Consider the following 57671-nt stretch of genomic DNA (forward strand, 5'->3'; position numbering starts at 1 on the left):
GAACGCGTCCAGGTCACCGGGGTTGCGGGAGGTGATGAGCGTCCAGCCGTTGGCGGGGCACACCTTCACCTGCTCGTCCACCCAGTTGCCGCCGGCGTTGACGACGTCCGTCCGCACCGACTGGTAGGAGGTCAGGGTCTTGCCGTCCACCAGGCCGGTCTCCACGAGCAGCCACGGGCCGTGGCAGATGGAGGCCACCGGGCGCCCGGAGGAGGCGAAGGCCTTGGCGATCTTCTGGGCGTCCTCGTCCAGGCGCAGGGAGTCGGCGTTCAGGGTGCCGCCGGGCAGCAGCAGGAGGTCGTAGTCGGAATCGTCCACCGAGGAGATGGTGGCGTCCACGGGGAACGTCTCGCCCAGGTCCCAGTCGCCCACGAGGGACTTCACCTCGCCGGACTCGGGGGCGGCCACGGTGACCTCGGCACCGGCCGCACGCAGCTTCTGCGCGGGCACCTTCAACTCGTCCTGCTCCACGCCCTGGTTGTTCACCAGAACGAGAATCTTCTTGCCGGACAGTTCAGCCATTGTCGAGAATCCTTTCTATCGGGTGATGCTTCCACTCTGGCACCGCGGCACTTTCCTCGGCAAGGGTGTCCCCGCCGGTTCCGCTGTCAGCGACACGATCACGACGCCGCCGCGCGATGTCCGCTGCGTGCCGCCGGCGTCCCCTCACGCGAAGGGCTGCGACGCCCGGTCCAGTGCGGCGACGTCGTCCGCGCTCAGGTGCAGTGCGGGCGCCGCCACCAGCGAGGTCAGCTGCGAGGCGGAGGACGCGGAGGCGATGGGGGTGGTGACGCCCTTGGCGAGCAGCCACGCCAGGGCCACGGTGGCCGGCTCGGCACGGTGCCGGTCCGCCACGGAGACCAGTTCCTCCACCACCGCGAGACCCTCGGGGGAGACGTACTCCCGGGCCATCTGCTCGCGGGCCGCTCCCTCGAGGTCCTCGGCGGTGCGGTACTTGCCCGTGAGGAAGCCGGAGGCCAGGGCGAAGTAGGGGAACACGGCGGCGTCGTGCTCCCGGGCGATCGCGGCGTAGTCCCGCTCGAACTCGCGGCGGTGCACCAGGTTGTACTGCGGCTGGATGGCCGCGGGCACCGCCATGCCGCGCTCGCGGGCCACCGTGAAGAACTCGCGCATGCGCTGCGGCGAGTAGTTGGACAGCCCCACCGCGTGCACGCGGCCGGAGTCCACGAGCTCGTGGAAGGTCTCCACCTGCTGCTCGACGGGCGTGTCCTCGTCGTCATAGTGCGCGTAGTAGAGGTCCACGTAGCCGGTCTGCAGCCGGTCCAGGGAGGCGTCCAGTGCGGCGTTGACGGTCTCCCGAGAGAGGCCCTTGAACTCGGGGTGCGCGCCCACCTTGGTGGCGATCACCAGCGAGTCGCGGGTGCCGCGCGCGGCCAGCCAGTTGCCCAGCACGGTCTCCGACTCCCCGCCCGTGTGGCCCGGGACCCACGCGGAGTACACGTCCGCGGTGTCCACGAAGTTGCCGCCGGCGGCGGTGAAGGCGTCCAGGACGTCGAAGGACTCCTGCTCGTCACTGGTCCAGCCGAACGTGTTGCCGCCCAGGTTCAGCGGGAAGATCTCCTGATCTATGCCCCGGATGCGGGCCGAGGGCGTGTGCGCGGCCATGGTGAACCTCCTGTGGTGGTGGTGTGGCCGCGCGGTCGATCGCGCGACCCTGTCCCCGTTTTCGACCGTAGCACTTTCTCCGGCAAGCAAAGAGGCCGGCCGGTGCCGCGGCCCGACCGCCGGGCCGCGGGGCCCGTCGTTCGGTCCGCTCAGGAGGCCTCGGAGAACTCCTCGACCAGCCGGGCCACGTGACCCTGGGCGGCCACCCGGTACTCGGAGCGCGTGAGGGTGCCGTCCGTGCCGATCACGAACGTGGAGCGCAGCGGACCCTCGGAGGTCTCGCCGTTGACCGTGCGCTCACCCCAGGCGCCCCAGGCCCGGGCGGCCGCGTGGTCCGGGTCCGAGAGCAGGGTGTAGGGCAGCTGGTACTCGGTGACGAAGCGCGCGAGCTCGGCCGGATCGTCCCCTGATACCCCGTAGACGTCGTAGCCCCGGGCCTGCAGCGCACCCAGGTTGTCCCGGAAGTCGCAGGCCTGCGTGGTGCATCCCGGGGTGAACGCCCTGGGGTAGAAGTAGACCACCGCGCCGCGCTCGCGCTGCTGCGCGAGGTCCACGGTGCGGCCGTCGTGGGCGGTCAGCTGCAGGGCGGGCGCGGGATCTCCGGCGGACAGTTCGTGCGACGTGGCATCTCCTTCGAGGCTGGGTGTTCCTCCTGGACCATAGCGCGCACCGCGGGCGGTCGGAACAGCTCCCGGGGCGGTTCAGCGCACCTGCTCCTGGATGATCGCGATCTTCTGCCACACCTTGCGCGCCATGTCCGATGTGAGGGTCTCGATGCCCTCCACGGCGTCCAGCACGTCCCCGTCCGTGGTGTCCTCCGCGAACAGCGCCGCCGTTTCGCCCACGAGCGAGAGCATCTCCGTGCAGTAGTCCAGGTACTGGGTCATCTCGGAGCGGGTCATCTGCAGCTCCCCGCCGCGCTCGTCCCCTGTGGCCGGAGACTCCGTGCCGGCCAGGTCCGCACTCACCGACGGCGCGGCTCTTCTGCCTCCACTCGTATCCGGTGATGCCGTGCCGGGATCCTCCGCCCCCGACGACGCCGCCGCTCCGCCGCCCCGCGCGGGACCGGCACCTGCCTGGCGGGGATGCGCGGGCGACGTCGTGCCCCCGGTTCCCGGCGCGGAACCCGGCAGCCGCTCCGGGACCTTGACGAGCTGGTGCATGTCGATCACGTGGGCGAGCGAGCGCAGCCGGTGCAGCACGCGCAGCACGCGCGCCCGCTCCATCCGCTGCGGCACCGCGATGAGGAAGAAGATGGCGATGCCCGCGAAGACGAGATCGTTGACCACCGTCTCCAGCAGCGGCAGCCAGTCCACCGGGCCGAGCGACTCCGGATTGGACCAGATGCTCGCGGCGGCCAGTGCAATGGCGGTGCCGAAGACCAGCAGCACCGCCAGGACACCGAGGCGCGAGAGCAGGCGGGCAGAGCGGATCCGGCGCCTGCTGATGCCGCCGCCCTCCACGACCTCGTCCACGAGGGCGATCAGCTCACCGCCCACCTCCCACAGGCTGCGCCGGGGGAAGCGGGCGTAGACCCGCCGCTGCAGGGTGGCCGCGGAACCGCGGACCGCCGCACTGTCGAGGCGCTGGTACCGGCTGCCCGCCGGGGGTCCGTCGTCGTGGTCGTCAGGCCGTGCGGGAAGTGGGCGAGGAGAGCGCATCACAGCAGGGTACGCGAGCGGTGCCGGGCCCGTTCCTGCGGCCGGCGCGCAGCAGATCCAACTGCGCATGCAGTTGCCGTTCCAGGTGGGCGGGGGAGCCGTTGTGCATACCCAGCGCGGCGGCCGCCTGCGTACCCAGCAGGTACGTCAAGAGAGCGTCACCCCGGGCGGCGAGGTCGAATCCGTCGGCCACTTGTCCTGCCTCACGGGCTTGAGCGAGCCAGCGGCTGATCGAGTCACGCCACTGCTTCATGAACCGCTGGTTGTGCTCCGCTCTCGTGGGATCATGGGCGGCTTCCTGCCAGAACGTCAGGACTACGCGGGCTTCGTCCAGACGCTCGGTATCCAGGGGCATGACCTCACGGCAGAACACCTCCAGGGCCGCCAGGCCGGTGAGGCCGCCCGTGGCCTGGACGACACGTTCGTTGGTCTGCTGGAACACGAAGGTGTAGGTGGCGTCAATGAGGTCGGCCTTGGTGGGGAAGTACGGTTTCAGGGCCCCGTTTGCGTATCCGGCTTCTGCGGACACCTGCCGCATGGTCATTCCGGACGCGCCGTCTCGGGCCAGAACACGCCACACGGCGCGCACCAGTTCCTGCTTGCGGGACGCATGGTTCACCAGTTTGGGCAAGAGGTTGCCTTCCTCGATTGGGACCAGGAAGTCGGTCGCTAAGGGTTTCTCGGGGTCCCCGAGGGTTGTTGCACGGTGCATTCAAATCTAATCTCTACAAATGTAGAACTAAAACGTGACCCGAAACACAAACCCATGGTCATGCTCGGCCGGCCATCCGGCGCCACGAAAGGATCCACCATGTCCCTCGACGATGCCACCACCCACAGCACCCCTGCTTACGCACTGCAGACCCCCGAGGAGATTCGCGTGGTGCGCGAGGTTCTGGGGGAGGCGGGGCACTTCCCGGACAGTGCCCGCATGGCGTACCTGGGCCTGGTGGAGCCGGCTCGGGGCACACCCGTGGATGCCCCCGCCAATCGTAGGTTCCGCGTGTTCCTGCTCGATACTGCGGGGGGATCTCCCAAGGACGCCGTCGTCTCCGCGACGAATCGCACCATTGAGAGCCTGGTGGAACTGGACACCTCCGTAACCGGTGAACCGCCGGTGCTCGAGGAAGAGTTCGAGGTGGTCGAGCAGATCCTCGCTACGGACGAACGCTGGCTTGAAGCACTGGAGAAGCGCAATCTCGACGTGGCGAAGGTGCGCGTGGCACCGCTGTCCGCGGGGGTGTTCGAGTACCCGGAGGAGAAGGGGCGACGCATGCTGCGCGGCCTGGCGTTCTACCAGGAAAAAGCAGATGCCCCCGCGTGGGGGCAGCCCATCGACGGCCTGGTGGCCTACGTGGACGTCACCAACAAGACCGTCGATCAGGTGCTGGACCTGGAACTGGTGCCGATCCCGGAGGAGAGTGGGGACTACACGGACCCGGAACTGACCGGTCCCGTGCGCACCACCCAGAAGCCCATCGAAATCACGCAACCGGAGGGCCCGTCCTTCACCGTGACCGGCGGCAACCATGTGGAGTGGGAGAAGTGGAGCCTGGACGTGGGCTTCGACATGCGTGAAGGCCTGGTGCTGCACAACATTGCGTTCGAGGACAAGGGTGAGAAACGCAGGATCTTGGACCGCGCGGCCATTGCCGAGATGATGGTGCCCTACGGGGATCCCTCCCCGGTGCGCTCGTGGCAGAACTATTTCGACACCGGCGAGTACCTGGTTGGTCAGTGGGCCAACTCCCTGGAACTCGGTTGCGACTGCCTGGGCGACATCACCTACCTGTCCCCCACCGTGGTCACCGGGCGCGGCGAACCGCGCGAGATCACCAACGGCATCTGCATGCACGAGGAGGACTGGTCCATCCTCTCCAAGCACACGGACCTGTGGAGCGGGGTGGCCTACACGCGCCGCAACCGCCGCCTGGTGATCTCCTTCTTCACCACCGTGGGCAACTACGACTACGGCTTCTACTGGTACCTCTACCTGGACGGCACCATCGAGTTCGAGGCCAAGGCGACCGGCGTGGTCTTCACCTCCGCCCTGCCGAACGGCTCCACGGACTTCGCGTCCGAGATCGCGCCGGGGCTGGGCGCGCCGTTCCACCAGCACCTGTTCTCGGCGCGCCTGGACTTCGCGCTCGACGGCGGTCCCTGCCGCGTGGAGGAGGAGGACGCCGTGCGCGTGCCCCTGTCCTCGGACGTGAACCCGCGCGGCAACGCGTTCACGCGCAAGCGCACCGTGCTGGCGACCGAGAAGGAGGCCATGCGGGACGCCGACGCCGCCGTGGGCCGCACCTGGGTGGTCTCCAGCGCCGAGCACACCAACCGCCTGGGCCACCCGGTCGCGTACAAGCTGCACCCGGAGGGCGGCCCCACCATGCTGGCTTCGGAGGAGTCCTCCGTGCACCGCCGCGCCACGTTCGCTACAAAGGCTCTGTGGGTGACCCCGTACGCGGAGTCCGAGCAGTACCCCACCGGTGACTTCCCCAATCAGCATGCGGGCAACGGCGGTCTGCCGGAGTGGACCACGCAGGACCGGGACGTGGACGGCAAGGATATCGTCGTGTGGCACACCTTCGGGCTCACCCACTTCCCACGGATTGAGGACTGGCCGATCATGCCGGTGGACACTGTGGGCTTCAAGCTTCGCCCCGAGGGCTTCTTCGACCGATCCCCGGTCCTGGACGTCCCCGCCCCGAAGAAGGGCCACTGCTGCGAGGGCGAGCAGGAGCAGTCCTCCTCCTGCTGCGAGTCGTAGGACCACTCACGTCGGCGCGTGCCGGTAGCGCGTGAGCAAGGCGCCCACCCTTGGCGGGGTGGGCGCCTCGTCCGTCTCCCGACGACGTCGTGCCCGGCCTGTGTGGGGCAGGTGCGGCGCGGCGTCGTCGAGACTGGGCAGGGCCTTCCCGCTGCTGGGTCAGAGCGAGGACGGCCGGGCGATGATCTCCCCGTGGGGCATGCAGAACCAGGCGTCGGGGGAGTGGCCCCAGTCTTGCCAGGCGACGGCGATCTGCTCGACCTCCGCGGGGGAGAGGCCCTGTTCCCGCGCTCGGTCGGTGAAGCCCGAGGTGCGGACGCGCTCGGCCTGGGAACCGCCCCACCAGCGGGTCGACTCGGGGGTCGCGTAGGTCCACGTGGAGGACTGGGCGGTCTCGACGTCGAGCCCCGCCTCGTGCGCCCAGGCCCGCAGCCGCCGTCCGGCATCCGGTTCGCCGCCCAGAGCCCGGGCGCTCGCGCAGTACGTCTCCCGCCACCGGTCGAGACCCGCGCTCTCGGGGTACCAGACCATGGCGCCGTAGTCGGCGTCGCGGCACGCGATGATCCCGTCCTCGGTGCAGTAGCCCGCCATCGCGCGCAGCGCCGCCACGGGGTCGGGAACGTGCTGGAGCACCTGGTGGGCGTGGACCACGTCGAAGGAACCGGGCTTGACGTCCACGGTGAAGAAGTCGGAGGCGAGGAACGTGGTGGTCGTGTCCGCCCGCGTCCGCGCGTTCTCACGCGCCGCGGCGACGGCCTCCTCGGAGAAGTCCACGCCCACCACCTGACCGGTGGGGCCCACTAGCTCCGCCAGGTCCAGGACTCGCATCCCGGGATGCAGCCGGTCGAGGAAGTAGGCGCAGCTGGTCGCGGCCGTCCGTGTTCCGTGGGAGGCGAGGACCGCCGGCTGGTGGCCGTGGCTGTAGCGGAGAGGCGGCGCGGAATCGGACGGGGTGGTCATGAGGGAACGGTAGAGCGAGGGCGGGAGCGGGAAAAGGCGAGGTCGCATGGTGAGACGAGCTGGTGCAACCACTGGCGCCTCAGACACGCTGGCGTGTTATCTGGCGCTTGGGGCGAGCTTCACTAGATGTCCTGACCGGAGACGTTGATCGAGCTGCCAGCGGCATGGCCGGACGGTTAGTCCCGTCAGCGTTCCAGGTCGATCCGTGTCTCGGTGCATCGATATCCGGCACGCAGGAAGGCGGCAGTCATGGGTTTGTTCACGGCGTCGGTGGTTGCAGTGATCCGCTGCGTTCCAGCGGCGGCATGGAAGGCGGTGATGTACGCGAGCAGATCGTCGACGTATCCGTTCCCGCGGTGCTCGGGCATCACGGCGAGGTAGCCGACGTTGCGGTTCGTTGGCGTGGCGGATGGGATGGCAACCCCTACAACGTCGCCCTTCTGGTCGAACGCGACGCGCCACCAGGAGCGGTCGCCGGGGCAGGAGCGGTAATAGTCGACCTCGTCCCGTGCCAGTCCCAGCGCGTCCATGGCGGCTAGCTCGCGTCGAGTCATGACGTCCAGCGACCCGCGTGCGGCGCGCGCGAACAAGGTGATGAATGTTTCGTCGACCGCCTCTTCGAAACGTAGTCGCAGACTTGGCTGTGGCACGGAAGTGCCTTGATCCCACTGGAACTGGTGCCGCTCGTTGCTTTGGCCAAGGCCCGCAGATGTTGCTACCGCGATCTTCGTATGGACATCACGGACCACGTCTATAGATTCGCGCCAGGTGACCGGGACACGCATGGTGTGCGGCAAGGGGGCAGCGATGTCTTGACCTGCCAGGGCGGCATGGCCGCGTTCGAGAAGCGCGCCGAGGACGGTGCCCGGCTCGGGGTGGCCGGGGACGACATCCCAGACGTCGAGGGCGATGGGGGCGCGTTCGTCTCGCCCCCACCACAGAGCTCGACCGACGAGTCTGTCGTCGTCGTCGATGGCGACCTGCGACCACCGAGGTTGTAGTCGTCCGGCAGAGATCTCGTCCTCGATGTGGGCGGAAGTCATCCCGACTCCGGGTGTCGACTTCATGCGCGCGGCCTGCTGGAATAGCTCCGTCGTCGGTTCTTCGATCCTCATGCACCAGATCCTCCCATTTACTTGTGGCGGATCGTCAGCGGATTTTCTACTGCGGGGGTCGCAATCGGTAGGCCCTGCAGCGACCTGTCATCGACATGACCGCGCTGTGCCGACCGCTCAATCAGCCTCCCTGGCCAGCACAACTAGAACGATGCAGACCACCGCGATGACGATGGTGGTGAGCGGAAAGAACAGGCCGGATGTGGTTCCCGCCGAGAGCTTCAAGTCCGTGCCCACGATGCTGACCAGAATTGCGAACGCGCCAGCGATGTAGACGAACGTCTTGACCCCGTACTGCACCGTGCCGGTCTTTTTCTCGGCCATGACCGTTTCCTTCCCCATGGCGCCCCGGTGGGGCGGTTCCCCTTCGCTCATCGTGGCGGAGGGGAATTACTGCCGCAAGAGGCAGTTCAGGTGTCAACTAGTTGACGAGGTGCGCTGCCCACCCCTTGCTGTGCCGTGGCTCGACTGCGGACCGTGATGTGGACATGCGGGACCTCGCGCAGAAACTGAACGCACACTATGTCGTCGCGGGCGAGGAATAGCCCGGCGAACGCGTGAGACGGGGCGGGCCTGGAACCGACCCGCCCCCGGCTCCCGGAAACGGCGGCCCCAGGGGGCGTGCCCCGCCGCGAAGGCGGGGCACGGCGTCGTCGTCAGGCCTGGCCGCGGCCGAGCAGGCGGCCCGTGGGGGTCTCGTAGTCCACCTCGCGCCCGCCCACGAATGTCGTGCGGACCTTCCCGGAGAGCACCTTGCCCTGGTAGGGGGTGATGGGGTTCTTGTGGTTCAGGCGCTGGGCGTCCACCACATAGCTCTCGTCCTGGGCGAAGACGGCCATGTCCGCGTCGTAGCCCAGGGACAGCCTGCCCTTGCCGCGCAGGCCCACACGTTCGGCCGGGCGCGTGGCCATCCACCGCACCACGCGCTCGAGCCCGACCCCGCGGCGTCGTGCCTCCGTCCAGATCAAGGACAGGCCCAGCTGCAGCGACGAGACGCCGCCCCACGCCACGCCGAAGTCCCCGTTGCCCAGGTCCTTGAGGTCGAGGGTGGAGGGGGAGTGGTCCGAGACGATGTAGTCGATGGTGCCGTCGATCAGCCCCTCCCACAGCTTCTCCCGGTTGGAGACCTCGCGCACCGGCGGGCAGCACTTGAACGCGGTGGCGCCGTCCGGGATCTCCTCGGAGAGCAGCGTGAGGTAGTGCGGGCAGGTCTCCACGGTGATGTCCAGACCGTCGTTCTTCGCGGAGCGGATCATGGGGATCGCGTCCGAGGAGGACAGGTGTAGGATGTGCGAGCGTCCGCCGGTCCAGCGCGTGCGCTCGATGACCTCCGCGATCGCGATGTTCTCCGCACCGCGCGGGCGGGACTTCAGGAAGTTCTCGTACACGGCACCGTTGGGCTGCGGAGCGCGGTCGATGGTGCGGGAGTCCTCCGCGTGCACGATCAGCAGCGAGTCGAACGTCTTGACCTCCGCGAGCGCCTCCTCCATCTCGTCCGCCTCCAGGTGGGGGAACTCGTCCACGCCCGAGTGCAGCAGGAAGCACTTGAAGCCGAACACGCCGTCGTCGTGCAGGGGCCGCAGGTCCGCCTTGTTGCCGGGGATCGCGCCGCCCCAGAAGCCGATGTCCACGAACGCGTTCTGCTGCGCGAACAGCCGTTTGTACTCGAGGGCGGCCACGTTCACCGTGGCGGGCACGGAGTTCAGGGGCATGTCCACGATGGTGGTCACGCCGCCCGCCGCCGCCGCACGGGTGGCCGTGGCGAAGCCCTCCCACTCGGTGCGCCCGGGCTCGTTGACGTGCACGTGGGTGTCCACGAGGCCGGGGATCAGGGTCTCGTCGTCGGCGAGCTCCACGACCCGTGCGCCCTGCAACCCGGCGCCGAGTGGTTCGATCGCGGCGATCCTCCCGTCCCGCACGCCCACCTCGCGCGGCGCGAACCGGTCCCCGCACATCACGTTCTGCCCGCGCACCACGAGGTCGAACTCGCCGTCCTGGCGCCCGGTGATCCGCGCCTCCGTGGGCTCGTCGGCGTCCGCGAGCCGGTGCTCGGCCTTGTACTCGCGGATCAGCTCACGCACCCGTTCCGCACCGTTGACCTGCTGGGCCAGCTCGATCTGTGCGGCCCGTGCCGCCGCGACCTCGTCCCGCCGGTCGTCGGTCACGGCCCGCTGGGAGTTCTGCTGCGCGACTTTCCGCGGTGACCCGTCCAGCTCCGGGTTCGACGCCGCCTGGGCCACCTTCGCGCGCACCCGCTCGGTCGCGCGCTCCTCGTTGCGCTCCGGGTCCGTGGTGTCCGCCTCGGTCCCCGTCCCGGCTCCCGCGCCCTGTGGGCTCGCTTGTTTCTGGCCGGGGTGCGGCGCGTCGGCCACGGAGCCGGAGACCGCGGCGGGCTCGGCGGACGCGTCGCGGGCGGCGTCGTCGGCCGTGGACTGGGCGGAGGCCTTCTGGCGGGAATCGCGCTGCGGGGAGGCGTTCATGGGGTGGGTCCTTTCGGTGGCCGCGTGCGCGGGGCGCGCGGACTGCTCGTGGCCGGTGCGCGGCACGGGCCGGGGGTGGATCTGCTCAGTCCCAAACTAGGCGGTGACCCACCTCACGGAGGAGCCGAGGGGCCTCCCGCATGGACGTGTCGGCGTCCGGGGCGAGTGCGCGCAGCTCGTGGACCGCACTGAACCCGGTGGTGCGCAGGGTCTCGGGGTCCAGGGTGGTGCGCCCGCACACCGCCACCACGGGGACACCGTGGCGCTGCCCTACGCGCAGCACGCCCAGGGGCGTCTTGCCCCCGAGGCTCTGCTCGTCCAGGCTGCCCTCACCCGTCACGAGCAGGTCCGCCCCGGCCACGGCGGAGTCCAAGTCCACGAGGTCCAGGACCACGTCGATTCCCGGGCGGCGGGTGGCGCCCAGAACGGCCAGTGCCGCGTACCCCACGCCACCCGCGGCACCGGCGCCCGGTGCGGTGGCGGTGCGGAGGGCGGCGTCGCCGAGGGTCTCGGCTAGGCGGTCGCGGAAGGTGGCCAGGGCGGCGTCGAGCACATCCACGTCCTCCGGAGAGGCACCCTTCTGCGGGCCGAAGACGGCGGCCGCACCGCGCGGACCGGTGAGGGGGTTGTCCACGTCCGCCGCGAGCACGAACTCGGTGCGCGCCAGGGCCGGGTGCAGGCCGGCGACGTCCACCGTGGCGAGATCCGCGAGTGCCGCCCCGCCGTCCGGGAGGTCCCGTCCGCGGGCATCGAGCAGCCGCACGCCGAGGGCTGCCAGCATCCCCGCGCCGCCGTCCGTGCTCGCGCTGCCTCCCACGCCCAGGAGCACCCGGGTGCACCCCGCGTCGAGCGCGGCGGCCACGAGCTCTCCCGTGCCGCGGCTCGTGGCAGTGCGCGCGGCCAGGACGGGGCGGCCGTCCGTGTGGGGCAGTGCGGCAAGCCCGGAGGCCAGTGCCATCTCCACCACGGCCTCCTCCCCGCGCCGCGCCCAGGCCGCGGTGACGGGTGCGCCCACGGGGCCGGTGACGCGCAGCTCGTGCCGCTCGAAACCGGCACCGAGTGCGGCGTCCAGCGTGCCCTCGCCGCCGTCCGCCACGGGGAGGACGTCCACGTGTGCGTCCGGGCGGGCGTCCCGGATGCCCGCGGCGAGCTGGGACGCGGCCTCGTGGGCCGTCACGGAGCCCTTGAACTTGTCGGGTGCCACCACGATGCGCATGAGGGGTCTCCTCGGGTCTGGGGGGTTGATGAAGTGAGGGATGAGTGGTGTGCGGTCCGGTGCCTGGGCCTGCTGCCCGGCTCGCGGTGCGGGCGGTGGGTAGGTCTGCACCGGGACGCCCACGGCGACGCCGCTCAGCCGCGACCGCCGCGGGCCAGCCACGCGAACGGGTCCTCGCCCAGCGGCGCGTACTCCAGGGCCACGTCCCCGGCGTACCCGAGATCGCGTGCCCGGGAGACCCAGTGGAGCAGCGGGAGCTCGCCGGTGCCTGGTTCGTGGCGTCCCCGGGCGTCCGCGATCTGGATGTGCCCGAAGTCCGCGGCGTGGGCCTCGACGACCGCTGCGACGTCCTCGCCGTTCACGGCCAGGTGGTAGAAGTCCGCGAGCAGCTTCATGTTGTCCCGGTCCACCGCCTCGATCACGGCCAGGGCGTCCGCCGCGGTCTGCAACGGGTGGTCGGGCGCACCGGAAAGGGGCTCCAGCAGCACGACGCCGCCCAGCGGCGCCACGGCGTCCGCGGCCCACCGCAGGTTCTCGACCGCCAGGGCGTCCTGCTCCTCGTGGGGGACGCCCGGCAGGCGGTTGCCGTGGAGCGCGTTGAACGCCCGGCACCCCGTGGCACGGGCGATCTCCGCCACCGCAGCCACGTTGGCGCGGAACTCCTCGGAACGCCCGGGGTGGGAGAGCACCCCGCGTTCACCGGCGGCCATGTCCCCCGCGAAGAAGTTCAGACCGGTGAGCTGCACTCCGGCGTCCGCCAGGGCCGCCACGAAGGTGTCCACCTCGGTCCGCTCTGGGACGGGACCGGCAAAGGGCCACCAGAACTCGGCTCGGGAGAAACCAGCGGCCGCGACGGCGGTCACCTGCTCGCGGAGGGAGAGGTCCGGCCACATGATCGAGGCGTTGACGGTCCAGGTCATGGTGCTCCTTCCGCGTGGTTCCGGGCCCGTGTGCGGGCCCGGTCCGGGTGTGTCACAACCCCGTGCGGAGGGGCTCGGCGGGGCGGCGCACGCGAGTGCCACGGTGTGTCACTGTGATGCACGTCAACCGTACCTGTGAGATTCTGGCGCAGCACCCTGCGACGGTGTCTCACCCGGGGGCGGCGGAAGCCGTGCCGCGTGCATCGGCACCACGCGGGCGGGCGGGTGGCAGCGGTGCCGCCCGCCGCGACCGAGCAGACCGTGACCGAGCAAGGAGTGGACATGAATCCCAGGAACCTTCCCCGCACCTCGGAGGAGGCGGCCGGGCGCCCCGTGCTCGGGCGTGTGCCCGAGCCGCGTGTTCCCATGGAGCCGGCCCCGGACACGAGCGACAAGCTCTACAACGTGGACCTCGCACCCACCAGCCGCCACGGCCGAACGTGGAGCGCGTACAGCATCTTCACGCTGTGGGCCAACGACGTTCACTCGCTCGGCAACTACGGCTTCGCCATCGGGCTCTTCGCCCTGGGTCTCGGCGCCTGGCAGGTGCTCACCGCCCTGGGCGTGGGGGCGTTGCTGCTCTTCGTGCTGCTGTGCCTCTCCGGGTTCATGGGCTTCAAGACCGGCGTGCCGTACCCCGTGATGAGCCGGATCTCCTTCGGCGTGCACGGGGCGCAGCTGCCCGCCGCGATCCGCGGCATCGTGGCGATTGCGTGGTTCGGGATCCAGACGTACCTGGCGTCCGTGGTGCTGCGGGTCATGCTCATCGCCCTCGTCCCGTCCCTCGCGCCGCTGGACGAGAACAGCGTGCTGGGGCTGTCCACCCTGGGCTGGATCAGCTTCGTGGCCCTGTGGATCGTCCAGGTGGTCATTGTCTGCTACGGCATGGAGATGATCCGCAGGTACGAGGCCTTCGCCGGGCCCGTCATCCTCGTGACCATGGTGGCGCTCGCCGCGTGGATGCTCGCCCGGGTGGACTTCTCCATCGCGTGGAGCACCGACGATCCGCTGACCGGCAGTCAGATGTGGCTGCACATCCTGGGCGGCGGGGCGCTGTGGGTCTCCATCTACGGGACCTTCGTGCTGAACTTCTGCGACTTCACCCGCTCGGCCATGAGCCGCGGGGCGATCGTGCGCGGCAACTTCTGGGGCATCCCCGTCAACATGCTGCTGTTCGGGCTGATCGTGGTGTCCCTGGCGGGTGCCCAGTTCAAGCTGGACGGCACCGTGATCACCTCCCCGGCGGACATCGTGCAGACCATCCCGTCCACGCCGCTGCTGGTGCTGGCGTCCCTGGCCCTGCTGATCCTCACCGTGGCCGTGAACCTCATGGCGAACTTCGTGGCCCCCACCTACGCGCTGACCAACATGTTCCCGCGGCGGCTGAACTTCCAGAAGGCCGCCGTCCTCTCCGCGGTGATCGGGCTGGTGATCCTGCCGTGGAACCTCTACAACTCGCCCGTGGTGATCGTGTACTTCCTGGGTGGGCTCGGTGCGCTGCTCGGGCCCCTGTTCGGGATCATCATGGTGGACTACTGGCTCATCCGCCGGTCCAGGGTGAACGTCCCCCAGCTCTACGTGGACGCCCAGGACGGCGAGTACTTCTACCGTGGTGGCGTGAACCCCCGCGCGATCGCCGCGTTCGTTCCCGCCGCGCTCGCGTCCCTCGCGGTGGCGCTGCTGCCCGCCTTCCACGGGGCCAGCGAGTTCTCGTGGTTCATCGGCGCCGGCCTGGGCGCCCTGTGCTACCTGGTCACGGCCAGGAAGAAACCCGAGTACACGGACCAGCACGGCGAGGCCATCGCCGTGGCCACCACGCACTGACCTGTCCCGTTCCCCCTCCGCTCAGCGCCGCACGACGACGCCGCACGGTCGCCTCCCGGCCCGCCCACCCGGCTGCCGTCGCCCCGGAGGCGGCCCAGCGGCGTCGTACCCCAGAAACCGAACCCCAGGAGAAGATGACATGCGCATCCTGACCGTCAACGTGAACACCACGTCGTCCATGACCGAGTCGATCGCGGAGGCCGCCCGCGCCGTGGCCGAGCCCGGGGTGGAGGTCGTGGGGCTGACGCCCACGTTCGGGGCGCCGTCGTGCGAGGGGAACATGGAGTCCTACCTGGCCGCGGTGGGCGTGATGGACGCGGTGCTGGCCTACGACGAGCCGTTCGACGCCGTGATCCAGGCGGGATTCGGGGAACACGGCAGGGAAGGTCTGCAGGAGCTGCTCGAGCAGCCCGTCGTGGACATCACCGAGGCCGCCGCGGCCATGGCCACGTTCGTGGGCCGCAGCTACTCCGTGGTGACCACCCTGGACCGCACCGTGCCGCTCATCGAGGACCGGTTGCGGCTGGCCGGGCTCATGGAGCGCTGCGCCTCGGTGCGGGCCTCCAACACCTCGGTTCTGGACCTCGAGACGGACGAGCGCGCGGCGGTGCAGTCGATCGTGGACGAGGCGCAGCGGGCGGCCCGCGAGGACCGGGCGGAGGTGATCGTGCTCGGCTGCGGCGGGATGGCCGCGCTGGAACGGGAGGTGCGGGAGCAGTGTGGCGTGCCCGTGGTGGACGGGGTGGCCGCCGCCGTGACCGTGGCGCAGTCGCTCGTGCGGCTGGGGCTCACGACGTCCAAGTCCCGCACCTACGCGAGGCCGCTGCCCAAGAACCTGAAGGGCTTCCCGTTCGGGCGGTGACGACGGGCAGAGCGATGATCTCCCTGCAGTCACACAAAGGGCCGAGCTGGGACCAGAGGTTCCCCAACTCGAAATTGAACGTGATCTGCCCCGTTCGCTCCAGGGATTTGCTATTTCTCTGAAGTGAAAACTAAAAATTCTGCACCAACACTTCGGCATGCAGCTTCAGTTTCGAGCAGCAAGGTTCCGAGCTGGTGCACTCGGTTCGTGATCGAGGCGCTAGACTGCTGTAACGTAGCTTGATATTCTTTCTTTTCAAGGCGGGGTTGAACAATTACAACTCGAAGGCGCACCTTGTCCCCCCTGCGCTTCAACTCGTCGGCAAAAGCTTTACCTCCCTTTCGGGCGGAGAGGGTGGGAGCGCCATTTATCGTTCCTGACACCCAGTGCAGAGCACCACTGGAAAGCGTTTTTAGCTTATCGATGATAGACTTCGGACTAGCGTGCTTGAGATTTTTTACCGCCTGCCCCGCTACCTCTTCATATTGTGTGACTGAGATCTTCCGGCCGGGAGAGGAGGAGCTGCTGGACTTAATGTGAATTAGTGTCAGCAGGCTGACTCCATCCGGGTCTTCATCTGCCAGATGAACGAAGTCCGCTATCTCCCCGGCACCATCGTCGCAGAGCAGATGTCCGGCGCGCTCCCAACCCCAATGAAAATGCACCCAGCTGAACAGTGAATCATCGCCAAGTTCCCCCGTTCTAGAGAGATCTGTCACCAAGTTTCCTTTTTCACCTTTTTGCGTAGGTTTTTCGCGTGTTATATCAGTCCCCGTTTGGGTGGAGCCGAGCGTTTTCCCAAAATCAACCCAATTCCACGATGTGAATGGTTTCAGATTGTAGCTAGGCATATAAGCTCGCCCGTTTGCTACTACATGCCCATCGTCATAGCGGATGATGGCCCAATCCTCGTTCTCAATCAGAATTCGGAGTGAGTCACTTATTTTCGAGTCCCCACTAACTGGTTTGAGGCTGGCGTTCACGCGGCCCGTCGCGTCCGAATATGAGAGCTCCAAGCATACCGTCGACGCCACGCAGCCATCGCGAATAGCGGATACTTGCACTTTGTCCTTTCGCGGACTTGCGGAATTAATGACCACGCCGTGAGGAGAGTCGACATTCAAGTTAACCCGGTCGAGTGCGCTGACGGCGTCCTTTATTTCATCGTTCCACTGCGACATCTCGCCTTCGAGATGAAGGGCCACTTCGGTCGGTGTCCCTATGGATGTAACTTTCGAAAGCGGTCTTGCTAGTTCTGCGATCGGCGAGTCGCGTCTCTTGGCCCCCTCTAAAGCTTTAAGACACCAGAGGGTATCCGAGCAAAAATCATCGAAGCACGACGGGTGCCCAAGCCAAATCTTATGTTTCGAAGGGCTTAACCCGAGTGTCGCATCCTCGCCATCCTTATTTAACTTGGAGCGACCGGAAGAAAACGCGTAAGTTTGATCCCCAAACGGGTCCAGTGCCGACCGTATATTCAAGCCCGTTAGCTGCTTACTGTTGGCCTTTTGTTCCACCGGTGGGTGTATGCCTTTCATCCAAACCGCAAGCATTGGCCAATTAGGGTCGGTGAATGCACCATTTAAAAGTTCTGGGGCGATCGGAGTAAGCCCTTTAAGTTCATTATTCTCAATTGCGGTAAGGATTCGGTTCCAGTCTGAGCCATGAGATGCGTAGACGGCAATATAGCTCTTGTATTTAGCCAGTAGCAGCATGTGCAAATTTTTGCTGTGTGGCTTTTTCTTGTGCTCTTTACCTTGAGGTGTCGATTTCGAGGGTCCAAGCCACCACGACGGAACTTCATTCACCGAGTACAAGTAGCCAGTACCTTCAAGTTCTGACACCTTAAAAGGTGCGATCACGCTCTTGAGTGAGGGGTGCCCTGCTCGGCGCTAGGCCTTTTGGACTGAACCACACCCTGAATTTCTTTTAAAAGCGTTTTAACGCCCTTGCGAGTGGACACGACTTCCAGTAGTCCGAGTGAGAGGTAGGGGCGGAAGTGTGATGAGTCGATCGGCATAACACTGAGGATATGCGCCCACGGTCTTCAAGTCACCACACGCCACAACGGGAGCTGTAGCCGGGCGTGCGAGTCCTTCCCGGTTCGCCAGGTTGGACACCGTGAGAACGTTGCGTAACCCTCTCGGGGGGGCTTCTATGGTTTCCGTCAAGCGGCTAAGGCGACGGTGGGTGGGGTGGGTTCGGTGTAGAAAGCCCCGTCGCGGAGCATGGCGTAGAGCACGTCGGTGTGTCGTCGTGCGAAGGTGATGATGGCTTGATTGTGGCGTTTACCTTGGGCTCGATTGCGGTCGTATTAGGCCCTGGAGGTAGCTCCGGCGTTGATCGAGGCGAACGCGGAAAGGGACATTGCCTGAACCCCAACGGGGAGAACAACCGGGTCATGGGACCTATCACCGCGGCCTTCCCCGGGCACACGATCCACCGGGATGTGAAGATACTCGGTAAGATCCCCGACGGTGGCGGCTGGTGGGCTACACCTACCTGTGACTGCGCCGTGGACGGGTTCTCCCGCCTGGCTCACACCGAAGCCCACGACGACGAGAGCGCAGGGACCACATTCGGCTTCTCCGCTCGGGCCGGGCGTTCTTCGCCGCTCACGGGATCACCCGCTTCATCCGGGTGGTCACCGACAACGGGGCCAACTATTGGGCCAAGGACTTCCACCGCACCGTGACTGCGCACGCTTCCTGGCATCAGCGCACCCGCCCGTACACCCCGCGGCACAGCGGCAACGTCGAGCGTTACCAGCGGATCCTGGCCGAAGAGTGCCTGTGCGCCAGGGTCTATGACAGGGAGCCCGCCCGCCGGACCGCGATCGGGGTGTGCGTGAACCATTACAACTATTATCGTCCCCACACCGCGTGTTCGGATCATTCCTCGGCCACCAAAGTCCGCGCCCGCGTCAACAATGTCATACCCTCTGACACCTAGGAGGGTATTCCGTGCTGGGGGAACATATCAGGTGCTGAGGGGAGTGGCCACGGTGCATATGGCAGCAACCGTGGATCGGTCGTCCACTGCTCGTGCGGCTGGGGCTCACGACGTCGAAGTCCCGCACCTACGCGAGGCCGCTGCCCAAGGACCTGAAGGGCTTCCCGTTCGGGCGGTGACCCGCAGCGCCAGCGCCCGTCGGTAGCCCGACCAGGGGCGACTGTGCGCCCCCAGCGAACCACTTTCCTCCGAAATGACTTATCGGTCGAGGGAGGTCTACAGTCACATCTCATGACTACCAACGTTGCTGCCTATCAGGCCGTCGCTTCCGGTGCTCCCCTGGAGAAGGGCACCATCGAGCGCAGGGACCTGCGCCCGGACGACATCCGCATCGAGATCGAGTTCGCCGGGATCTGCCACTCCGACATCCACACCGTCCGCGAGGAGTGGGGGCCCATCGACTTCCCCATGGTCCCGGGCCACGAGATCATCGGCCGGGTCACCGAGGTGGGCTCCGAGGTCACCAAGTTCTCGGTGGGCGAGCGCGCCGGCGTCGGCTGCCTGGTCGACTCGTGCCGTGAGTGCGAGTGGTGCCTGAAGGGCGAGGAGAACAACTGCCCCCACGCCGTGGGCACCTACAACGGCAAGGACCGCTTCGACGGCCGCCCGACCGACGGCGGCTACTCCACGCAGATCGTGGTCTCCGAGGCGTTCGCCCTGCACATCCCCGAGAGCATGGACCCGGCGGCCACCACGCCGCTGCTGTGCGCGGGCATCACCACGTACTCCCCGCTGCGCACCTGGGGCGTGACCGAGGGCTCCAAGGTGGCCGTGGTGGGCATGGGCGGACTCGGCCACGTGGCCGTGAAGCTCGCCGCCGCCATGGGTGCCGAGGTCACCGTGATCAGCCAGACCCGCTCCAAGGAGGAGGACGGCCGCCGCTTCGGCGCCACGAACTGGATCGCCCGCAAGGAGGATCCCGAGGCCCTGAAGGAGCACAAGGGCGAGTTCGACGTCATCATCAACACTGTGTCCGCGCACATCGACGTGCAGGAGTTCGTGGCCACCCTGCGCCCCCACGGTGCCATGGTGTTGCTGGGCCTGCCCACCGAGGCCCTGGAGGTCAGCGCGGGTTCGCTGATCGGCGGCCGCAAGTCCCTCACGGGCTCCAACATCGGCGGCATCCGCGAGACCCAGGAGATGCTGGACTTCTGCGCGGAGCACGGCGTCACCGCGGAGATCGAGCTGATCAAGGCCGAGGACGTCAACGACGCCTACGACCGCGTGGTGGACTCGGACGTGCGCTACCGCTTCGTGGTGGACGCCGCGACGCTCTGACCCGACGAGCACCCACCGTGGTGCGCGCCGCGTGAACGACGTGTCCCCGGGTCGACAGGGCCCGGGGACACGTTCGTGTCCGGCGGGTCGTCCCGGCCTGTAGATTGTGGAGCCGCACACCTCGGAGCACTCAAGGAGCCGGATTGACGCAGCAGGATGCAGGGGATGAGGACCGGGCAGTGGAGCACCCGGTCAGCCACGGCTCGACGTCCACGAGCCGCGGCAGGCGTCAGATGCGGTTCCTGGCAGTGGGTGGCCTCTGCTACGTCATCACCATCGGCCTCAACTTCCTGCTCAAGTGGACGGTCCTGCAGGAGAAGCCGACCACCGCGCTGCTCATCGCCACCACGATCGCCAGCATCGTCTCGTACTCGCTGAACAAGCGCTGGACCTTCAGCTCGCGGGGCAGCAATCATCCCGGGGTGGAAGCGTTCCTCTTCGCGGTGGTCACCGGGATCGGCATCGCGATCAACAGCGTGCCGCTGTACGTCTCACGCTACGTCCTGGGTTTTGAGCACCCGCCGTACTCCCTCCTGTTCCAGGAGGTCGCGGACTTCGTCTCGGGGCCGATCCTCGGGACCGCCCTGGCCATGGTCTTCCGCTGGGTGGCCATGGACCTCATCGTCTTCGTGGAGAGAAAGACGGACGGCCCCTCTCCCGAGGAGGACTGAGCATCCGATCCCGGGACGGACCGCAGAACTCCTTGCGCCGCGCTCCAGGCTTCGTACAGGGAAATACCCCCGGACCGCGACGGTCCGGGGGCACGTCGTCTGTGACGGGAAGGCCTCAGTGCTCGGCCACGCGGTGCACTGGCGCCCACGTCCGGGGGACGTCGTCACCCGTGAGGAAGTCGTGTACCAGCAGCGAGAAGAGTTCGGGCCGTTCGAGGGGAAGCATGTGGCATGCCCCCGGCACCACCCCGAGCTGTCCTTTCGGCAGCGCCCGGTAGGCGGAGACGGCGTGCTTCAGGGAGACGGAGTCGTCGTCGCCCAGCAGGAACAGGAAGGGAACGGTGATCTTCGCGAGGTGCTCGGGGGTCAGCGTGGGGCCGTTGCTCCACAGCTCCAGGCACTGTTTCACGAGGGTGTTGAACTGTCGGCCGGTCTTCCCCGGGTTGCGCTTGAACTCCTTCTTCAGCTCACGCAGCCCGGACGTGTCCTCCGAGTCGCCGGGCTCGTAGCCCTCCACGTTGAAGTTGGACCCCACGGTCGCAATTCTCGTGACGTGCTCCGGTGCGGCGAGGGCCGTGTGGAGGGCGGTCACGCCGCCGTCGCTCCAGCCCACGAGGGAGGTCGGGCCGCCGATCACGGCGTCGATCACCGCCGTGGCCTCTTCCGCCATGGCCTGGTAGGTCATCGGGCCGGGGCGGGGCTCGGAGCGGCCGTGGCCCGCGCGGTCGAAGGCCACCAGCCGGAACTGCTCCCCGAGCCGCGGGGTGAGCACGTCCAGGAGCGGTGTGGAGTCGCTCAGCGCGCCGTGCAGCAGCAGAACCGGAGGACCGTCCGGTGTGCCGGCCTCCGCCACCCAGATGGCCGTGCCGTTGATGTCGATGTGCTGGCCCATGGAACCTCCGTGACGTGCGGGCGGGTGCGGTGCTCGCCAGGCTATCGCGAGCGCCTCACCGCCCCGCGTGCCCTCCCAGCGAGAGCGGCGCGTGCCGGTTGACGTCCTTGTAGAGCAGGTACCGGAACGGCTTGGGTCCGCCGGCGTAGCAGGCTTGGGGGCAGAACGCGCGCAGCCACATGAAGTCGCCCTCCTGCACCTCCACCCAGTCCTCGTTGAGCCGGTACACGGCCTGACCCTCCAGAACGTAGAGCCCGTGCTCCATCACGTGGGTCTCCGCGAAGGGGATGATCCCGCCGGGGAGGAAGGTCACGATGGTCACGTGCATGTCGTGGCGCAGGTCCTTCTGGTCCACGAACCGGGTGGTGGCCCAGCGGCCCTCCGTGCCCGGCATGGGGGTGGGTTCGATGTCCCGCTCGTTGGTCACGAAGGACTCCGGCTTCTCGACTCCCGAGACCTTCTGGTAGCGCTTGCGGATCCACATGAACCGGGTGGTCTCGCCGCCACGGTTGTGCGCGGTCCACGTCTCGCCGGGCGCGATGAACGCGTAGCCGCCGGGTTCGAGGGTGTGCGTGTCCTCGTCCCCGGGCTCGTCGCCGAGAGTCAGCTCCAAGGAGCCCTCCATCACGAACAGCACGGCCTCGGCGTCCGGATCGTCCTCGGGCTTGTCCGAGCCCCCACCGGGGGAGACCTCCACGAGGTACTGCGAGAACGTCTCCGCGAAGCCGGTCATCGGCCGCGCGAGCACCCACAGCCGCGTGTCCTCCCAGAACGGCAGGTACGAGGTCACGATGTCCCGCTGCGTGCCCCGCGGGATCACCGCGTACGCCTCGCGGAACATCGCCCGGTCCGTCAGCAGGTCCGTCTGCGGCGGGTGCCCGCCGTGGGTGGCCCAGTACGTGCGCTCGTCGGTCATGGGGTCTCTCCTGTCTGAGGTCTCAGGCACTCGCGGACGACGCCGCTACGCCCGGGTTCGCCACGGACCGCACCGTCTGCGGGTCCAGGCCTGCGGCGTGCAGCTCATCCTCGCTCACTGCACCGCACAGCAATCCTCGCACCACGTAGCGCGCCAGCGCGCGTGCGGTGGCCGGTTCGTCCGCGACGTCCGCCGCCTCGATGCCCGGAACGGACCGCCCGGCGTACGCGACGAGCCGGCGGGCGGCGTCGTCGAACGCGCCCCGGTAGAAGGCGTAGTTGGTGAGGAAGCGCGTGGGCAGCTGGTGGGCGTGCAGGTCCCAGCCCTGGTAGATGCCGCGCTCCAGGGAGCGGCGCACCAGGCGGGAGTGCAGCCTCCAGGTGTCGCGGCGCTGGGTGGCATCGCCCACGGGGAGCCGGTTGGTGGAGCCGTCCGAGAGCCGCACGCCGGTGCCGGCCACGGCCACCTGCATCACGTTCTTGGCGTGGTCCGCGGCGGGGTGCTCCAGGGACTGGAACTGCCCCGAGATGCCCAGGGACGCCGAGTAGTCGTAGGTGCCGTAGTGCAGGGCGGAGACGCGGCCCTCGGCGGCGCGCAGCATCGCGGGGATGGGGCACGTGCCGTCAAGGCCCAGGATCATGGGCGCGGTCTCCATCTGGATCTCGAAGCGCAGCCGCCCGGCGGGCAGGCCGAGCGCCTCCTCGAACGCGGCACACGCCTCGACCATCACATGCACCTGCTCCACCGTGGAGACCTTCGGCAGCGTGAGCACGAGTCCGGCGGGCAGCCCGTCCGCGCTGACGCCCGCGTCCTTCAGCCCGCCCTCGCGCACCAGTGTGCTCAGGAACAGGTCCAGGGTGCGCAGCCCGCGCGCCCGGGTGGGCGCCTCGAGGCACTTGAAGCGGATGCCCGCGAATGCCGGGGCGGCAGCCGCACCTGAGGCGCGGTTGCGGGCGAACGCCGCCACCGTGCGGGCGGCGGCCACGGCATCCGCGTCCTCCTCGGCGTCCGGGCGCTCGCCGTAGCCGTCCTCCAGGTCCAGGCGCAGGTCCTCGACGGGCTCGGTGCGCAGCTTCTCGCGGACGCGCGCCACGAGATCGGGCGCATCCGCGGCGTCGATCCCCGCGAGCTCCGCCAGCGCCGCGAGCCCGCCCGCCTCCTCGGCCGCCGACGCCGCCGCGGCACCCCACTGCGCGGGCGTGCCCTGCGTGACGAGGTCCGCCGGGACGTAGCACGTGTGCACGGGCTGCCGGGTTCCGGCGTCCCCCGGATAGAACCGGGCGAGGTCCGCATCCGTGCCCGCGAGCAGGAGGTCCGCGCGGGCCAGGAACCCCTCCGGCAGAGAGGGGGCGGCCCCCGCCGCGCCGCGCGGGGCGGTCGTGGCGGGGGCCGTGGGGGCGTCGGGGTGCGACGGTGTCACTTGCTGCCTTCCATGAGGTCGTAGGCGGAGAGCGTGAGGAACGCGGGGTAGTCCTCCCGGAGCACCATGTCCGAGATGAGCTTGCCCGCGGGCACGAACCACTTCTCGTAGTTCCCGGCGTCGATCTCCCCGCGCAGCACCTCCAGCTGCCGGTCCAGGGCGTCCGCCACGAGCTCGCGGGTGGCGGTGTTTCCGGTGTCCGTGTAGACCACGCCGTTCTTGATCTGCTGCCAGATCTGCGAGCGGGAGATCTCCGCCGTGGCGGCGTCCTCCATGAGGTTGTGGATGGCCACCGCGCCGCTGCCGGAGAGCCACACGGCCACGTAGCGGATGGCCACGTACAGGTTGGCGTTGAGCTCCTTCTCGGTGCGCTGGTCACCGGCCGAGGGCACATCCAGCAGCATCTCGGCGGTCACGTCCACCTCGGGGCGCTGGTGGTCCACCTGGTTCGGCTTCTTCCCGAGCACCTCGTCGAAGACCTCCCGGCACACGGGCACGAGGTCCGGGTGGGCCACCCACGAGCCGTCGAAGCCGTCCCCGGCCTCACGGGTCTTGTCGTTGCGGACCTTCTCGAACGCGGCCCTGTTGATCTCCTCGTCCTTGCGGGACGGGATGAACGCGGCCATGCCACCCATGGCGAACGCGCCGCGCTTGTGGCACGTCTGCACCAGCAGGTCCGTGTAGGCGCGCATCAGGGGAGCGGTCATGGTCACCGCGGAGCGGTCCGCCAGGATGAACTTCTCACCGGCGTCCCGGAAGTACTTGATGATGGAGAACAGGTAGTCCCAGCGCCCGGCGTTCAGGCCGGAGGCGTGGTCCCGCAGCTCGTAGAGGATCTCGTCCATCTGGAACGCGGCGGGGATGGTCTCGATCAGCACGGTGGCGCGCACGGTGCCGTGCTCGATGCCCAGGTACTCCTCCGCGAACGTGAAGACGTCGTTCCACAGCCGCGCCTCCAGGTGGGACTCCATCTTGGGCAGGTAGTAGTACGGTCCCTGTCCGTTCTCGATCAGCTGCTTCGCGGTGTGGAAGAAGTGCAGCCCGAAGTCCGTGAGGGAGCCGGAGCCGGTCTTGCCGTTGACCGTGATGTTGTACTCGGGCAGGTGCCAGCCGCGCGGGCGCATGACCACCACGGCCAGCGGGGCGTCCTCCCGCAGCTTGTACGTCTTGCCCTCCGGCGAGGTGAAGCCCAGGGTGCCGCGTGCGGCGTCCCGGAGGTTGGCAATGGCATCCACCTGGTTGGCCCAGCTGGGGGAGGCGGCGTCCTCGAGGTCCGCGAGCCACACCTTGGCGCCGGAGTTCAGGGCGTTGATCGCCATCTTGGCGGGCGAGGCCGGGCCGGTCATTTCCACGCGGCGGTCCTGCAGCGCCTCGGGGGCCGGGGCCACCTTCCAGTCGCCCTCGCGGACCGCGCGGGTCTCCGGGAGGAAGTCCATGGTCCCGGACTCGGCGGCCTTCTCGCGGGCGGTCTCGCGCTGGCCGAGCAGCTCCTCGCGGCGGTCCGCGAACTTCTCGTGCAGCGCCTCGACGAATGCCAGCGCATCCTCGGAGAGGATCTCGTCCGCGGCGGCCACGTTCTGCGGAGTGGTGTGGGTGATGCTCATGGAGTGCCTCCAAGTATCCGTATTATGGAAAAATTATTCCATTACCATGAGTTTAGACATAGGATGTGACCCAGGACAAGGCCCTGCTGAGACGCGGGCCACACATGCGCGGCGTCACCGAGATCGCCCGAACCCGGCCGTGGCCGTCCGGTCCGGCCGCGGCGCGAGCTGGCTGGCGGTGAGCCCCGCACGACACCATCGACGACCGAGGGAGCGCACGGATGCCAGAGGCCAGGAGCGCGGGCGGGGTGCAGTCCGTCGAACGGGTCTTCGGCCTGCTCGACATCATCACCGCCGCCGGGGGAGAGATCTCGCTGAGCGAGCTGGCCTCCAGGGCGCGGCTGCCGCTGCCCACCATCCACCGGCTGCTGCGCACGCTGATCCCGCTGGGCCACGTGCGCCAGCTGCCCAACCGCAGCTACGCGCTGGGCCCGGGGCTCATCCGGTTGGGCAACGCCGCGGGGCTCGCGCTGGGCACCTACGCGCAGCCCGTGCTGCAGGGGCTCGTGGACGAGCTGGGGGAGTCCGCGAATATGGCCGTGCTGGACGGGCGCATGGTCGTCTACGTGGGACAGGCGCAGTCCTCCCACTCCATGCGCATGTTCACGGAGGTGGGCCGCCGCGCCCACCTGCACGACACCGGGGTGGGCAAGGCCATCCTGGCCACCCTGCCGCAGGAGCAGGTGGTCTCGATCGTCACCTCCATGGGCATGCCCACCCCCACCGAGAAGAGCCTGGGCACGGTGGAGGAGCTGCTCGCGGACCTGGAGCTGATCCATGAGCGCGGCTACGCCGTGGATGACGAGGAGCAGGAGATCGGCGTGCGCTGCTTCTCGGTGCTCGTCCCGGAAGCTCCCACCCCCACGGCGATCTCGGTCTCCGGGCCCACCACGCGCGTGGACTGGGAGTTTGGCGACCGCGCCGTGCCCCTTCTGCTCGACGCCGCCCAGCGACTCTCCGCGCAGTTCGCCTCGGCGGGCTGAGCGTTTACGCGGTGCGGATAAGCGTCTCGTTCCAAAAGCAATCAGCTTTGTCACTCGCTCATTTCGATCTTGGCTCGGTCCGATGGTGCGCGTCAGAAAGAGATCATCTTGTAGGAAATAGGCCGGTGCGGCAATGATCGGTTCACCGCCTCATTGCGACGCCCCATTTCTAAACAACGAACGTGATAGCAACACCGCGCCGTGTTGTAGTTAGGCGGAAAATGCCCGACTACCCCGGCCTCACGGGGCGAATCCACTTCGAGGGAAAGGGGGCCCTTTTGCGACTGCGCCCCAGAAATCTTCGTTCCCTCGGCAGTACGCCTCCACTGGACCCTCCAGCACGGGAACTGATCGCTGGATTCACAAAATATGAACCAACTGTCATGCCCTGCCACAGCCGCTTCACGTGCTTTGCTCGAGGGAACAGGTAGAGTTGTCAACATGAACACCCCCTTGCAGAACTGGATAGATGAACCCATCCATTGCAAAGAGGAGGACACTCTTCAGCGCATCCATTTAGCCGAGCAAGCCGCCCGCTTGGTAGTCAGTGCCCACTCCTGGGAAGCCAGCGTGGTGTACGGGTTGACCGGTCCCTGGGGTAGCGGGAAAACTTCGATGGTGGAACTCATCGTTGAAGCACTCAAAGAGAGAGATCCTGAGTGGCGAGTTGCTCGTTTCACCCCTTGGGCTACGAGTGACGTGAGTTCACTGATGTCAGAGTTTTTCGCAGCTCTGGAGGCCGCCCTGCCAGAAGATGGAAGAGACAGCGCTCAAAAGGCGTTGCGAGTATGTGCGAGGGTCGCCGGTCCGTGGCTCGGCCTCATCCCCATCGTCGGGCCAGCTCTTCAAGGAAGCGCCGGGATCCTCGCCGATGCGACCAACCCACAGATGCCGTGGGATGAGGCGTTCGCAGAAGCCTCAGCGTCGCTGAGAGAGCTTGACACTCCTGTGCTCGTGGTCGCCGATGACATCGATCGTCTCCAGGCTGATGAGCTATTGGCTCTTCTTAAAGTTGTTCGCCTTCTGGGTCGTTTTCCTGGGGTCCACTATCTGCTGGCGTACGACGAGCAAACACTAATAGAAAATCTTCGGGGAGCGAGCATCGGTGTTGCTGACGCGGACCGAGCCCGCTTGTTTATGGAGAAGATCGTTCAATATCCTCTGACTGTTCCCCCATTATTAACGCATCAAATGCGCTGGCGACTGGGGAATGGACTCAGTGACCTACTGGGGAATCTGAGGCGTCTATGGGATGAAAATGATACTCGAATGAGTGATGTGTTTCCCTTTATTGAATCCCAACTGACGACTCCGCGTGCAATTGATCGATTCTTGGCCCAGGTGCGGCACTATTTGCCTCTGCAAAAACAAAATGAGGTCAATGATGTGGACGTCATCCTCTTGACGTTTCTGCACCTTCAGTTCCCCGATTTGTACAACGCCCTGCCCCGATGGAAAAACGTCCTCACAGGGGTCCAACAGGAGCTGGACAAGGTGCTGGGGCGGCGGGAGGATATTCAGCCGCAATGGGACGAGCTGCTAAATCTTGTCCATGATAGGGGTGGTCGCCGGGACGCTAGCGAGGTCATGAAAGCCCTTTTCCCCGCATTGAATCCCTATTCGGTGAGAAATCGATCGGCACCTAGGGTTTGTGTACCTGACTACTTCAACCGATATTTTGCTCATACTATCCCTCAGGCAGACATCGCCGACGCTGAGATCCTTTCCGCCCTTGAGCATGCAAGCACACCAGAGTCGGATGGAAATCTGCTGGTGTCGCTACTCACTGAGAACTCATACGCTGAACGTATCGACTTGGTCCTAAAAAAACTCCGTGCCCTTTATGGCCCAGAGTCTTCGGCGCCCGGGGCGCCAGCGGTCACTTTGGATTTAATTCGGGTGGTTGCCGGTCAAATTCCCAAACTCGAACACACCTCGCGAATGTTCAGCAGCCCCCGCGACCAAGGCCGTTATTTACTCGCTGATATTTTGGAACGCCTTCCACCTACCAGCCCCGAAGAACTTGAAGGGGCCTTGGCAGCTTGTCCTGACTGGGTGGAGCGGGCGCAGATCCTTCGCCTCGCGCTGAGTCGTGATTCTAGTTCTGCATCTCCGCAGGCCCCTGAGGCGTTAACTGGGGCCGCAGCGTCCCTCACCATGGAAATCAGCAACGAACTTTTGAGGCATTTAGGCCAACGCGATAATGCTGATATCAAATCTTCGCCCTATATCGGGTTCATGTTCGTCGAGATGTTTGGGGAACCTGGTGATCTTCGAAACAGGATTTTAACTCGCATCAAACAAGGACAGTTTACTACCGAGGACTTGGCTGCCCGGTTTGTGACAACCCAGCACCTCGTTGGCTCACGAGAGCCCGTCTCGCAGATCGGCGATTTTAGTCAAGATCTTTTTGCCACCTTTGCTCCCGCGCGTGACATGCTTTACTCTCGATGTAGAGAGGATGTAGAAACTTCAGATATTTCATGGGCCAATCGGCGCGCCTTCGTTCGTGGGCGGGTTCAGCCGCCGGATGCGTCGCGGTCAGGCGGCTATGCGTCGTCACCCAGCGATGTTTAATCGAACCGTGTCGTGCAGCATTCATGTGCGGAGCTCAAAGGTGTATATGTACATCCGTCGATCGGTTTGCAACATCAAGAAATAGGCTTTCGGTTCTGGGTTTAAGCAATAGTTTTTATTTGAAATTCGATCACTCGTATTCCTTTAATCGTTTGAACTTTATTTTCAAGCAATTCAGCGGCCACTGGGATCGATTCAGCAAGGAGGGTGATTACCTTAGTCTTATCGGATGGTTCTGACTGGCCTTTGGGGCAAGGGTGCTTGCCTTCGTCGGCTATTCTCGGTGAGAAGCTGTATCATCAAAATTTAACGTTCCTCAAGGATCGAATATAAATGACTCGAATGCGGGTGGCTCGTTGGAGTAGACTCTTGGTGACGATAATGAGGTTATCTGTGGTGTGCTGGGCATGAAGGGCGAGGGGTTGCACGACGATACTATGACGGCAAATGGTGGGCGTGGAACCACATTAACAATGTCATGCCATTCTGCGGCTGGGGCATGACAAAATAGGGTGCTCGATATAGGCTCTCCGCCAGGCCGCGATGACCCCGTGTTGCACTGTGCCGTGAGCCCCACGTTCAACAAAGTCAGCTACTTCCTCATTGCGGTCGACTGGGGAAAATGATCCGCTGGCGATGAGAATTAACTTACGTGGATCGGCGTGGGGAGCACTGCGTTGTGGATCCTGACCACGTCATCACGGGTCAGTTGAATCCAGGAGCTCACCGATTCTTGAGCAGTTCGTTCACGCCAGCGAGCTGCTTTTGCGACGTAGTAATGAGCGCGTCCAACTCATCCAGAGTCAGACGTACAGGGGCAGGCCCCTCCGGCGTCTGTGCGCTCATGCCGTTGTCCTTTCGTTGAGAAGGGTTCTACGGTGCGGCGTCGTCGCCGGCCTCGCGCAGCAGGGACTCGAGGTACGCGCCGTAGCCGCTCTTGGCGAGATCAGCGGAGCGCTCGCGCAGCTCGTCGTCCGAGAGCAGTCTGAGGCGCCACGCGACCTCCTCGGGGGAGTCGATCGAGGTGCCCTGCCGTGCCTGGACCGTGCGGATGTAGTTGGTGGCGTCCGCGAGGGAGTCGAACGTGCCGGTGTCCAGCCACGCCGTGCCGCGCGGGAGCACGTGCACCGAGAGCTCACCGCGGTCCATGTACGCACGGTTGAGGTCGGTGATCTCGAGCTCGCCGCGCGCGGACGGGGTGAGGGCCCGGGCGAAGTCCACGGCGCGGTTGTCGTAGAAGTAGAGCCCCGGCACCGCGTAGTGGCTGCGGGGTCGGGCGGGCTTCTCCTCGATGGACACCGCCCGGCCGGAGGTGTCGAACTCCACCACGCCGTACGCGCTCGGGTCCGCCACCCGGTAGCCGAAGATCACCGCCCCCTCCACGTCCTGGAAGCGGCGCAGCTGCGTGCCCAGACCGGGGCCGTGAAAGATGTTGTCGCCCAGCACCAGGCACACGCTGTCGTCCCCGATGTGCTCCGCGCCCAGCACGAACGCCTGGGCGAGCCCGTCCGGCGAGGCCTGCTGCGCGTAGGTGATGCGCACCCCGAACCGTGAGCCGTCCCCGAGCAGACGCTCGAACTGCTCGGCGTCGTGCGGGGTGGTGATGACCAGGACGTCCCGCCCCCCCGGCGAGCAACAGCGTGGACAGCGGGTAGTAGATCATCGGCTTGTCGTACACCGGGACCAGCTGCTTGCTCACGCCCAGGGTCACGGGGTGCAGGCGGGACCCCGTGCCGCCCGCGAGGATGATGCCCTTCATGTCCCTATTGTGGCAGGAGTCCATGAGCGCGCATGGAGGACGACGGCGCTCCGCTGGTCTGCGCCCACAGCGGCGGTTGGCTGCCGGGCTGGGCGCGGAGTGGAATCCCGGTGCGTGCCGGGAACGCGACGAGGCCGCCCTCCCGCGGGAGAGCGGCGTCGTCGCCGGGGCGGGGAGCCTCAGTGCTCCTCGGGGTCCTTCTTCACCTGCGGGATCTCCTGGGTCAGCGGCGCGGGGACCACCTCACCGGCCGCGGTGATCACCGGGACCTCGTTCCCCGCGGAGTCCACGAGCTTGCCGTCCTGCACGGAGTCGCCCTCCTGCAGGTGGCTCTGCAGGTGCTCGAGGGCCTCCAGCGGCACGTAGCGTGGCGGGGCCTCCGTGAACACCGAGCCGCTGCCCGCCGGCGGGTTGCCCAGTCTGATCTCGTTGAACAGGATGTTCAGCACCACCGCGGCCACGGCTGCGGAGCTGATGCCCGAGTGGAAGATGGTCTCGAACCAGGTGGGGAACCCCGCGTAGATCTTCGGCGCCGCAATGGGCAGCATGCCGATCCCGATGCTCGTGGCCACGATGATCAGGTTGGGTGTGCCCTCGTACTTCACCTTGCCCAGGGTGCGGATGCCCGACGCCGCCACGGTCCCGAACAGCACGATGCCGGCGCCTCCCAGCACGGGCACGGGCACGGCCGCGACCACGCGGCCGAGAACCGGCAGCAGGCCCAGCACCAGCATGATCACGCCGCCGGCGGTCACCACGAACCTGCTCTTCACACCGGTGATCGCCACCAGGCCCACGTTCTGCGCGAACGCGGACTGCGTGAACCCGTTGAACACGGGGGAGATGAAGGAGGCACCCATGTCCGCGCGCAGGCCGTCGGCAAGGCGCCTGGGGTCGATGTCCGTGTCCACGATCTCACCCACCGCGATGATGTCCGCGGTGGTCTCCGTGAGGATCACGAGCACCACGATGGTCATGGAGATGATCGCCGCGGGCTGGAACGTGGGCGGCCCGAAGGCGAACGGCTGCGGGAAGGCGAACAGGGCGCCGTCGCCCACCTTCGAGAAGTCCGCCATCCCCAGGAGCGCGGCGAGCACGGTGCCAAGCACGATGCCGAGCAGGATGGACAGCCGCGAGACCACGGCGCTGCGCACCTTGGAGAGCAGCATGATGATCAGCAGAGTGGCCCCACCCAGGCACACGTTCCTGAAGATGGTGTGCTCGTCCCCCTTGGCGGCCACCGCGGCCCCGCCCATGGCCCACTGCGCGGCCACCGGGAACAGGGAGAGCCCGATGGTCGTGATGACCACACCGGTGACCACGGGAGGGAAGAAGCGGATGACGCGCGCGAAGAACGGGGCCACCAGGAACCCGATGGCGGCGGAGGCCATCACGGCTCCGAAGACCGCCTGGATCCCGCCGCCACCGTTGACGATCGCGGTCATGGTGGCCACACCCGCGAAGGACGTGCCCTGGACCAGGGGCAGCTGGGAGCCGAAGAACTTCACCCCGAAGGACTGCAGCACCGTGGCCAGACCGCCCACGAACAGGCAGCACGCCACGAGCAGCGCCTGGTCGTTGGAGGACAGTCCCGCGGCGCCGCCCACGATCAGCGGGGGAGCGATGATCCCGCCGTACATGGTGAGGACGTGCTGGAAGCCGTAGCCGAGGCTCGGGCCGACGCCGAGGAACTCGTCCTCGGGCCGCGTGCGTGCCGCGGCGGTCGTGGTTGAGGACATGGGAAGAGCCTTCCGAGAGGGATGCGGGACCGGCCCCCGCCGTGGGTCTCGGGCCGCGGGGCCGGTCCTGCAGAGCAGTGGCGGGTCCTGGGGATCAGCAGAAGCCGGTGATGCCCATCCAGGCGTGCTCGTCCGGCTGCGCGTCCTTGCGCTGGACGGTCGCCTCGATCAGACCGAAGGGGCGGTCCGCCGCGTAGTGGGTCTCGTTGTCATTGGGCAGGTCGCAGAAACTCAGGTCGTACACGAAGTGGTGCTTGTTGGGGCACGAGAACTTGATCTCGTCGATCTCCGGGTGCGCCTCGATCACGGCCTTGCCCATGAGGTACAGCGTCTCCTGCAGGGCCCGGGAGTAGTGGTCCGTGAACTTGTCCAGGATGATCTTCTTGACGTCCGCGTACACGGCGTCGAAGTCAACGTCCGTGGTGTTGTAGCGCCAGCGGGTGGCCACGTCCGTGGACATGATCCGGTCCGTGGTCTCCGGCAGGGTGGTGTAGCGGTCCCTGGGGTAGCCGTGGAAGCCGGACTCCGTGGACTTGAGCACGGTGAGGTCCTTGAACCCGGAGATCACCGTCTGCTTCTCACCGTCCGTGACCAGCACGGAGGTGCGGACCTCCTGCTTGTTCTGCACGAAGCAGTGGTTGCTGTCGTTGATGCGGTCCCATGCGTGCTCGTCCGCGGCCCAGCGGCCACCGGAGACCCACTCGAACTCGGACGTGAAGTGCTCGGAGAGCTTGAGCAGCAGCTCCTCCGGGGAGTTCACGCCGTACTGCTGCACGAACGCGAACACGGTGTTCTTCTGGGTGTCCGTGGGGACGCAGTGGCCGTTGTCGCCCTGCGTGTGGACGGCGTCGAAGTCGCCGCGCAGCTGGGACGTGACCACCAGGTCACGGATCACGTGGCGCTCGGTGCCGCGGTGGATGCGCACCACGTGGTTCTCCGCCTTGCCGTACTGGTTCTTGCCGAGGATCACTTCGGTCATGGTCGTCTACTCCCTCGTGGCGGGTGCTTGCTGGTGGATCGGCAGTCGTCGACGCTCGGTCGGCTCCTGGGGTCAACTGCCGCGGTACGTGGAATACGCGAACGGGCTGAGCAGCAGGGGCACGTGGTAGTGGCCCTGCTCCTCTCGCGCCGTGAAGTCCACCGAGACGAACGGGTAGAACGTCTCCATGCCGCGGCCGGCGAAGTACGGCTCGGTCGCGAACACGATCCGGTAGTGGCCGGACTCCAGGGTGTCGGGGCCGAGCTCGCCGACCCGGCCGTCCTCGTCGGTGGTGGCGGTGGCGATCGTGCGCCCGTCACCGGTGAGGAGCGTGACGTCGATGCCCTGGGCGGGGCAGCCGTGCACGGAGTCGAGGACGTGGGCGGAGATGAAGCTCACGAGAGCATCCCTTCAAGTCGCAGGACGGCGATCTCGCGCAGCTGCTCGGCCACCTCGCGGCGCTCGTCCTCGGGGGTGTTGGCTGTGCGGCGGCGTGCCTCGGAGAGGATCTCCGGGAGGCTGCGCCCCGCGGCGCGGATCAGGAACACGTGGCCGAAGCGCCGCTGGTAGTCCAGGTTGGCCTGCGCGAGCTCGGCCTCCACGGTGGCGTCCGCGGACCCGAGCGAGGCCTGCTCGCCCCGGGAGAGGGCGGCCTCCGCGGAGTCGCCCGCGGCGCGCTCGCCGATCATCGGATGGTGGGACAGCGCGCGGTCCAGCTCCTCGTCCGTGAACGGGTGGGCCGCGGTGCGTGCCGTCTCCAGGGCAACGGCCACCGAGGCGTAGGGGCGGGTGGCCACCACGGCCTCGATCCACCGGGGCACGTCCAGGGCGGGGCGCACGGCATCGGCCGCGGCACGGGGATCCAGTGCGTTGAATGCGGAGAGGTTCACGGCCCAGCCTCCTCGGGGGGTGTGCGAGCTTCCCGTTCCGGGATGCGGAAAAACAATTTCACCGCCCCTCAGTGAACTGGATCACAAGGGGTCGCGTCAAGGTGGCACGGCGGCCACCGCCCCCGGCCCGGGACCACGGCGCCGCCCCCAACCGTTCCCTGAGTGAGCCGTCGGCCGCCGCTGTCCGCCCGACCCCCCCCGGCCGCCGCCGCTCTCCACTCGAGCCGCTGGCCGCAGCTGGGCTCTGCCCGAGCCACTGGCTGCCGCCGGGCTCTGTCCGAGTCGCCGGTTACCGGGGACGGTCTCCCGGGGAGGTGTCCGGGGGAGGAGCGCGGCGTGGCTAGCATGAGAGGCATGAAACCCTTCGTGCTCCTGGCCACACGTGATGATGACGCCCTTGCGGACGAGGAGTACGAGGCCGTTGCGCGCTTCGGAGGGCTCGAGGAGTCCCAGCTGCACCGCATCCGGCTCGAGTCCGGGGACTGGCCCGCGCTGGAGCTGGACGACTACAGCGGCATCATCGTGGGCGGCTCGCCCTTCAACTCGTCCGACCCGCCCGAGGAGAAGTCGCGGGCGCAGCGCCGCGCGGAGACCTGGATCAGCTCGTTGCTGGACGAGGTGGTGGCCCGCGACTTCCCGTTCCTGGGTGCGTGCTACGGGGTGGGGACGCTCGGGATCCACCAGGGTGCTGTGGTGGACCGCACCCGCCACGAGGAGGTGGGCCCCATCACGGTGACGCTCACCGAGGAGGGTGAGCGTGACCCCCTGCTCGCGGATATGCCCCGGGAATTCAGCGCCTACGTGGGGCACAAGGAGGGCACCCGGGTGCTGCCGCCCAACGCCGTGCTGCTCGCCGAGGGCTCCGTGTGCCAGGTGCAGATGTACCGCATCAAGAACAACCTCTACGCCACGCAGTTCCACCCGGAGCTGGACGTGGACGGCCTGGTGAACCGCATCCGCGTGTACAAGGACCTGGGCTACTTCCGCTCGGACGAGCTGGAGACCGTGGTGGACCGCGTGACCAACGGCCCCGCCGTGGACCAGGCGCCCCGGGTGCTCAGCGCGTTCGTGGAGCGCTACCGCCGCTGACGCCGCACGGGTGCCGGCCGCCGCTGAGGCCGCACGGGAGCCCCGCCCACGGCGGGCGCCCTCCCCAATCCGGCGCGCCGGGTCCGTGGCCGATACCGTGGGGAGCATGAGTCACTCCAGCGCCCCGTGGACCAGCCCCGCACCCCTCACCCTGGCGGGGCCCACGCATCCGCGCGGGAGCATGGTGGCGCACCCGGAAGCTCCTGGTGCACCCCGCACCCGCACCTACTTCTACCACCGGCTCGCGCTTGCGGACCGCAACCACCGCTGGTGGATGCCGCTGGTGGAGGGCACGCTGCTCATCGCGGTCTACCTGCTGCTGAGCATCGTGTTCGTGGTCGTGCTGGCGTTCGCCCTGCCGGACGCCGTCGCCGCGGACCTCCTGGACGCGGACCAGCTGGACCCGGCCGTGTTCTTCCTGATGTTCGGCTCGGTGGCGCTGCTGTTGCCCAGTGCGCTGGTCGCGCGGCTGACGCTCGGTCCCCGGCCGCTGGGGCTGATCTTCTCCGTGACGGGCCGGATCCGCTGGCGCTGGCTGCTCACGTGCTTCGGGGTGGCCGCCGTGGTGTACGCGGTGGTCAACCTGGGAGGCATCGGTCTGGACCTGCTCGGCGGCGGGACGCCCACACCCGTCCGGCCCGTGCCCGGTTTCTGGTGGCTGCTGGCCTCGGTCCTCCTCGTGGTGCCGCTGCAGTGCGCCGCGGAGGAAGTGGTGTTCCGCGGCTACCTGGCGCAGATGGTGGGCCGCTGGCTCAAGCACCCCGCGTGGGCCATCCTGCTCCCCGTCCCGCTGTTCATGCTGGGCCACGCGTACGACATCTGGGGTCAGCTCTCCGTGGGCATCATGGCGGTGGCGATGGGCCTGGTCACCTGGCGCACCGGCGGGCTGGAGGCGGGCATCGCCCTGCACGCCGTGAACAACATGAGCATCTCCCTGCTGGCCATGGCGGGGCTCGTGGACATGAACGAGACCTCCGGCGCCCCCGCGGACCTGATCCCCGAGCTGCTCCTCAACGCGGCCTACGTGGCGCTCGTGTTCTGGCTCGTGCGGCGCCGCCCCGCCGTGGCCGTGACCCGCACCGTGGTGCTGCCGCCGCCACCGGCCCCGCCCATGCTGCCTGCCGCCGTGCAGCGTCCCGCCGCGATCGCCGCGGACCGCTCTGGCCTGGCCGCCTACGTGGTGGACCCGGCCACGCAGGCCTACATGGTGCTCCCGCCGCAGTACGGGCCCTACTCGGTGCGGGACGGCCAGGGCCGGTACGTGGGTCTGCTGGACACACGCCCCGCGGTGGAACCCGCCCCCACCTACACTGAGCCCCATGACGGACACCACTGACACCACGGTCCCCGGCGACGCCTCCACGGCGGCCGGCACGCGCTCGGCCACCACGCCTTCGGCAGCAACGACGCCGCCCGGCGCCACCGCGCCAGACGTCCCCGCCCACGCCGCGTTCGCCCGGCAGCTGGGCGAGTTCGTCACGGCGTCCCCCAGCTCGTACCACGCGGTGGCCGCGGCGGCCCGTGAGCTGGACGCCGCCGGGTTCACCGCGCTGTCCGAGACCGCCCCGTGGGACGAGCTGGCACCGGGCCGCTGGTACACGGTGCGCGACGGCGCCCTGATCGCCTGGGTGACCCCGTCCGGTGCCGCTCCGGGCACCGGGTACCGGATCCTGGGCGCCCACACGGACTCCCCGGGCTTCAAGCTCAAGCCCCGCCCCACCACCGTGACCCACCGCTGGTACCAGGCCGGTGTGGAGGTCTACGGCGGCGCCCTGCTGAACTCGTGGCTGGACCGGGACCTGCGCTTCGCGGGCCGGCTGGTGGTGCGCGACGGGAACGGCGGCACCCGGGAGCTGCTCACGGCCACCGGGCCCGTGGCACGCATCCCGCAGCTGGCCATCCACCTGGACCGCTCCGTGAACGAGGCCCTCACCCTGGACCGGCAGCGCCACGTGCAGCCCGTGTGGGGAGTGGGGGACGCCCAGGACGCCGACGTGCTGGCGGCCCTCGCGGAGGCCACCCTGGCACCGGTCGCAGGGTCCGGGAGCGCGAACCCCACCCGCGAAACGCCCAGCACGTGGGAGACCGCCGCGTCGGGGAAGAACTCCACGGCTCAGGACGTCGGCACCACCGGAGCGAACCCCGTGTTGGGTTCCCTCGACCCAGCGGACATCCTGGGCTACGACATCACCGTGGCGGACACCCAGGCCCCGGAGCTGATCGGCGCCCAGCAGAACCTGCTGGCCAGCGGCCGCCTCGACAACCTCACCTCGGTCTTCGCCGGGCTGCGGGCCATGGTGGAGCACGCGGAGGAGTTGGAGTCCGCGCGGCAGATCAGCGTGCTCGCCGCGTTCGACCACGAAGAGGTGGGCTCCGCCACCCGCTCCGGCGCGGGCGGGCCGTTCCTGGAGGACGTGCTCGTGCGCATCGGGGCCGCCCTGGGCGAGTCCCGGGACGACCAGCTGCGCGCCCTGGCGAACTCCGTGTGCCTGTCCTCGGACGCCGGGCACCTGGTGCACCCCAACTACCAGGGCCACCACGACCCCGTGAACACCCCCGAGCCCAGCCGCGGGCCGCTGCTGAAGATCAACGCCCAGCAGCGCTACACCACGGACTCCGTGGGCGCCGCGCTCTGGGCACAGGCGTGCGAGCGGGCCGGCGTGCCCTACCAGGAGTTCGTCTCCAACAACACCGTGCCGTGCGGCTCCACCATCGGCCCCATCACGGCCACCCGCCTGGGCATCCGCACCCTGGACGTGGGTGTGGGCCTGCTCTCCATGCACTCGGCCCGCGAGCTCGTGCACACCGCGGACCTGCACGCCCTGCGCGGGGCCATCGGCGGTTTCTGGCGCGCCTGAGCGCTGTCCCCGGGGGTGTCAACCCGCTGGGGCGCGCAGCGCGTCCGGGCCGGTCAGGTCCAGTTCCCGCCCGCCCCACGCTCCACGTCCAACGCACGACGCCGCCCGGCGACCTTCGCGCAGAAGGCCACCGGGCGGTGTCGTCACCCGGTCAGGAGCCCGGCCCGGGAAGGGCGGCAGGCTCCCGAAGGTGGGGCAGAGGACTACGGCAGCTGCAGCATGGAGATGTCCGCCATGCGGGCCATCACGCGCACCACCTGGCACGAGTAGCCGAACTCGTTGTCGTACCAGACGTAGAGCACCAGGGACTTGTTGTTCACGATGGTCGCGAGCCCGTCCACCACGCCCGCACGGCGCGAGCCCACGAGGTCCGTGGAGACCACGTCCGGGGAGTCCACGTAGTCGATCTGCTTGCGCAGCGGCGAGTTCAGCGAGATGTCCTTCAGGAACGTGTTGACCTGGTCCTTGGACTCGGGGGCGTTCTCGAGCTGCAGGTTCAGGATGGCCATGGACACGTCCGGGGTGGGCACGCGGATGGCGTTGCCGGTGAGCTTGCCCTTCATCACGGGCAGTGCCTTGGCCACGGCCTTGGCGGCACCGGTCTCCGTGATGACCATGTTCAGCGCGGCGGAGCGGCCGCGGCGGTCGCCCTTGTGCCAGTTGTCGATCAGGTTCTGGTCGTTCGTGTAGGAGTGCACGGTCTCCACGTGGCCCTGCACGATCCCGTACTCGTCGTCCAGCACCTTGATCACCGGGGTGATGGCGTTCGTGGTGCAGGAGGCCGCGGAGATGATGGTGTCCTGCGGGGTGATGTCCTGGTCGTTCACGCCGCACACGATGTTCTTCATCTCGCCCTTGCCGGGAGCGGTGAGCAGCACCTTGCCCACACCCTTGGAACGCAGGTGCTGGGACAGGCCCTCCTCGTCGCGCCACACGCCGGTGTTGTCCACCACCAGGGCGTCGTGGATCCCGTACTCGGTGTAGTCGATCTCCTCGGGGGAGTTCGCGTAGATGAACTGGATCGGCACGCCGTTGGCCGTGATCACGTTCTTCTCCTCGTCCACCGTGATGGTGCCGTCGAAGGAGCCGTGCACGGAGTCGCGCCGCAGCAGGGACGCGCGCTTGACGAGGTCGTTGCCGGGTTTCTTGCGCACCACCACGGCGCGCAGGTTGAGTCCGGTGCCGTCGTTGCGGTTGAGCAGGATGCGCGCGAGCAGGCGCCCGATGCGCCCGAAGCCGTAGAGCACCACGTCGCGGGACTCGGCCTCGTTGTTGCCGTGCTGGTCCACGGCCGGGGCCAGGGCCTCGCGCAGGTAGGCGTGCAGGTCCGTGCCGCCGGACCCGGTGAAGCCCTGGTAGAGCTTGGCCACGTCCACGTTGCACGCGCCCAGGTTGAGGTCCCCCAGGGCCGTGACGATCTCCACGGTCTTCTCCAGGGGCAGCTCCTCGCCCAGGATGCGGCGGGTGAAGCGGTGGACCTTGATGATGTCCGTGACGGACTTGTGCACCAGGGAACGGCCGAAGGCGGTGGTGACCACCTTGTTCTCGCGGTGCAGCCGGCCCACCAGGGGGACCAGCTGCTCGGCGTAACCTTCTCGTTCTGACCAGGTGGCGCTCATGAGCATCCTTCTTCCTCGGCCCGGACGTCGTCGTGAGGGCCGTGTTGGGGTCTCGCGCGACGGTGCGCGGACTGGCGTGGTGGCGCGCCCCGCGGAGCGGCGCTGCTCGTCGAGGCAAGTTTACGGGTCCGCGCGAACCGTCCCCGTCCGTGGCGGTGGATGACGACGCCGCGGCGCCCCGCCCCGTTCGTGTGGAACCCGGCCCCGTCCCGTCCGTGCGGGACCCGGTCCGGCGGCGTCGTGCCGGGGAGCGGAACGGGCCCCTTTGCTACCGTGGAGCCATGTTGACCGTGATCGGTGAAGCCCTCGTGGACGTGGTGTCCCGCGGCGGCGAGGCACCCCGTGCGCACGTGGGCGGCAGCCCCATGAACGTGGCCGTGGGCCTGGCCCGGCTGGGCCAGGAGGTCCAGTTCATGGGCCGCTACGGGCAGGACGAGTACGGCCGCCAGGTGGTGGAGCACCTGCGGGAGAACGGCGTGCAGCTGCCTTTCGAGGCGGACGAGCGCCCCACCTCCGTGGCCCGGGCCACCCTGGACGAGCACGGCTCCGCCAGCTACGACTTCCAGCTGGACTGGTCCCTGGACGTCTCCCCGGCCCGGATCGACGAGCTGCTCGCGGACACCGAGCTGCTGCACGTGGGGTCCATCGGCGCGATGCTCGAACCCGGTGCGGGCGTGGTGCGGCAGGCGCTGGAGCGCGCCCACCGGCACGCGCTGATCTCCTACGACCCCAACTGCCGGCCCTCGATCATCCCGGACTCCTCGGAGGCCCGGGCGCGTGCCGAGCAGACCGTGGCGGTCTCCCACGTGGTCAAGGCCTCGGACGAGGACCTGCTGTGGCTCTACCCGCACCGCAGCGTCGAGGACTCCGCGCGGGCGTGGCTCGCCGCGGGTGCGCGCCTCGTGGTGGTGACCCGCGGCTCACTGGGCCCCTGGGCGCTCAGCCGCGGCACGGGGGAGGACGGTGTGTCCGTTCCGGCGGCACAGGTGACCGTGGCGGACACCGTGGGTGCGGGGGACTCCTTCATGGCTGCGCTGCTGTCCGGACTCGCGGACCGGGAGATCCTGGGGGCGTCCGCGGCGTCGTCCCTGGAGCAGCTCTCCGCGGGGGAGGTCACGGACCTGCTGCGCTGGGCCGCCGCGGCCGCGGGAGTGACCGTGTCCCGTTCCGGTGCGCAGCTGCCCACGCGCGAGGACCTGCCGCCGGGCGGCTGAGCCCCACCGAGCCAGTACCACCGAGTGAGCCCCACCGAGCGAGACGAGAGGAACACCGCCATGTACGACCGCCATCCCTACGCAGACCTCCCCGAGCTGCCCACCTTCACCGTGACCTCCACGGACGTGGCCGAGGGCGAGACCATGAAGACCCCGCAGCTCTCCGGTGTGATGGGCGCCGGGGGAGAGGACGTCTCCCCGCAGCTGTCCTGGAGCGGCGCCCCGGAGGGCACGCAGTCCTACGTGGTGACCATGTTCGACCCGGACGCCCCCACCCCCAGTGGCTTCTGGCACTGGTGCCTGTCCAACATCCCGGGTGACGCGAGCGAACTGGCGACCGGGGCGGCGTCGAACCCGCCGCGGGGATCGGTGCGCCACCGCAACGACGGCGGCACGGACGATTACCTGGGTGCCGCCCCGCCCGAGGGCCACGGTCCGCACCGGTACATCATCTGCGTGACCGCCGTGGACGTTCCCGCGCTGGAGGTGGACGAGTCCGCGAGCCCCGCCGTGGTGAACTTCAACCTGTTCTCGCACGCCCTGGGCCGCGCGTTCCTCACGCCCGTCTACGAAGCGAAGTAGGCGGCGGTGCCCGAACACCCCGGGGCCGGGGACCTGCCGCCCGTCCGGCTGCTCGCGAGCGACCTGGACGGCACGGTCCTCGGCCACGACTTCCGGTTCCGCCCGCGCACGCTGGAGGCCCTCGCCGCAGCGCAGGACGCCGGGATCCAGGTGGTGTTCGTGACCGGGCGCCCCAAGCGCTGGCTGCACCCCCTGCACGAGCAGCTCGACGACGTGGGGGTGGTCATCTGCTCCAACGGGGCCGTGATCTGGGATCCCGGACGGCAGCGGGTGCTCGGGTCCAGCGTGTTCGGCGTGCACGAGGCGCTGCCGGTGATCGAAGACGTGCGGCGCGCGTTCCCGGACTCCCTGTTCGCCGCGGAGACCCTGGACGCCGTGCACACGGACCACGGCTGGTCCCGCACGGACCGCATGGAGGTGGCGGACGTCCGGGAGGGCCCGCTCGCGGACAGCCTCACCCCGGGCGCCGGAGTGGTCAAGCTGCTCGCCAAGCTCGACGGCGCCGAGCCGGAGCACTACGTCCGGCGCGTCCGGGAGATCGTGGCCGGGCGGCTCGCCGTGACCCACTCGGTGGCGGCCGCACCCCTGGTGGAGATGGGCCAGCGCGGACTCACCAAGGCCCGCACCCTGGAGCGCTACGCAGCGGAGCTGGGCATTGCGCGGGAGGAGGTCATGGCCTTCGGGGACATGCCCAACGACCTCGAGATGCTCGCGTGGGCCGGGCGGGGCTACGCCATGGCCGACGGCCACCCGGAGGTCGTGGCCGCCGTGGCGCGCACCGCGCCACCGTTCACGGCGGACGGGGTGGCGCAGGTGCTCGAGGAGTACCTGGCCCGGGAGCACCCCGCGGCAGCGGGAACCACAGGGAAGGACGACCATGTCTGAGAAACCGTCGGCAGCTCCCGGACGCGGTTCGGACCGTCACCCCGCGGCGCTCGCACACCGCGGCTTCTCCCCGGACGGCCACGAGAACACCATGGCCGCTTTCCGTGCCGCCGCGGACCTCGGCTTCGTGTGGCTGGAGACGGACGTGCACACCACCCGCGACGGCGTGGTGGTCGCGTTCCACGACCCCTCCCTGGAGCGCGTCACGGGCGAGAGCGGCAACGTCAACGACCTCACGTGGGTGCAGCTGCGGGCGCTGAGCATCGGCGGCGAACACGGCATCCCCACGCTCGCCGAGCTGCTGCGAGAGCTGCCGCACGCGCGTCTGAACATCGACGTCAAGGACGAAGCCTCGGTGGCGGCGCTCCCGCGCGTGGTCGCGGATGAGCACGCCGCGGACCGGGTGCGCGTGACCTCCTTCTCCGACTCCCGACGACGCCGCACGCTCGCCACGGTCTCCCGGCTCACCGGGCGGCGCGTGCGCACCTCCGCGGGGATGCTGGGAACCGTGGGCTTCCTCGCGGTGTCCGCGGTGGCGCCCCTGACGGACCGGGTGTCCCCGAGGATCGCGTCCGTGCTGTGGCGAGCCCACCGGGCGGCGTGGTCCCGCGTGGTGGTCCCGTTCGACACCCTCCAGCTGCCCGAGACCCACGTGCTGCGGTTGCCCCTGGGTCGCCGGGTCACCGTGCGGGTGGTGTCCCCGCGGTTCCTGGGGCTCGCCCACCGGGAGGGCCTGTCCGTGCAGGTGTGGACCGTCAACGACCCCGCGGACATGCACCGGCTCCTGGACATGGGCGTGGACGGGCTCATCACGGACCGCGCGGACCTGCTCAAGGACGTCCTGGTGGCGCGGGAGCAGTGGCCGCCGGACCCGCAGGACTGACCGTGCCGTGCCCTTCCCCCACCCGTGGCACGGATCGGGGTACGTTGGGAGTGATCGGGGCCACGGGTGACCTCCGGCTCACCCTCCCGGTGTCCATCTCGTCGTGACGAGCCCAGGAGGTCGTGTGCACTGCATGCTCCGCACCCCTGCCCTCGCCGCCGGGGCCGCGTACTGCCGGATCCCCGCCGAACCGACGGGTCCCGGCTGGGCCCGCGCCGCGCGCAGCGGTGACCCGGTTCCGCGGTCCGCGATCTACCACCGCCGCCTCACCGCCCAAACCCCCCTGAGGGGTCACCGCGTGGTGGCCGCGCGTCTCGGCAAGATCCCGTAGCCGGGCTCACGCCCTCCCCGTGCCCACCGCTGCCGCGTGAGCACCGGGCACCCATGACACCCTTCCGCCGTTCGTCATGCCCGCGACCATCCTGCCTGCGAGGAACCATGAATCCTGTGCCACCGTCCACCCGGTCACCCGAGGGGCCCAGCGCCCCACGGGCCGGCTCCGACCTCCCGCTTGCCGCGCCGAGCCGCACCCCGTTCAGCCGTCGCGGCTTCATGGGACTGGGCGCCGCGGCGGCGTCGTTGGCGCTGGCGGGCTGCGGCGGGGGAGCGCAGCCCGGGCAGGTCACCGTGGAGGCCACGGGCGAACCCCAGCAGGGCGGGATCCTGCGGATCGGCACCACGGGTGGCGGCGCCTCCGACACCATGGATGCCAACGCCCCGGTGGGCACCGCGGACGGCGGGCGCGTGATGAACCTGTACGACCGCCTCTACGAGTTCGACCCCGAGTACAAGCTGATTCCGGGGCTCGCGGAGTCGGTGAAGTCCGAGGACGGCGGCAGGGCGTGGGTCTTCCGGCTGCGCAAGGGTGTGACGTTCCACGACGGGCGTCCGCTGACCTCGCGGGAGGTCGTCCACACGTTCCGGCGCGTCACCGATCCGAAGGACCCCAAGACCGGGGCTGCCGGGCTGGCGCTGCTCAAGCGCTCCGTGGCCGTGGACGAGCACACGGTGCGCTTCGAGCTGGAGGAGCCGGACGCCATGTTCGTGGACTCCACCGCGCAGAACTCCATGGGGATCGTGCCCACGGACTACGACCCCAAGAATCCCGTGGGCACCGGCCCGTTCCGTTTCGGCTCCTTCGAGCCGGGCCAGCTCACCGTGATGAAGGCCAATCCGGACTACTGGGGCGAGAAGCCGCACCTGGACGAGGTCCACCTGCTGAACTTCAACGACCAGGACGCGCTCGTGAACGCGCTGCTCTCCACCCAGGTGGACGTCGCGGGCCAGCTGCCGCTCGCCATGATCGACGTGGTGAACACGGACCCCCGCATGCACACCGTGGTCTCCCAGACCGGCAACTGGCTGCCGTTCACCATGCGCGTGGACACCGCCCCGTTCGACGACGCCCGGGTGCGGCAGGCGTTCCGGCTCGTGGTGGACCGGGAGCGGATGGTGGAGCAGGTGTTCTCCGGCCACGGCACCGTGGGCAACGACATGTACGCGCCCTTCGACCCCGGAACGCCCCAGCTGCCCCAGCGCACCCGGGACATCGCCCGGGCCAAGAAGCTGCTGGCCGAGGCCGGGCACCCGGACGGGCTCGAGGTGGAGCTCGTGACCGCTCCCATCCAGACCGGCGCCGTGGAGGCCGCCCAGGTCTTCGCGGAGCAGGCGTCCGAGGCCGGGATCACCGTGAAGCTGCGCCGCGTGGACGCCACCACGTTCTTCGGGGACGGCTACCTCAAGTACCCCTTCGCGCAGGACTTCTGGTACACCCGCAGCTTCCTCCCGCAGAGCGCGCAGGGTTCCCTGCCGAAGGCCCCGTTCAACGAGACCCACTGGGCGGACCCGGAGTTCCTGGCGCTCTACAAGAAGGCCCGCGCCACCCTGGACCCGGGCAAGCGCAACAAGGTGGTGGCCCAGGCGCAGCAGATCATGCACGAGCGCGGCGGGTACATCGCCTGGGGGTTCTTCGACCAGGCGGACGCCTACCAGAAGTACGTGGGCGGCGCGTTCAAGCACCGCTCGGGAATGCCCGTGAGCGGTTTCCAGCTGCGCTCGCTGTGGCTCGCCCAGGAAGGGAAGTGATCGCATGACCGCCATGATCCTCAAGCGACTGGCCGTCTCGGTCCTCGTGCTGCTGGCCGTGTCCCTGCTCGTGTTCGTCTTCACCCTCCTGCTCCCCGGGGACCCGGCCCAGGCGATCCTCGGCCAGCAGGCCACCCCGGAGCGGCTCGAGGCGCTGCGGGAGCAGCTGCAGCTCAACGATCCCTGGTACGTCCGCTACTTCTCCTGGCTCGGCGGGCTGTTCACCGGGGACCTGGGCACCTCCGCCGCCACGGGCGGTTCCGTGAACGCGCTGCTGGCCAGCAAGGTCTCCGCGTCCATGGTGCTCATGGTGATCGCGGCGGTGATCGCCATTCCCGTGGGGCTGCTGCTCGGGACCTGGTCCGCGATGCGCCGCGGCCGGGCCTCGGACCAGGTGCTCACGGGCTTCTCCCTGGTGCTCGCGGCCCTGCCCGAGTTCGTGATCGGCGTGGTGCTCACCACGCTGCTGTCCACCACGGTGTTCCAGCTGCTGCCCTCGGTGACCATGGCGGCCCCCGGCATGCAGGTGTGGGACTACCCGCTGCAGCTGATCCTGCCGTCCCTCACGCTGGTGCTCGTGGTGGTGCCCTACATGATCCGCATGACGCGGACCACCATGATCGACGTGCTGGACTCCGGATACGTGGAGATGGCCCGGCTCAAGGGGCTGCCCGAGCGTCAGGTGATCTTCAAGCACGCGCTGCCCCACGCCATCGGACCCGTGGCCCAGGTGGTGGCCATGCAGCTGGCGTGGCTCGCCGGCGGCATCGTGGTGGTGGAGTTCCTCTTCCGCTACCCCGGCCTCGGTCAGGCCATGGTGGACGCGGTGAACAACCGTGACGTCCAGGTGGTCCAGGCGCTGTCCATGATCATCGCCGCGTTCTACGTGGTCGTGAACCTGATCGCGGACGTGATCGGAATCCTTGCCAACCCCAAGCTGCGGACGGAGTCCCGCTCATGAGCGCGCAGAACCCGGCGGGACCCCCGCCCCAGGAGACCGGCGGCACCGCGGCCGCGGGCGACGTCGCCGTGGCAGCGGGTGCCGACCCCGCCTCCGAGGCGCACCGCCGCGGTGGCGCGGACGCCCCGGCACCCCAGGACTTCGGGCACTCCGAGTCCCGCGGGGACGCCCGGCCCGCGTCCTTCGCGCGGCGCGTGCTCACGCAGCCCGCCGCGAAGCTGGGTCTCGTGCTCACGGGGCTCGTGCTGCTGCTGGCCGTGCTCGGGCCGTTCGTGGTGCCCGCGTGGACCGGCCACGGGCCCAACTCGTTCGCGGGCAAGCCGTTCCAGACCGGGGTGTTCGGCACGGACAACCTGGGCCGTGACGTGCTCTCCCGCTTCCTGGAGGGCGGCTGGCGGCTGCTGCTGTACTCGGCGCTCGCCACCGTGGTGGGTGTGGGGATCGGTGCGGCCCTGGGCATGCTCGCCGCGTTCCGCAAGGGCTGGCTGGACGCCCTCATCATGCGCGGCGGTGACGTGCTGCTCGCCATCCCGCAGCTCGTGTTCGCGCTGCTGGCCGTCACGGTGCTCGGCCCTCAGGGGTGGGTGCTCGTGCTGGTCATCGGCATCACACACGCCCCGCGCGTGGCCCGCGTGATCCGCTCCGCGACCTCCGCGGTGGTCGCGGAGGACTACGTGCTGGCCTCCCAGATGTATGCCGTGCCCCCGTGGAAGATCCTGGTGCGGGACGTGGTCCCCAACGTCATGGGACCGCTCATGGTGGAGGTGGGGCTGCGCCTGACCTACTCGATCGGCGCCGTGGCGTCCCTGTCCTTCCTGGGCCTGGGCATGCAGCCCCCCACCCCGGACTGGGGCCTGATGATCAACGAGAACCGCATTGCGCTGGCCCTGCAGCCGTGGGGCGTGCTGCTGCCGGTGATCGCGATCGCCGTGCTCACCGTGGGTACCAACCTGATCGCGGACGCCGTGGCCGGCGCCTCCGCGGGCCGGGTGCAGACCGTGAAGTCCAAGAACTCCGCTGCGCCCGCAGGAACCCGGGGGGTCCGGGGGACCGGGCAGGGCAGCTCTCCGGCCGGGGCCGGGAACCCGGGCGGCCGCGGAGGTGACGCGGGTCCGCAGGGTGCTGCGGGCGTCGTCGGCCGGGCAGAGAAGAACGTGGAGGGGCAGCTGTGATGAGAAGGTCCGAGCAGAAGGCCCGGGAGAAGGCCCGCGGGACCGTGGTGCCCCGCGCCACCGTGGACACCGCCATCACGGTGTCCCACCTGGACGTGGGGGTGACGGGCGGCGGGCTCATCCTGGACGACGTGAGCTTCCGGCTGCGCCCCGGGCGCATCCTCGCGCTCGTGGGGGAGTCCGGCTCCGGCAAGACCACCGCGGCGCTCGCGTGCATGAACCATTTGCGCGCCGGGCTGGAGCTGCGCGGCGGCACCGTGGAGCTGCAGGAGGGCGCATCCCGCTTCCACCGCAACGCCGTGGACCTGCTCACCCTGTCGGAGAGGAAGATGCGCCGGCTGCGGGGCGGGACCATCGCGTACGTGCCCCAGGACCCGGCCCTCTCGCTCAACGGGTCCCTGCGCGTGGGCGAGCAGATCGCCGAGGTGCTGCGGGCCCACGAGTTCGGCCGCAACGCGCGCGAGCGGGACCTGCGCGTGGCGGAGGTGCTCTCCGAGGTGGGGCTGCCGAGCGACCGCGCGTACCAGAGGCGCTTCCCGCACCAGCTCTCGGGCGGCCAGCAGCAGCGCATCGGCATCGCCATGGCGTTCGCGTGCCGGCCCGCGGTGATCATCCTGGACGAGCCCACCACGGGCCTGGACGTGGCCACCCAGGACCTCGTGCTCAAGACCATCTACCAGCTGACCACCAAGCACGACGTCGCGGGGCTCTACATCACCCACGACCTCGCCGTGGTCGCGCGCATCGCGGACGACGTGGCGGTCATGCTCCACGGCGCCATCGTGGAGGACGGCCCGGCCGAGGAGGTGCTCCGGAACCCCGAGCACCCCTACACGCGCGCCCTGCTGGACGCCGTCCCGGACATGCGCGGCGCGCGGGACATGGGCGGCGGTCCCGCGGTCAGCCCCGAGCCGGGGATCCGCGCCCCGTGGGACGACGGCCGCTCCACCGCCTCCTTCGCGTCGCAGGAGCACACCGCCCCGGTCGCCCCGTCCGTCGTGGCCGACGACGCCGCACCGCACGTCGATGGTGCGGGCGCGGCCCGGTCTTCGGGCACGTCGGCCGAGCCGGGAACCCCGGAGCCGGGGACAGGCGGGGATCAGCCGCCGAGCACCGGTGCGCAGGGCTCCACCGCGGCGGCTGCCGGTACGGACGCCGGAGGGCACGGCGTCGAGGAACGTCCGGCGCCGGCTGTCGACGGCAGAGCGGGGACCACCGCCGGTGACGGCCCCGCCACGGGTGCTGCGACGCCCGGTGGGAACGCGGACGGCGTCGTCGGGTCCCGGGGTGGGAACCATCCCGTGGTGAGCGTGCGGGGACTGCGGATGGCGTACGGGCCGGCGGTGATCCTGGACGGGATCGACCTGGACCTCGCGGCCGGGCAGACCACCATGCTGCTGGGGGAGTCCGGGTCCGGGAAGACCACCCTCTCCCGCATCGTGGCCGGGCTCAACGCGGGCTACACCGGCGAGGTGCTGCTGGACGGACAGGTGCTCGCGCCCAGCACGCGGCGGCGGACCACCGAGCAGCGGCGGCGGATCCAGTACGTGTTCCAGTCCCCGTTCTCCTCCCTGAACCCGCGCCGCACTATCGGCGACTCCCTGCAGGTGCCGCTGCAGATGACCGGCGGCATGAACCGGGAGCAGCGGCGGGCGGCCGTGGCGGACGCGTTGGACGCGGTGCGGCTCGGGCGCAGCTACATCGACCGGCGGCCCGGCGAGCTCTCCGGTGGCGAGCGCCAGCGTGCCGCGGTGGCGCGCGCCCTCGTGAACGCGCCGTCCGTGCTGGTGTGCGACGAGATCACTTCGGCGCTGGACGTGTCCGTGCAGGCCTCCGTGATCGAGCTGCTGCGGGAGCTGCAGCACGAGCGCGGGCTGGCCATGCTGTTCGTGACCCACAACATCGCGCTCGCCCGGCACATCTCGCACAAGCTGGCCGTGCTGGAGAAGGGCAAGCTCGTGGAGTACGGCCCCACGGACGCCGTGCTGCGCAACCCCCGGCACGGCTACACGCGGTCCCTGCTGCGCCACGTGCCCACGCTGGAGGAGGCGGGCTGAGCCGGTTCGCGGACCGTGTGTGAGGAGAGGTTCTGACGGTCCGTGGGGCCCGGGCGTGGGCAGTTCTGCACCTCAGGGGTCAGGGCGCCACTGGCCGACCCCGTGCGGACCCGCAGCCCGTCCGCTGCGCCTCCGCGATCAGTTCCGCCGCGAGGCCCTGCGTCCGGCGGGGGCCGATCCACACGGCACGCAGCTCCCGGTGCAGGTCCAGCACGGCCGGGACCTGGACGAGGGTTCCGGCGGCCAGGGCGTCCTCCACCGCGAGCCGGCTGAGCACCGCCGGTGCGGAACCGGCCTGCACACTGACCCTCACTGCGGCGTTGCTGGGCATCTCGAGCAGAGCCTCCACGGGCCGGCCCAGGGCCTCGTCCAGTGCCATGCGGGTGCCGGACCCGGCCTCACGGGTGATGAGTGGGGTGGCGGCGAGCTCGGCGGTGCTCACCGGATCGTGACGGGCGGCCCACGGGTGCTGCGGGTGCACCACGAGCACCAGCTCGTCCCGGGCCACGACCGCGCGGTGCACCCCGGAGGGCGGCTTGGGGCTCTCGATGAACCCCACGTCGGCGGTGCCGTGCAAGACGTCCTGCACCACGTCGTGGGAGTTGTGCACGGTCACCTGCACCCGGGAGTCGGGGAAGGCGGAACGCACACCGGCGAGCCAGCGCGGGAGCAGGTGCTCCGCCACGGTCTGACTCGCGGAGACCCTCAGGGACAGTGTCCCGGACGCGTCCTGACCGAGGAGGGCGGCGCCGTCGACGAGCCGGCGTGCCGCCGTGACCACCGACCGCGCCCAGTCCGTGACGAGCAGCCCTGCCGGGGTGAGGGTGGACCCGCGGGTGGAGCGCTGCAGCAGAGGTACGCCCACGGAACGCTCCAGCCGGGCCATGGAGCGGCTCGCATTGGGCTGCGCCATCTCCACGGCACGGGCGCCGGCGGCCAGGCTGCCGTGGTCCGCGACGGCCACAAGGAGTTCCAGAGCAGCGAGGTCCGGCCAGTGAGACATATCCGCAAGATATACCCAGCATGTGGAACCGGGGGCTACCGGCGGGCGGATGACGCGCGGGATCCTGGGACCATGAGCCGCCCCGCAGCATCGATCTCCGCGTCCGTCGGGTCCGCCAGGGCCTCCGACACTCCCACGTCTTCCGGCGCCCGCCGGCCCGCCAAGCCCGCCCTGCGCACCGCTCCCGCCACGCCAGTCATGGTCTCTGCCATCGCCGAGCCCACCACGTCCGTCACGGGCTCCGGAATCTCCGAACCAGCCGGGACCACCGGGCCCACCGAGGCCGCCGTGGCCCCTGGGGGCGCGGAACCCACCGTGGGCGCCGAGGTCCCCCGTGACCCCGGGTCCGCCGGGTGTGCCGAGCCTTCCGGAACTCCGGGACCCCGTTCCCTGCCGCTGCCCCCGCCGGGTCCGCAGTGGTACGGCTCCCTCATGGGCACGGGCATCCTGGCGACCCTGATGCAGACGCTCGCCGGGGACCTCCCCGGCGGGCGGTGGCTCGCCGTCGGGCTGCTGGTCGTCGGGTGGTGCGTGTTCGTGGGGCTGACGGCGGCGTTCGGCCTGCGGATCGTGCGCCGCCCGGGCGTGCTCGCGGACACCATCCGCGATCTTCCCGTGCTGGCCACGTGGGGCATGGTGTCCATGGGCGTCCTCTCCCTGGGCTCGGCGACCGCCACCGTGGTCCCCGCGCACTGGCCCGCGCTGGCGTCTACGGCGTGGGCCGTGGACGGGGTGCTGTGGAGCGCGGGCACCGTGCTGGGCGTCCTCACGGCCCTCGGTTTCGCCACGCGGCTGATCGGCCGGGAGGTGGGCTCGCCCTCCACCACGTGGGGACTGCCCATCGTGCCGCCCATGGTCTCCGCGACCACCGGCGCCGCCCTGGTCCCGCACCTGGCCACCCGGCAGCCCCAGCTGCTGCTGGTGATCGTGGCCGTGGCGTGCTTCTTCCTGGCGCTCGTGCTGGGGTTCGTGGTCTTCGCGGTGGCCTACCACCACCACTGGCGCGTGGCCCCGCTGCCGCTGGCGGCCTCCACCAGCGCGTGGATCCCGCTCGGTGTGGTGGGCCAGTCCACCGCCGCGGCCCAGGCGCTCGCGGTGCAGGCGCAACGCTTCGTGCTCCCCGAGGACACGGGCACGCTCGTGCAGCTCGCGAACGGCTACGGCATGGCCATGCTCACGTGCGGCATCCCCCTGATCGTGTGGGCCACGGCCATGACGGTGCGCGGCTTCCGCGGCGGCATGCCCTACTCGCCGGGCTGGTGGGCGCTCACGTTCCCCATCGGCACCGTGTGCCTGGGGCTGCACGGGCTGGAGGGCGGCACGCGGGTGCGCGCGTTCGGCCTCGCGTCCGACGCCGTGTGCCTGGTCCTGCTCTGCACCTGGACCCTCTGCGCCGTCGCCACGGTCCGCGCCGTGCGGGCCCAGGCCTTCACCACGCGGGAGGCCACGATCCCCGGGGAAGCGTGCGCCGCGTCCTGACGGCGCGGCACACCGGTGCGTGCGTGGTGCGGGGGCGCGCCCGCCTGTGACGCCCGCGACATCCCCCGCGCCCGCTGACTAGCATGGGCCCCATGAAGGCAACCGAAGAATCGTTCGTCCGTGCGGAGATCCAGGGCCACACCGGGCTGCTGACCCTCACCCGTGACAAGGCGCTCAACGCCCTGAACCGCAGCATGTACCACCAGCTGGTGGACGCCCTGCAGATGTGGCGTGACGATCCCGCCATCACGGAGGTGGTCGTGCGCTCCGAGCAGCCCAAGGCGTTCTGTGCGGGCGGTGACATCAAGGAGGTGCGCACCGCCGCGCTGGAGGGTCACGAGGACGAAATCCGGGACGCGTTCGGCACCGAGTACTCCATGAACGCGGTGATCGCCCGCTACCCCAAGCCGTACGTGGCCATGATGAACGGGATCGTGATGGGTGGCGGCATGGGGCTCTCGGTCCACGGTTCGCACCGGATCGTCACAGAGACCACGGTCATGGCCATGCCGGAGACCGCCATCGGCTTCTTCACGGACGTGGGGGCCAGCTTCTTCCTGCCGCGCGTGACCCGCGGCGCCGGGGCGGGCATCGACGACGCCGCCGCCCGCCGCGAGTCCCTCGCCGTGGCCCGGTACCTCGGGCTGGGCGGTGTGCGGATCACCGGGGCGGACGCCATTGCCCTGGGCCTGGCGGACGTGTTCATCGACTCCTCGGACGTGGACGCCTTCGTGCAGACCGTGCAGACCGATGGTGTGGACGCCGCCGTGGAGCGCTTCGGGAAGGACGCTCCCGAGTCCGAGCTGCTGGGCCGCTGGGACGAGATGGTGCAGACGTACTCCGGGGACACCCTCGAGGAGGTCGTGGCCCGGGCCGGTTCCGCCCTGGACGGCATGAGCCCCACGTCCCTGTCCCGCGTGTTCGAGCTGCTCAACAAGGGTTCCGAGGACGACGACGTGGTGTCCTGCCTTCAGCGCGAGCTGCGCATGGCGGAGGACACCGCCGTGGGCCACGACTTCATCGAGGGCGTACGCGCCATGGTGGTGGACAAGGACAAGACCCCGCAGTGGGAACCGGCCACCGTGGCGGAGGTGGACCAGGACCGCATCCGGGCGCTCGTGTCCGAGAAGTCGGAGCTGCCCATCCGGGTCTGATCCGACAGGCTCCCACTCCACAGATCCCCACAGACGCCGTCGCCCCGCACACGAGAACGTGTGCGGGGCGACGTGCCGTGCGGGGGCGGGACTGTGGCGGGGCGCAGGGAGGTGGCCGCGCGGCGTCGTCGTCCGCCGGGGCGGGCTCAGCCCAGCGGCGAGGGGCTCTGCGAGGTGTCCGGGGTGAGCGGGTCCGAGCCCACCGAGCCGCGGGCGCGCGCAATGGTGGCCATGAGGTGGTAGACCACCAGGGCGGCGGCGGTGCCCAGGGCGATGCCCGCGAAGTCGAGCCCGGCCACGGACCACGTGTAGTTGCCGATGCCCACGATCATGGCGACCGCCGCGGTGGTGAGGTTCACGGGGTTGGAGAAGTCGACGCGGTTCTGCACCCAGATGCGCACGCCGAGCATGCCGATCATGCCGTAGAGCACGGTGGCGGCCCCGCCCAGGACCCCCTGGGGAACGGTGGCCACGGCCGCACCGAACACGGGGGTGACGCTCAGCAGCAGGGCCACGAGGGCGGCCACCCAGTACGCGGCGGTGGAGTAGACCCGGGTGGCGGCCATGACGCCGATGTTCTCCGCGTACGTGGTGGTGCCGGAGCCGCCCCCGGCGCCGGCGATCATGGTGGCCAGGCCGTCGGACATGATGGCGCGGCCGGTGTACGGGTCCAGGTTGTCGCCGGTCATCAGGGCCACGGACTTCACGTGGCCGATGTTCTCCGCCACGAGCACCAGGATCACGGGGACGAACAGCCCGGCGAGGCTCAGGTGGAACTCGGGGGTCTGGAACTGTGGGAGCCCGAAGAGCCCCTGCTGCTCCCACGCGGTCCGGATGGCGTCGAACTGCACCTCGCCGCGCAGCACGGCGGCAAGGTAGCCGATGGTCACACCCAGCAGGATGGACAGACGCCCCAGCAGACCGCGGAACAGCACGGAGATCAGGATGATCGAGCCCAGGGTGACCAGCGCGGTCACGGGCGCGGCGGTGAAGTTCTCCTTGGCGGACGGCGCCAGGTTGAAGCCGATGAGTGCCACGATGGTGCCGGTCACCGCGGGCGGCATGAGCTTCTGCAGCCACCCGGTGCCCGCGACCTGCACGAGCAGACCGATCAGGAACAGCGCGGCCCCGGCCATGATCACCCCGCCCAGCGCGCCGCCCGGTCCGTACTGGTTCACGGACGCGGTGATCGGGGCGATGAACGCGAACGAGGACCCCAGGTAGCTGGGCACCCTCCCGGCCGTGACCACCAGGAACAGGACGGTGCCGATCCCGGAGAAGAACAGCGTGGTGGCCGGCGGGAAGCCCGTGAGCAACGGCACCAGGAACGTGGCACCGAACATCGCGACCACGTGCTGTGCTCCGATTGAGATGGTCCGCGGCCACGCCAGCCGCTCGCGCGGGGTCACCACGTCCCCGGGCGCCACGTGCTTGCCGTCCCCGTGCAGCGTCCAGGACAGCCCCAGGCGTTCGACGACGCCGCCGCGCCGGTCCTGCGCGCCCGGCCCGTGCTGCTCGTCCTGCGTGGGCGGGGTGTGGTCGGGGGAAACCGGCGAACTCATGTGTGCTCCTCATCCTGGGCGGGCCGTGGGTGCCGCCCCGAGGATTCTAGTGCGCGGGCGGGGAGGGGCAGCGGGCCCGGCGGGCGGCGGCGAGGGCGCCGCAGGAGGTGGCGAGGCGGCGTCGTCGCCCTGGGGTGCGAAAACTACGTGCGAGTAGGGTGAGTGACGGGGGCCACGCCCGTGGACTCCGGGGCTCGCGGGGAACAACCCGCGCGCAGCTCGCACAGCAGTGAGGGAGAGCATCATGGCTGAACTGACCAACGTGACCGTGATCGGATCCGGGGTGCTCGGATCGCAGATCGCCTTCCAGGCCGCGTACTTCGGCAAGACCGTGACGGTGTACGACATCAGCGAGGAGATCGTGTCCAAGCTTCCCGCCAAGTGGGAGCGGCTCTCGGCGCTCTACGTGCGGGACATGGCGGCCACACCCGAGCAGCTGGCGGCGGCGACCTCCCGCCTGAGCGGGACCACGGACCTGGCGGCGGCACTCGCGGACGCGGACATCGTGATCGAGGCCGTCCCCGAGAACCTGGAGCTGAAGAAGAAGGTCTGGGCACAGATCGGTGAAGTGGCGCCGGAGAAGACCATCTTCTGCATCAACTCCTCCACCCTGCTGCCCAGCGACATCGCGGAGGCCACGGGGCACCCGGAGCGGTTCCTGGCCCTGCACTTCGCCAACGAGGTGTGGCGCAACAACACCGGCGAGGTCATGGGCCACGCGGGCACGGATCCCGCCGCGGTGGACGCCGTGCTGGCGTTCGCGGAGCAGATCGGGATGGTGGCCATCCACATCCAGAAGGAGCAGGCGGGCTACATCCTCAACTCGCTGCTGGTGCCCTTCCTCACCGCCGCATCCCACCTGTGGGTCAACGACATCGCGCAGGCCGAGGAGATCGACAAGACCTGGCGCACCGCCACGGGCTCACCCCTGGGACCGTTCCAGATCCTGGACCACGTGGGCATGGAGACCTACTACCAGATCAACATGAACGCGGGGACCGAGGAGTCCCGGCGGGTCGCGGAGCGGGTCAAGCGGGAGTACATCGACCAGGGCCACATGGGCCGCAGCTCCGGGCAGGGCTTCTACACGTACGAGTGAGGGGCTGAACCGGGGCGCCCGCCGGTGAGGTGCGCCCGCCGGTGTGGCGCCCGGCCCCACCACCCAGTGCAATAACGGAGCAGATGCAGAAAGCCGCTCCGGAATCTGCATCTGCTCCGTTATTGCAGGGGGGACGCGCCACCGGGGCAGGACGCCCGGGGGAACCGGGTTCGGCGTGGGACCCCGGCAGCCCCCGCAGGTCCATGAATAATGAACGGCATGACCCAGGACGCCTTCGGAGAACTGCTCGACAAGCTCTACTACGGGGCGCTGGACACCCGTGACCGCGGGGACAAGTTCGAGCGGCTGATGCGCTCCTACCTGCTCACGGACCAGGCGTACTCGTTCTCCAACGTGTGGCTGTGGAACGAGTACCCGGAGCGCGGCAACCGCGCGGACATCGGCGTGGACCTGGTGGGGGTGCGGGCGGACACCGGTGAGAAGGTTGCGATCCAGTGCAAGTTCAAGGACCCGGACAAGGCGATTGCCAAGGGTGACATCGACTCGTTCATCTCCGCCTCCGCCACTGCGGAGTTCGGGGAGCGGCTGATGGTCTCCACGTCCCTGAAGGAGCTGGGCGGCAACGCCCGCAAGACCATCGAGAACCTGGACAAGCCGTGGTCCACGGTGGGCCTGGCGCAGCTTGCGGACGCACCCATCGACTGGACGCAGTTCAACCTGGACCAGCCGGAGCACATGGTGCGCACGGACGAGGGCAAGTCCCCGCGCCCGCACCAGCTGCAGGCCATGGCGGCGGTGCGGGAGGGCTTCCGGGAGCACGACCGCGGCAAGCTGATCATGGCGTGCGGCACGGGCAAGACGTACACGTCCCTCCAGATCATGCAGGAGCAGACGCCTGCGAACGCCACGGTGCTGTTCCTGGTGCCGTCCATCTCCCTGCTGTCCCAGACGCTCACGGAGTGGAAGCGGGATGCCGCGGAGCCGTTCCGGGCGTTCGCTGTGTGCTCGGACGTGAAGGTGGGCAAGAACACCTCGGACGACATCTCCACCACGGACCTGGCACTGCCCGCCACCACGAGCGCGGAGCGCCTGATGACCCAGCTCCACCGCTTCCCGGACCACCCTGGGCGCACGGTGGTGTTCTCCACGTACCAGTCCATCGACGTGCTGCACGAGGCGCAGGGGATGGGCTTCCCGGACTTCGACCTGGTGGTCTGCGACGAGGCCCACCGCACCACGGGCGCCACCCTGGCCGGCCACGAGGACTCGGCGTTCGTGCGCGTGCACGACCAGTCCTTCCTGCGCGGCGCCAAGCGGCTCTACATGACGGCCACCCCGCGCGTGTTCGACGAGAGCGTCCAGAAGAAGGCACAGGAGAACTCGGTGGCGGTTGCGTCCATGGACGACGCCGCCCTGTTCGGCCCCGAGTTTCACCGCCTGGGTTTCGGGCAGGCCGTGGAGGCGGGGCTGCTCAGCGACTACAAGGTCATGGTCCTGGCCGTGGACGAGGCCGCGATCACGCGCCAGTTCCAGGAGCTGCTCACGGACGAGGACGGCCAGCTGAGCATTGACGACGTCGCCCGCATGGTCGGGTGCTGGAAGGGCCTGTCCACGCGGGGTTCCACGCCTGCCCCCCCCCCCAGACGACGACGCCGCACGCGGCCCGGGCGGCGTAGCTCCTCTGCGGCGGGCGGTGGCGTTTGCCGCCAACATCCGGGAGTCCGAGCGGGTGGCCCGTGCCCTGGAGCGCGTGAGCGAGCAGCTGGTGCAGGACGACCCGCAGGACCTGCTGCTGCGCGCGCAGCACGTGGACGGCACCATGAACGTGGCGCAGCGCGGGGACCGGCTGCGGTGGCT

At 69.0% G+C, this 57671-nt stretch carries 48 protein-coding genes and 3 pseudogenes (3 of these 51 cut by a window edge); 25 read left to right on the plus strand and 26 right to left on the minus strand.

The genetic code is table 11. The features are described from left to right. From EAE32_RS10350 to EAE32_RS10370, 5 genes are all read right to left on the minus strand, one after another. On the minus strand, nt 1–522 hold the 5' portion of the coding sequence (locus EAE32_RS10350; RefSeq protein WP_121865103.1) for a type 1 glutamine amidotransferase domain-containing protein. It extends 33 nt beyond the left edge of the window; 522 of the gene's 555 nt are visible here — the first part of the coding sequence; it begins with the start codon at nt 520–522; its stop codon lies off the left edge, out of view. 144 nt (nt 523–666) lie between these two features. Then, a complete protein-coding gene (locus EAE32_RS10355; RefSeq protein ID WP_121865104.1) occupies nt 667–1626 on the minus strand; it encodes an aldo/keto reductase in 960 nt (319 codons plus the stop codon). Nucleotides 1627–1775: 149 nt separating this feature from the next. Further along, nucleotides 1776–2237, minus strand: a complete 462-nt coding sequence (locus tag EAE32_RS10360) for a peroxiredoxin (protein ID WP_121865105.1) — start codon at nt 2235–2237, stop codon at nt 1776–1778. A gap of 90 nt (nt 2238–2327) precedes the next feature. Further along, nucleotides 2328–3287 carry a hypothetical protein gene (locus EAE32_RS10365; protein ID WP_121865106.1) on the minus strand — a complete coding sequence of 320 codons (960 nt, stop codon included), beginning with the start codon at nt 3285–3287 and terminating at the stop codon, nt 2328–2330. After that, nucleotides 3253–3918: a TetR/AcrR family transcriptional regulator gene (locus EAE32_RS10370; protein WP_121865107.1), complete on the minus strand. Its 666-nt coding sequence runs from the start codon at nt 3916–3918 to the stop codon at nt 3253–3255. The genes EAE32_RS10365 and EAE32_RS10370 overlap by 35 nt, the downstream gene beginning before the upstream one ends. Before the next feature lie 180 nt (nt 3919–4098). On the opposite strand from EAE32_RS10370, the gene EAE32_RS10375 reads away from it, so the two are divergent. Beyond that, nucleotides 4099–6054 carry a primary-amine oxidase gene (locus tag EAE32_RS10375; protein WP_121865108.1) on the plus strand — a complete coding sequence of 652 codons (1956 nt, stop codon included), beginning with the start codon at nt 4099–4101 and terminating at the stop codon, nt 6052–6054. 159 nt (nt 6055–6213) lie between these two features. Here the strand turns inward: EAE32_RS10375 and EAE32_RS10380 are convergent, their stop codons facing one another. The 6 genes from EAE32_RS10380 to EAE32_RS10405 form a co-directional block, all read right to left on the minus strand. Further along, the gene (locus tag EAE32_RS10380; protein ID WP_121865109.1) at nt 6214–7014 is read right to left on the minus strand and encodes a class I SAM-dependent methyltransferase; all 801 of its coding nucleotides are present in this window, start codon (nt 7012–7014) and stop codon (nt 6214–6216) included. Nucleotides 7015–7199: 185 nt separating this feature from the next. Beyond that, complete coding sequence (locus EAE32_RS10385; RefSeq protein ID WP_121865110.1) at nt 7200–8129, minus strand: GNAT family N-acetyltransferase; 930 nt, start codon at nt 8127–8129, stop codon at nt 7200–7202. Between the two features lie 117 nt (nt 8130–8246). Next, complete coding sequence (locus EAE32_RS10390) at nt 8247–8453, minus strand: hypothetical protein (RefSeq protein ID WP_121865111.1); 207 nt, start codon at nt 8451–8453, stop codon at nt 8247–8249. 332 nt (nt 8454–8785) lie between these two features. Further along, nucleotides 8786–10138, minus strand: coding sequence for an allantoinase AllB (gene allB / locus EAE32_RS10395; protein WP_279386932.1), 1353 nt, complete (start codon nt 10136–10138; stop codon nt 8786–8788). A gap of 556 nt (nt 10139–10694) precedes the next feature. Beyond that, the gene (locus EAE32_RS10400) at nt 10695–11825 is read right to left on the minus strand and encodes a glycerate kinase (protein ID WP_121865112.1); all 1131 of its coding nucleotides are present in this window, start codon (nt 11823–11825) and stop codon (nt 10695–10697) included. 134 nt (nt 11826–11959) lie between these two features. Continuing rightward, complete coding sequence (locus EAE32_RS10405; protein WP_121865113.1) at nt 11960–12745, minus strand: hydroxypyruvate isomerase family protein; 786 nt, start codon at nt 12743–12745, stop codon at nt 11960–11962. A gap of 366 nt (nt 12746–13111) precedes the next feature. On the opposite strand from EAE32_RS10405, the gene EAE32_RS10410 reads away from it, so the two are divergent. Beyond that, a complete protein-coding gene (locus tag EAE32_RS10410) occupies nt 13112–14569 on the plus strand; it encodes an NCS1 family nucleobase:cation symporter-1 (protein ID WP_243635701.1) in 1458 nt (485 codons plus the stop codon). Between the two features lie 139 nt (nt 14570–14708). Continuing rightward, on the plus strand, nt 14709–15431 hold the full coding sequence (locus tag EAE32_RS10415) for an aspartate/glutamate racemase family protein (RefSeq protein ID WP_121865115.1): 723 nt from the start codon (nt 14709–14711) through the stop codon (nt 15429–15431). Nucleotides 15432–15541: 110 nt separating this feature from the next. On the opposite strand, the gene EAE32_RS11725 is transcribed toward EAE32_RS10415, so the two are convergent. Both EAE32_RS11725 and EAE32_RS12060 read right to left on the minus strand, forming a co-directional pair. After that, nucleotides 15542–17293 (minus strand): hypothetical protein, encoded by a 1752-nt coding sequence (locus tag EAE32_RS11725; RefSeq protein ID WP_124035176.1) that lies wholly within the window; start codon nt 17291–17293, stop codon nt 15542–15544. Nucleotides 17294–17598: 305 nt separating this feature from the next. Then, a pseudogene (locus EAE32_RS12060) lies at nt 17599–17805 on the minus strand (IS110 family transposase); the annotation flags it as partial. A 9-nt stretch (nt 17806–17814) separates the two neighbouring features. Between EAE32_RS12060 and EAE32_RS12065 the strand changes: the two are divergent. The 3 genes and pseudogenes from EAE32_RS12065 to EAE32_RS10435 form a co-directional block, all read left to right on the plus strand. After that, nucleotides 17815–18383, plus strand: a pseudogene (locus EAE32_RS12065) (integrase core domain-containing protein); the annotation flags it as partial. Between the two features lie 291 nt (nt 18384–18674). Beyond that, nucleotides 18675–19721, plus strand: a complete 1047-nt coding sequence (locus EAE32_RS10430) for an NAD(P)-dependent alcohol dehydrogenase (RefSeq protein WP_121865117.1) — start codon at nt 18675–18677, stop codon at nt 19719–19721. A 143-nt stretch (nt 19722–19864) separates the two neighbouring features. After that, nucleotides 19865–20392: a GtrA family protein gene (locus tag EAE32_RS10435; protein ID WP_207803884.1), complete on the plus strand. Its 528-nt coding sequence runs from the start codon at nt 19865–19867 to the stop codon at nt 20390–20392. A gap of 115 nt (nt 20393–20507) precedes the next feature. Here the strand turns inward: EAE32_RS10435 and EAE32_RS10440 are convergent, their stop codons facing one another. The 4 genes from EAE32_RS10440 to aceB all read right to left on the minus strand — a co-directional run bounded on the left by EAE32_RS10440 (nt 20508) and on the right by aceB (nt 25224). Then, nucleotides 20508–21284: an alpha/beta fold hydrolase gene (locus tag EAE32_RS10440; RefSeq protein WP_121865118.1), complete on the minus strand. Its 777-nt coding sequence runs from the start codon at nt 21282–21284 to the stop codon at nt 20508–20510. Between the two features lie 55 nt (nt 21285–21339). Then, nucleotides 21340–22200: a bifunctional allantoicase/(S)-ureidoglycine aminohydrolase gene (locus EAE32_RS10445; protein ID WP_121865119.1), complete on the minus strand. Its 861-nt coding sequence runs from the start codon at nt 22198–22200 to the stop codon at nt 21340–21342. 22 nt (nt 22201–22222) lie between these two features. Next, entirely contained in the window at nt 22223–23542 is a 1320-nt protein-coding gene (locus tag EAE32_RS10450; protein ID WP_121865206.1) for a DUF6986 family protein, read from the minus strand. A gap of 74 nt (nt 23543–23616) precedes the next feature. Next, a complete protein-coding gene (gene aceB, locus EAE32_RS10455) occupies nt 23617–25224 on the minus strand; it encodes a malate synthase A (RefSeq protein WP_121865120.1) in 1608 nt (535 codons plus the stop codon). A 221-nt stretch (nt 25225–25445) separates the two neighbouring features. Between aceB and EAE32_RS10460 the strand changes: the two genes are divergently transcribed. Both EAE32_RS10460 and EAE32_RS10465 read left to right on the plus strand, forming a co-directional pair. After that, the gene (locus EAE32_RS10460; protein WP_121865121.1) at nt 25446–26207 is read left to right on the plus strand and encodes an IclR family transcriptional regulator; all 762 of its coding nucleotides are present in this window, start codon (nt 25446–25448) and stop codon (nt 26205–26207) included. A gap of 441 nt (nt 26208–26648) precedes the next feature. Next, entirely contained in the window at nt 26649–28784 is a 2136-nt protein-coding gene (locus EAE32_RS10465) for a KAP family NTPase (protein ID WP_165860506.1), read from the plus strand. A gap of 723 nt (nt 28785–29507) precedes the next feature. On the opposite strand, the gene EAE32_RS12130 is transcribed toward EAE32_RS10465, so the two are convergent. The 6 genes and pseudogenes from EAE32_RS12130 to uraD form a co-directional block, all read right to left on the minus strand. After that, on the minus strand, nt 29508–29630 hold the full coding sequence (locus EAE32_RS12130; protein ID WP_276309574.1) for a hypothetical protein: 123 nt from the start codon (nt 29628–29630) through the stop codon (nt 29508–29510). Nucleotides 29631–29657: 27 nt separating this feature from the next. Continuing rightward, nucleotides 29658–30543, minus strand: a pseudogene (gene rfbA, locus EAE32_RS10470) (glucose-1-phosphate thymidylyltransferase RfbA). Between the two features lie 179 nt (nt 30544–30722). Beyond that, nucleotides 30723–32282, minus strand: coding sequence for a nucleobase:cation symporter-2 family protein (locus EAE32_RS10475; protein WP_121865123.1), 1560 nt, complete (start codon nt 32280–32282; stop codon nt 30723–30725). 94 nt (nt 32283–32376) lie between these two features. Next, nucleotides 32377–33261: a factor-independent urate hydroxylase gene (pucL, locus tag EAE32_RS10480; protein WP_121865124.1), complete on the minus strand. Its 885-nt coding sequence runs from the start codon at nt 33259–33261 to the stop codon at nt 32377–32379. Nucleotides 33262–33333: 72 nt separating this feature from the next. Beyond that, a complete protein-coding gene (gene uraH, locus EAE32_RS10485) occupies nt 33334–33660 on the minus strand; it encodes a hydroxyisourate hydrolase (protein ID WP_121865125.1) in 327 nt (108 codons plus the stop codon). Next, complete coding sequence (gene uraD / locus EAE32_RS10490) at nt 33657–34151, minus strand: 2-oxo-4-hydroxy-4-carboxy-5-ureidoimidazoline decarboxylase (protein ID WP_121865126.1); 495 nt, start codon at nt 34149–34151, stop codon at nt 33657–33659. Before uraD ends, uraH begins: the two co-directional genes overlap by 4 nt. A gap of 354 nt (nt 34152–34505) precedes the next feature. On the opposite strand from uraD, the gene EAE32_RS10495 reads away from it, so the two are divergent. From EAE32_RS10495 to EAE32_RS10505, 3 genes are all read left to right on the plus strand, one after another. Beyond that, a complete protein-coding gene (locus tag EAE32_RS10495) occupies nt 34506–35240 on the plus strand; it encodes a glutamine amidotransferase (protein ID WP_121865127.1) in 735 nt (244 codons plus the stop codon). 106 nt (nt 35241–35346) lie between these two features. Further along, entirely contained in the window at nt 35347–36576 is a 1230-nt protein-coding gene (locus EAE32_RS10500) for a CPBP family intramembrane glutamic endopeptidase (RefSeq protein ID WP_243635684.1), read from the plus strand. Beyond that, a complete protein-coding gene (locus tag EAE32_RS10505; protein ID WP_121865129.1) occupies nt 36560–38098 on the plus strand; it encodes a M18 family aminopeptidase in 1539 nt (512 codons plus the stop codon). Before EAE32_RS10500 ends, EAE32_RS10505 begins: the two co-directional genes overlap by 17 nt. Before the next feature lie 203 nt (nt 38099–38301). On the opposite strand, the gene EAE32_RS10510 is transcribed toward EAE32_RS10505, so the two are convergent. Beyond that, entirely contained in the window at nt 38302–39723 is a 1422-nt protein-coding gene (locus EAE32_RS10510) for a glyceraldehyde-3-phosphate dehydrogenase (protein WP_121865130.1), read from the minus strand. Nucleotides 39724–39998: 275 nt separating this feature from the next. Here EAE32_RS10510 and EAE32_RS10515 point away from each other — a divergent pair, with 275 nt between their 5' ends. The 9 genes from EAE32_RS10515 (at nt 39999) to EAE32_RS10555 (ending at nt 49556) form a co-directional block, all read left to right on the plus strand. After that, nucleotides 39999–40931: a carbohydrate kinase family protein gene (locus EAE32_RS10515; protein WP_121865131.1), complete on the plus strand. Its 933-nt coding sequence runs from the start codon at nt 39999–40001 to the stop codon at nt 40929–40931. Between the two features lie 60 nt (nt 40932–40991). Further along, complete coding sequence (locus EAE32_RS10520; protein ID WP_121846105.1) at nt 40992–41513, plus strand: YbhB/YbcL family Raf kinase inhibitor-like protein; 522 nt, start codon at nt 40992–40994, stop codon at nt 41511–41513. Between the two features lie 6 nt (nt 41514–41519). After that, nucleotides 41520–42398 carry an HAD family hydrolase gene (locus EAE32_RS10525; RefSeq protein ID WP_240625117.1) on the plus strand — a complete coding sequence of 293 codons (879 nt, stop codon included), beginning with the start codon at nt 41520–41522 and terminating at the stop codon, nt 42396–42398. Beyond that, nucleotides 42391–43281 carry a glycerophosphodiester phosphodiesterase family protein gene (locus EAE32_RS10530; protein WP_121865132.1) on the plus strand — a complete coding sequence of 297 codons (891 nt, stop codon included), beginning with the start codon at nt 42391–42393 and terminating at the stop codon, nt 43279–43281. Before EAE32_RS10525 ends, EAE32_RS10530 begins: the two co-directional genes overlap by 8 nt. A 133-nt stretch (nt 43282–43414) precedes the next feature. Further along, nucleotides 43415–43612, plus strand: a complete 198-nt coding sequence (locus tag EAE32_RS10535; protein WP_124035177.1) for a hypothetical protein — start codon at nt 43415–43417, stop codon at nt 43610–43612. A 107-nt stretch (nt 43613–43719) separates the two neighbouring features. Then, a complete protein-coding gene (locus EAE32_RS10540; RefSeq protein ID WP_240625119.1) occupies nt 43720–45366 on the plus strand; it encodes an ABC transporter substrate-binding protein in 1647 nt (548 codons plus the stop codon). A 4-nt stretch (nt 45367–45370) separates the two neighbouring features. After that, nucleotides 45371–46327, plus strand: a complete 957-nt coding sequence (locus EAE32_RS10545) for an ABC transporter permease (protein WP_121846109.1) — start codon at nt 45371–45373, stop codon at nt 46325–46327. Then, nucleotides 46324–47499 carry an ABC transporter permease gene (locus tag EAE32_RS10550; protein ID WP_424321744.1) on the plus strand — a complete coding sequence of 392 codons (1176 nt, stop codon included), beginning with the start codon at nt 46324–46326 and terminating at the stop codon, nt 47497–47499. The genes EAE32_RS10545 and EAE32_RS10550 overlap by 4 nt, the downstream gene beginning before the upstream one ends. Further along, nucleotides 47499–49556, plus strand: coding sequence for an ABC transporter ATP-binding protein (locus tag EAE32_RS10555; protein WP_121865207.1), 2058 nt, complete (start codon nt 47499–47501; stop codon nt 49554–49556). The genes EAE32_RS10550 and EAE32_RS10555 overlap by 1 nt, the downstream gene beginning before the upstream one ends. Nucleotides 49557–49635: 79 nt before the next feature. Here EAE32_RS10555 and EAE32_RS10560 read toward each other — a convergent pair whose 3' ends face one another. After that, complete coding sequence (locus tag EAE32_RS10560; RefSeq protein WP_121865134.1) at nt 49636–50559, minus strand: LysR family transcriptional regulator; 924 nt, start codon at nt 50557–50559, stop codon at nt 49636–49638. A gap of 72 nt (nt 50560–50631) precedes the next feature. On the opposite strand from EAE32_RS10560, the gene EAE32_RS10565 reads away from it, so the two are divergent. Together EAE32_RS10565 and EAE32_RS10570 are read left to right on the plus strand one after the other, a co-directional pair. Next, nucleotides 50632–52038, plus strand: a complete 1407-nt coding sequence (locus EAE32_RS10565) for a TDT family transporter (RefSeq protein WP_243635686.1) — start codon at nt 50632–50634, stop codon at nt 52036–52038. A 92-nt stretch (nt 52039–52130) separates the two neighbouring features. Continuing rightward, nucleotides 52131–53192: an enoyl-CoA hydratase/isomerase family protein gene (locus tag EAE32_RS10570; RefSeq protein ID WP_243635687.1), complete on the plus strand. Its 1062-nt coding sequence runs from the start codon at nt 52131–52133 to the stop codon at nt 53190–53192. Between the two features lie 146 nt (nt 53193–53338). Here the strand turns inward: EAE32_RS10570 and EAE32_RS10575 are convergent, their stop codons facing one another. Further along, on the minus strand, nt 53339–54754 hold the full coding sequence (locus EAE32_RS10575; protein ID WP_121865136.1) for a uracil-xanthine permease family protein: 1416 nt from the start codon (nt 54752–54754) through the stop codon (nt 53339–53341). A gap of 244 nt (nt 54755–54998) precedes the next feature. Between EAE32_RS10575 and EAE32_RS10580 the strand changes: the two genes are divergently transcribed. Further along, a complete protein-coding gene (locus tag EAE32_RS10580; protein WP_121865137.1) occupies nt 54999–55853 on the plus strand; it encodes a 3-hydroxyacyl-CoA dehydrogenase in 855 nt (284 codons plus the stop codon). 219 nt (nt 55854–56072) lie between these two features. Continuing rightward, on the plus strand, nt 56073–57671 hold the 5' portion of the coding sequence (locus EAE32_RS11905) for a restriction endonuclease (protein WP_207803885.1). Its footprint extends 3 nt past the window's final position; only the first 1599 of its 1602 coding nucleotides appear in the window; the start codon lies at nt 56073–56075; its stop codon lies off the right edge, out of view. Then, a protein-coding gene (locus EAE32_RS10585; protein WP_207803886.1) for a type ISP restriction/modification enzyme crosses the window boundary here: on the plus strand, nt 57565–57671 show its 5' portion. It continues 3235 nt past the right edge of the window; 107 of the gene's 3342 nt are visible here — the first part of the coding sequence; the start codon lies at nt 57565–57567; its stop codon lies beyond the right edge, outside the window. Before EAE32_RS11905 ends, EAE32_RS10585 begins: the two co-directional genes overlap by 110 nt.

The organism is Kocuria tytonicola, assembly GCF_003687175.1.
GTDB classification, from domain to species: domain Bacteria; phylum Actinomycetota; class Actinomycetes; order Actinomycetales; family Micrococcaceae; genus Kocuria; species Kocuria tytonicola.

What these genes read in the sequence shown, in the direction of transcription:
- EAE32_RS10355 (WP_121865104.1), bottom strand. Translation starts at nt 1,626, where the DNA reads ATGGCCGCGCACACGCCCTCGGCCCGCATCCGGGGCATAGATCAGGAG.
- EAE32_RS10365 (WP_121865106.1), bottom strand. Translation starts at nt 3,287, where the DNA reads ATGCGCTCTCCTCGCCCACTTCCCGCACGGCCTGACGACCACGACGAC.
- EAE32_RS10375 (WP_121865108.1), top strand. Translation starts at nt 4,099, where the DNA reads ATGTCCCTCGACGATGCCACCACCCACAGCACCCCTGCTTACGCACTG.
- EAE32_RS10380 (WP_121865109.1), bottom strand. Translation starts at nt 7,014, where the DNA reads ATGACCACCCCGTCCGATTCCGCGCCGCCTCTCCGCTACAGCCACGGC.
- EAE32_RS10385 (WP_121865110.1), bottom strand. Translation starts at nt 8,129, where the DNA reads ATGAGGATCGAAGAACCGACGACGGAGCTATTCCAGCAGGCCGCGCGC.
- EAE32_RS10390 (WP_121865111.1), bottom strand. Translation starts at nt 8,453, where the DNA reads ATGGCCGAGAAAAAGACCGGCACGGTGCAGTACGGGGTCAAGACGTTC.
- EAE32_RS10400 (WP_121865112.1), bottom strand. Translation starts at nt 11,825, where the DNA reads ATGCGCATCGTGGTGGCACCCGACAAGTTCAAGGGCTCCGTGACGGCC.
- EAE32_RS10405 (WP_121865113.1), bottom strand. Translation starts at nt 12,745, where the DNA reads ATGACCTGGACCGTCAACGCCTCGATCATGTGGCCGGACCTCTCCCTC.
- EAE32_RS10410 (WP_243635701.1), top strand. Translation starts at nt 13,112, where the DNA reads ATGGAGCCGGCCCCGGACACGAGCGACAAGCTCTACAACGTGGACCTC.
- EAE32_RS10415 (WP_121865115.1), top strand. Translation starts at nt 14,709, where the DNA reads ATGCGCATCCTGACCGTCAACGTGAACACCACGTCGTCCATGACCGAG.
- EAE32_RS10430 (WP_121865117.1), top strand. Translation starts at nt 18,675, where the DNA reads ATGACTACCAACGTTGCTGCCTATCAGGCCGTCGCTTCCGGTGCTCCC.
- EAE32_RS10440 (WP_121865118.1), bottom strand. Translation starts at nt 21,284, where the DNA reads ATGGGCCAGCACATCGACATCAACGGCACGGCCATCTGGGTGGCGGAG.
- EAE32_RS10445 (WP_121865119.1), bottom strand. Translation starts at nt 22,200, where the DNA reads ATGACCGACGAGCGCACGTACTGGGCCACCCACGGCGGGCACCCGCCG.
- aceB (WP_121865120.1), bottom strand. Translation starts at nt 25,224, where the DNA reads ATGAGCATCACCCACACCACTCCGCAGAACGTGGCCGCCGCGGACGAG.
- EAE32_RS10460 (WP_121865121.1), top strand. Translation starts at nt 25,446, where the DNA reads ATGCCAGAGGCCAGGAGCGCGGGCGGGGTGCAGTCCGTCGAACGGGTC.
- EAE32_RS10465 (WP_165860506.1), top strand. Translation starts at nt 26,649, where the DNA reads ATGAACACCCCCTTGCAGAACTGGATAGATGAACCCATCCATTGCAAA.
- EAE32_RS12130 (WP_276309574.1), bottom strand. Translation starts at nt 29,630, where the DNA reads ATGAGCGCACAGACGCCGGAGGGGCCTGCCCCTGTACGTCTGACTCTG.
- EAE32_RS10475 (WP_121865123.1), bottom strand. Translation starts at nt 32,282, where the DNA reads ATGTCCTCAACCACGACCGCCGCGGCACGCACGCGGCCCGAGGACGAG.
- pucL (WP_121865124.1), bottom strand. Translation starts at nt 33,261, where the DNA reads ATGACCGAAGTGATCCTCGGCAAGAACCAGTACGGCAAGGCGGAGAAC.
- EAE32_RS10495 (WP_121865127.1), top strand. Translation starts at nt 34,506, where the DNA reads ATGAAACCCTTCGTGCTCCTGGCCACACGTGATGATGACGCCCTTGCG.
- EAE32_RS10500 (WP_243635684.1), top strand. Translation starts at nt 35,347, where the DNA reads ATGAGTCACTCCAGCGCCCCGTGGACCAGCCCCGCACCCCTCACCCTG.
- EAE32_RS10505 (WP_121865129.1), top strand. Translation starts at nt 36,560, where the DNA reads ATGACGGACACCACTGACACCACGGTCCCCGGCGACGCCTCCACGGCG.
- EAE32_RS10510 (WP_121865130.1), bottom strand. Translation starts at nt 39,723, where the DNA reads ATGCTCATGAGCGCCACCTGGTCAGAACGAGAAGGTTACGCCGAGCAG.
- EAE32_RS10515 (WP_121865131.1), top strand. Translation starts at nt 39,999, where the DNA reads ATGTTGACCGTGATCGGTGAAGCCCTCGTGGACGTGGTGTCCCGCGGC.
- EAE32_RS10520 (WP_121846105.1), top strand. Translation starts at nt 40,992, where the DNA reads ATGTACGACCGCCATCCCTACGCAGACCTCCCCGAGCTGCCCACCTTC.
- EAE32_RS10530 (WP_121865132.1), top strand. Translation starts at nt 42,391, where the DNA reads ATGTCTGAGAAACCGTCGGCAGCTCCCGGACGCGGTTCGGACCGTCAC.
- EAE32_RS10535 (WP_124035177.1), top strand. Translation starts at nt 43,415, where the DNA reads ATGCTCCGCACCCCTGCCCTCGCCGCCGGGGCCGCGTACTGCCGGATC.
- EAE32_RS10540 (WP_240625119.1), top strand. Translation starts at nt 43,720, where the DNA reads ATGAATCCTGTGCCACCGTCCACCCGGTCACCCGAGGGGCCCAGCGCC.
- EAE32_RS10545 (WP_121846109.1), top strand. Translation starts at nt 45,371, where the DNA reads ATGACCGCCATGATCCTCAAGCGACTGGCCGTCTCGGTCCTCGTGCTG.
- EAE32_RS10550 (WP_424321744.1), top strand. Translation starts at nt 46,324, where the DNA reads ATGAGCGCGCAGAACCCGGCGGGACCCCCGCCCCAGGAGACCGGCGGC.
- EAE32_RS10555 (WP_121865207.1), top strand. Translation starts at nt 47,499, where the DNA reads ATGAGAAGGTCCGAGCAGAAGGCCCGGGAGAAGGCCCGCGGGACCGTG.
- EAE32_RS10560 (WP_121865134.1), bottom strand. Translation starts at nt 50,559, where the DNA reads ATGTCTCACTGGCCGGACCTCGCTGCTCTGGAACTCCTTGTGGCCGTC.
- EAE32_RS10565 (WP_243635686.1), top strand. Translation starts at nt 50,632, where the DNA reads ATGAGCCGCCCCGCAGCATCGATCTCCGCGTCCGTCGGGTCCGCCAGG.
- EAE32_RS10570 (WP_243635687.1), top strand. Translation starts at nt 52,131, where the DNA reads ATGAAGGCAACCGAAGAATCGTTCGTCCGTGCGGAGATCCAGGGCCAC.
- EAE32_RS10575 (WP_121865136.1), bottom strand. Translation starts at nt 54,754, where the DNA reads ATGAGTTCGCCGGTTTCCCCCGACCACACCCCGCCCACGCAGGACGAG.
- EAE32_RS10580 (WP_121865137.1), top strand. Translation starts at nt 54,999, where the DNA reads ATGGCTGAACTGACCAACGTGACCGTGATCGGATCCGGGGTGCTCGGA.